Genomic DNA, 56266 nt, shown 5'->3' on the forward strand with positions numbered 1-56266 from the left:
CCATCTTCGTCTTCATCGCCATCCTGGGCGTAACAGATCAGGCCACCGGTCAAGATCCCGAGCGCCGCACCACCCGCAGCCCAAGCGCTACTTTCGATCGCGCCCAAACCGCCGCCGACCAGTCCACCCAGGACACTGCAGATCGGCCAGGTGCGTTGATTGAGAGGGGCGGTGCCATCGCTGTGAGTCGCACAACCGGTCAGAAGACTGCCAAGCAGCAGAACCGGCAAGACGGTCCTTGTGAGAACGCTCATTGTGAATGCTCCTGTGTCACCGGCCCATACCGGTCACACAGGAGTAAAGACCCGCATCCGCGACTGTACAAGCCGCGGAACGGCAGAGACCTAGCGGTTGATTTTGATTTCCGTGCGCCGGTTCATCGCACGGCCGTCAGCGGTTTTGTTATCGGCCACCGGCTGGCTTTCACCGGCGCCGGTCACCGACACGAAACTGCTGCGTGGCACGCCTTGGGAAATCAGGTATTCCACCACTGAATGGGCGCGTCTATCCGACAGTTTCTGGTTGTAGGCATCGCTGCCGACACTGTCGGTATGACCGGTGACAGTCAGTTGGGCGCTGGAAGATTCCTGTTTCAGGCGCGTGGCAATGGTGTTGAGTACGTCTTTATCGGCAGGAGTGAGCTTGGCCGAGTCGAACTGGAAGTGCACATCACGGATCACGATGACTTCTTCCTTGACCACTGCCACCTCTTCAACCACCGGCGCAGGCGCGGGTGGAGGGCAGCCGTTGGCATCGACCTGCACGCCTCTAGGTGTGCCTGGGCACTTGTCGCGGCTGTCCGGTACGCCATCGCCGTCTTCGTCGCCGTCGCCATGCACCCAGCAATAAGCGGCTGCCGTGCCGCCGACCAGCAGCGCGCCATACCCTGCCCATGCCGAGCTTTCGGTCGCGCCGAGCCCCGCACCGATGACGCCACCGACCGCCGCACAGGACGGCCAGTCGGTTTTCTGCAAACCTGCGCAACCAGTCAACACACTGGTTAGCAGAACCAAGGGTAATGCTGTCCGAATTATGCTCATCTAGTTCTTCTCCTGAGGGATCGGCTTAAAACCGATTCTAGGGAGTAAAGACCCGACTTTTAATCTCCGCCAGCAATAGGCCATTGCCGTTTTGCCCCGTGTTCGCGGAAGATCGGCGCTTTTTGGTTAAACCCGCCAGAAGGGACGCTAGGCCCGGACGTTGGGGCAGGCTAATCTTGGCGCTCTGATTGAGGATCTTCGATGATTGCAGGTATTTCTTCGCGCACGCCCCAGCAGGCGTTGGCCGCTTTGCTTGATCGTTATGCCCCGGCGCGTCTGCTGCTGATTGGCGCCAGTGAATTCCCCGCGCTTGAGGCATTCAAACTCGCGCATCCAGATAGCACCGTCGACTTTGCTGCACCCGGGCCACTACCCGCCGAACTGGCGGCGCAACGGTTTGATCTGGCGCTGGTGGTCGATTGCCTCGAACATTTGCCCAAGCGCGACGGCTTGAATCTGCTCGGCGGGATACGCAACCTCAATGCCAGTCGCATTGCGGTGCTGGCCGACTTGCCGGCATGCGGTTGGCAGGAGACGGACTTTTTCTCCCTGGCGCTGCAAGCCAATGAACGCTTCCAGCGCGATGATCAAGTACTGACCCTGTTTACCTACGATCTGCTTGACTATAAACAGGTGCCCGACTGGCTGAATTCACGCTTCTGGGCCAATCCGGAAAACTTCGGGAAATATTGGTGGTAACGCAATGAGTACATCCATTTGCCCTTGCGGTAGCGGCACGCTGCTCGATGCCTGCTGTGGCCATTACCACGCCGGCCACCCTGCCCCCAGCGCCGAAGTCTTGATGCGGTCGCGCTACAGCGCCTATGTACTGGGGTTGATTGACTATCTGGTAGCGACCACCCTGCCCGCACAACAGGCCGGCCTGGATCGTCAGTCGATCAGTGACTGGAGCGCCCAAAGCACCTGGCTGGGCCTGGAGGTCGAAAGCGCCGAGGTTTTCGGCGGTCAGCCGGAGCACGCCTTCGTCACCTTCACCGCTCGCTGGCACGACAGCAGCGGCGAACACAGTCACCGCGAACGCTCATCTTTCGTACAAAACGCCGGCCACTGGTATTTCATCGACCCCACCGTGTCACTCAAGGCCGGGCGTAACGATGCGTGCCCGTGCGCCAGCGGGCAGAAGTTCAAGAAGTGCTGTGCGAGTTACTTTGGCGCTTGAGGTGACCAACAGCAAAAAGATCGCAGCCTTCGGCGGCTCCTACATGGGATCGGCGTACACCTGTAGGAGCTGCCGAAGGCTGCGATCTTTTTGCAGCTAGACTGGGGTCAAGGGAGAAACACGACTATGACCACCCGGCGACTCGCGCTTTATCTGTTCTCCTTGCTCCTGTTTTCAGGGCTCGGCGGCTGTGCGTCATGGTTCAGCGACGACCTGCCCGACCCGCAGGTGCATCTGGTCAAGGTCGAGGTGGTCCGGGCCAAACTACTGGAGCAGAAATTCCTGCTGCATTTTCGCGTCGATAATCCCAACGATCGCGACCTGACAGTGCGTGCCCTGGAATATCGCATTCACCTCGGCGACATACTGCTGACCGAAGGCGAGTACGAACACTGGTTCACGGTCGGCCCCAAACGCAGCGCCTATTTTAAAGTACCTATCCGCACCAACCTGTGGCCGAAAGTCCGGGACCTGGTCAAGCTGCTGAAAAAACCCGACCAACCCATTCCCTATCGTCTGGAAGGTGAGATGGAAACCGGTTTATTCATCGCGCACCACGTGCACCTGGCGCGCAATGGCGTGATAATCGCCGCCGATTTAATTCCGGAGTAAGCCCGATGACCCAGCAACCTCATGTCCATGGCCCTGACTGCAACCACGATCATGACCATCACGATCACCATGATCACGACCATGGTCATGTCCACGGCCCGAACTGCGGCCATGTCCACCAGGAACCGGTGCGCAATGCCCTGAAAGATGTCGGCCGCAACGATCCCTGCCCTTGCGGCACTGGCAAGAAATTCAAGAAGTGCCACGGCGCTTGATGCTTCGGGCGGCTATCTTTTTCGCCTGTTGAATCGCCTTCGCGAGCAAGCCCGCTCCCACATTGGATCTGCTGTGTTCACACAATGTGTGGCTGGCGCAGATCGAGTGTGGGAGCGGGCTTGCTCGCGAAGACGGCGGCACATTCACTATCAATCTGTCAGTTAAATCGCTTTCGCGGGCAAGCCTCGCTCCTTGGTTTTCAGTCGTCGCTCAGGATTTGATCCGTACTGATCACCGTCGCATACTCGCCATGCAAATTACCCAGCGACATCGCATGCACCTCCTCGGCTGAATGGGCATTGCCGAAAAAATCCGCCTTGTCGAAGGTAAAGCACGCATCCTCGGCAACCCACGCCTCAAACCCCAGATTCCCGGCCGTTCGCGCCGTGGATTCCACCGAGTTGTGGGTCGCCACGCCAACGATGATCAACTGATCGATCCCCGCCTCGCGCAAACGTGCTTCCAGCCCCGTAGAACAAAACGCATCCGGCACCTGTTTCTGAATCAGCCAATCACCCATCGAGGGCTGAAAACGCTCTTGAAATTCCACCCCCGATTGCTGCGGCCAGAACACTGAATCCTCTGAGCGGGACAGGTGCTGCACGTGAATCACCGGCCGCCCGGTTCGACGCCAATGCTCCAGCAATTCCACGATGCGCGCTTCGGCCTGAGGATTGTTTCGGCGACCCAGCTTGGGATGCAAAATGCCTTTTTGTTGATCGATGATGATCAGCGCCGCGTTGGTCTTGAGCTCCATGCTGACTTTTCTCTTGTCGGGCCATTGAATTTCTCGCACTTCAGCATCACCTCCTTCTACTGGCAAGCCATCCAACGCAAACAGGACGACCTGATGCCGACGGTCGCTGTCCGTACCTGACGATGTCTCTTGATAATGGAGTTTTCATGATCGACCTGTATTACTGGACCACCCCCAACGGCCACAAGATTTCGATATTCCTGGAAGAAGCCGGCCTGCCGTACAACGTTTACCCGATCAACATCAGCCAGAACGAACAGTTCAAACCCGAGTTCCTGAAGATCTCGCCGAACAACAAAATCCCGGCCATCGTCGATCATGAGCCGGCCGATGGCGGTGAGCCGTTGGCACTGTTCGAGTCGGGGGCGATTCTGCTGTACCTCGCGGAGAAAACCGGCAAGTTCCTGCCCAAAGACCTGCGCGGACGCCAGCAAGCGTTGCAATGGCTGTTCTGGCAGATGGGAGGCCTGGGGCCGATGGCCGGGCAGAATCATCATTTCAGCCAATTCGCCCCAGAGAAAATCCCCTACGCGATCAAGCGTTACATTGACGAAACCGCCCGCCTGTATGGCGTGCTCGACAAGCAATTGGCCAACAATGACTTTGTCGCCGGCAGCGAATACAGCATCGCCGACATGGCGATCTACCCGTGGATCGTTTCTCACAAATGGCAGAGCCAGAATCTGGAAGACTTCCCCAACGTGCTGCGCTGGTTCAACCATATCCAGAACCGCCCGGCGACGGTGAAGGCGTATGCCTTGGTGGCCAAGGTCAATCCGCCGAAATCCTGATAGAAGATCAAAAGATCGCAGCCTCGTTTCACTCGACAGCTCCTACAGGGAATGCAAAACCATGTAGGAGCTGTCGAGTGAAACGAGGCTGCGATCTTTTTGCATTCCACAGACAAATCCTGAAATAACCTGATACCCCGCTTGCGCGGCCACCTCCTGCTCACTAACGTAGCGCCTTTAATGACGCTACCCCCCGCAGGAGCTTTGCCATGGCCTCGCCAGCCCTTACACATTTTCTTCCCCGGTTCGGCGTTGCCGCAGCAGTGGCCGGTGTTTTAAGCCTGACCGGTTGTCAGACCTGGAACACTCAAGACACCCTCCCGCCAACCTCCGGCGTGCAACCGCTCAAGGGCCTGGCGCAGAACGTTTCGATTCGGCGCAATGCCATGGGCATGCCGCTGATCGAGAGCAATAGCTTCCACGATGCGCTGTTCACCCTCGGCTACGTGCATGCCAGCGACCGCATCAACCAGATGGTCACCCTGCGCCTGCTGGCCCAGGGCCGTTTGGCGGAGATGTCCGGCGCGGACCTGCTCGATGCCGATCGCTACATGCGTGCGGTCAATCTGAAGAAAAGCGCGGGTGAGTTGTACAAGGCTTCTTCGCCGCGCCTCAAACGTTTCTTCGAAGTCTATGCCCGTGGGGTCAACGCCTACCTGTTCCGCTACCGCGACAAACTGCCTGCCGACCTCGCGGCCACTGGCTATAAGCCGGAATACTGGAAACCGGAAGATTCGGCGCTGATTTTCTGCCTGCTGAATTTCAGTCAATCGGCGAACCTGCCGGAAGAAATTTCCTCATTGATGCTGGCTCAGACGGTCAGCACCGACAAACTGGCGTGGCTGACGCCGTCCGCTCCCGACGAAAAATTGCCGGTCGCAGAAGCGGAAAAACTTCAAGGCCTCAAACTCAACGGGCAAATCCCGGGGCTGAGTGAAATCAGCAAAGCCACCACTCAACTGTCGAATCTGAACCTGCTGGGCGCCACGTCTTCGAACAACTGGGCGATCGCCCCGCAACGCAGCCGCAGCGGCAAAAGCCTGTTGGCCAGCGACAGCCATGGGCCGCTGGGCGTGCCGTCGCTGTTCAGCTACGTGCAGATTCGCGCGCCGAAATACCAGGCCTCCGGCGTGACCATTGCCGGGTTACCGATGGTGCTCGGTGGTTTCAACGGCAAAGTGGCGTGGAGCATGACCACGGTCATGGGCGACAACCAGGACCTGTTCCTGGAAAAAATCAAACGTCAGGGCAACGGCCTTTCTTACGAAGTCAGCGGCAAATGGCAGCCGGCGATCGTGCGCAACGAAACCTACTTCGTCAAAGGCCAGAAGCCGATTCGCGAAGCGGTATATGAAACCCGCCACGGACCGCTGCTCAACAGCGCCCAAGGCACCGCGTTGGCGAATGGTTTCGGCCTGGCCTTGCAGACGCCGAACTTCACCGACGACAAAACCCTGGACGCGTTTTTCGACCTGTCCCGAGCGCAGAGCGTCGAGAAAGCCTCGGACGCCAGCCGTGAGATCCGCGCCATCGCCCTGAATCTGGTGTTTGCCGATGCCAGCAATATCGGCTGGCAAGTTACCGGGCGTTACCCGAACCGTCGCGAAGGCGAAGGCTTGCTGCCGTCGCCGGGCTGGGAAGGTCGCTTCGACTGGGACGGTTACGCCGACCCGATGCTCCATCCCTATGACCAGGACCCGGCTCAAGGCTGGCTCGGCACCGCCAACCAGCGGGTCATTCCCCATGGCTACGGCATGCAACTGTCCAATTCCTGGTCGGCGCCGGAGCGCGGTGAACGCATGGCCGAACTGGCGGGCGTGGGCAAACACGACACGCGTAGCCTGATCGCCATGCAATACGACCAGACCACCACCTTCGCTGCCAAGCTGAAAAAGATGTTTGAAGCGCCGGGCATGGCTCAGCCCCTCAAGCAAGCCATCGAAGCGTTGCCGGTGGCCGATCGCGGCAAGGCTCGCGAGGCTTATACGCGCTTGATGGCCTTCGACGGCAAACTCAGCCCGACCTCCGCCGACGCGGCGATCTACGCGCTGTTCCTGCAGCAAAGCACCCAGCAGATTTTCCTCGACGAACTGGGCCCGGAAAGCAGCCCGGCGTGGAAAGCCTTTATCGCCAACGGCAAGTTGTCTTACGCGGCGCAGGCCGATCATCTGCTGAGCCGTGAGGACAGTCCGTTCTGGGACGACTCACGCACGGCGCAGAAGGAAGACAAACCGACGATCCTCGCCCGTAGCCTGGCGGCCGCGATCAGCGCGGGTGACAGCCAGTTGGGTGGCGATCACAAAGCCTGGCAGTGGGGCAAACTGCATCGCTACGAGTGGAAGAACACCAGTGGCCAGACTGTGCGCGGTCCGCTGCCAGCCGGCGGCGACCACACCACGCTCAACACCGCCGCGTTCACCTGGGGTCAGGACTTCAACACCACGCTGGCGCCGGCCATGCGCTTTATCGTCGACTTCGGCCAGGCCGAACCGCTGATGGGCCAGAACGGTAGCGGCCAGTCCGGCAACCCGGCCAGCGCGCACTATCTCGACAGCGTCGAGCCATGGCTCAAGGGGCAATACATGAGCCTGCCGATGCAGCCACAGAACTTTGACAAGGTGTATGGCAAGACGCGGTTGACGCTGACGCCTGGCAAGTAACCTCAAATGGGACCGGGTCGGCTCGCGAAAGCCTGCTGTCGGTCCCATTGATGCTGAAAATCCATTGTGGCGAGGGAGCTTGCTCCCGCTCGACTGCGCAGCAGTCGCAATACAGACGCCTGTGTTCTAACTGGATCTGCGCGGTGGTAGATTCGGGGCCGCTGCGCGCCCCAGCGGGAGCAAGCTCCCTCGCCACAAGTGCGATAATTACTCTCTAAAAAACCTTAACTGGCCTGCTCGCGAAAGCGGTCTGTTTAACGCCTCCATTCTTCCCGAAAATAAATCGAACTTCTCGTTTCGCGCAAACCTCCTAGCTAACAGGCCTCTCCATTTGGGTAACAACATGGACCTTGTTATCGCTCGTCCTGAAGGTTTGTACTGTCCGCCCGGTGATTTCTATATCGACCCATGGCAGCCGGTCGAACGCTCGATCATCACCCACGCCCACAGCGACCATGCTCGCCATGGCAATCAACATTATCTGGCCGCGGCGCCGGGTGCAGGCATCCTGCGTGCGCGTCTGGGCCAGGACATCAACCTGCAAACCTTGCCTTATGGCGAGCCATTGCTGCACCGCGGTGTAAAACTGAGTTTTCACCCCGCGGGCCACGTACTCGGCTCCGCCCAGGTACGTCTGGAATATGGCGGAGAAGTCTGGGTCGCCTCGGGGGATTACAAGACCGAGCCCGATGGCACCTGTGCGCCATTCGAACCGGTGCGTTGCCATACGTTCATCACGGAATCGACGTTCGGCTTGCCGATTTACCGCTGGCAACCCCAGACGCAGATCTTTGCCGAGATCAATCAGTGGTGGCGGGCCAATGCGGCGGCCGACAAGACCAGCGTGCTGTTCTGCTATGTCTTCGGCAAGGCTCAACGGATTCTCCACGGCATCGATGCCAGCCTCGGCCCCATTCTGGTCCACGGCGCGGTTGAACCCATTAATCGGATTTATCGCCAGAGCGGCATTTATTTACCGCCAACGATCTATGCCGGCGACGTTAAAAAGCATGACCCGATGATGCGCAAGGCCCTGGTCCTCGCCCCTCCTTCAGCGGGTGCCAGCCCTTGGGTACGGCGTTTCGGTGATTACAGCGATGGCTTCGCCAGCGGTTGGATGCGCTTGCGCGGTACACGGCGCCGGCGCAGTGTGGACCGCGGTTTTGTGTTATCGGATCACGCCGACTGGCCCGGCCTGCTTTGGGCCATCGAACAAACCGGAGCCGAACGCGTGATCGTCACCCATGGTTCGATCGGGGTATTGGTGCGCTATCTGCGCGAACAAGGCCTCGATGCCATGAGTTTCAGCACCGAATATGGCGATGATGAAGAAACCACGGTCCTCGAACCCGAGAGCGCCGAGGTGCTGGCATGAAAGCCTTCGCCGACTTGTATGCCGAACTCGACGCCACCACCTCGAGCAATGCCAAACTGACGGCGATGCAGAGGTATTTCGCCCAGGCCGCGCCCGAAGATGCCGCCTGGGCGGTGTACTTTCTGTCCGGTGGGCGCCCTCGACAATTGGTGCCGGTACGAATGCTGCGGGAAATGGCCACAGCGTTTTCCGGGCTCTCACCCTGGTTGTTCGAAGAGAGTTATCAGGCCGTCGGTGATCTGGCGGAAACCATTTCGCTGGTGCTGCCCGAAATGTCCCACACCTCTACCGATGGCCTGGCCGTGTGGATTGAAGACAAACTGCTGCCGCTGCGTAACGCGCCCCCGCTGACCCTTGCAGAATCCTTGCCCGCGTTGTGGGCGCAACTGGATCGCCAAAGCCTGATGCTGTGCATCAAACTGATCACCGGCAGTTTCCGTGTCGGGGTCTCCAAATTGCTGGTTACCCGTGCCTTGGCGGCGATGGCCGGGCTCGACAGCAAACGCGTGGCCCAGCGGCTGGTGGGTTACACCGATTTGTCTAACCGCCCAAGCGCCGCCAGTTACCTGAAGCTGATCGCCCCCGAATCACCCAATGAGCATGCCCAACGGGGTGGTCAGCCCTACCCGTTTTTCCTCGCCCATGCGTTGTCGCACCCGGTTGAACAATTCGAAACCCTGCTCGGACCGGCCAGCCAATGGCAAGTGGAATGGAAGTGGGACGGCATCCGCGCGCAAGTGGTCAAGCGTGACGGGCGCTTGTGGATCTGGTCGCGGGGTGAAGAATTGGTGAGTGAGCGTTTTCCCGAACTGGACAGCCTGGTTCATGGCTTACCCGACGGCACGGTGATCGACGGCGAAATCGTTGCCTGGAAAGCCGCACAACCACGCACCGAGGATGCCTTCGATCCGCAATCGCCGTCGTCACCCGCCGTGCAACCCTTCGCGCTGTTGCAACAGCGGATCAGTCGAAGAATGCTGAGCAAGAAAATCCTCGATGAGGTGCCCGTGGTGATCATGGCCTATGACCTGCTGGAATGGCAGGGTGAGGATTGGCGTAACCAGACCCAAGCCACGCGCCGTGCTCAACTGGAACAACTCATCAAAACCTGCGCAAACCCGGTGTTACTGAGCTCGCCCGTGCTGAGCGGCGAAAACTGGTTCGACCTCGCCCGCCAGCGGGAAGCCTCCCGCAAATTGGGCGTCGAAGGCATGATGCTCAAGGCCCGCGATGCGCTGTATGGCGTCGGGCGGACCAAGGACATGGGCGTGTGGTGGAAATGGAAAGTCGACCCGTTCAGTGTCGATGCGGTGCTGATCTACGCCCAGCAGGGCCATGGCCGCCGGGCGAGTCTCTACACTGATTACACCTTCGCGGTGTGGGACGGCCCACCCTCTGCCCGCGAACGCACGCTGGTGCCATTCGCCAAGGCCTACTCCGGATTGACTGACGAAGAAATGCGCCAGGTCGACAGCATCGTACGCAAGACCACCGTAGAAAAATTCGGACCGGTGAGCAGTGTGAAACCGACGTTGGTGTTTGAGTTGGGATTCGAGGGTATTGCCCTGTCGAAGCGGCATAAGAGCGGGATTGCGGTGCGGTTTCCGAGAATGCTGCGTTGGCGGCAGGACAAATCGGTGGAGGACGCTGACAACTTGGCGACGTTGCAGGATTTGCTCGCCTGACCTGATTTCTGTGTTGCACCAATGCAGGTCAGTAAAGTTGCAGAACCTGTGGGAGCGGGCTTGCTCGCGAAGGCGGTGTGTCCGGCAACATTAATGTTGACTGACACGCCCCCTTCGCGAGCAAGACCGCTCCCACATGGATTGTGGCTTAGCTGATCTGGCGGTGGGCTCCCATACTGCGCACCACCCTGGCGCATGGATCTGGCGATGCCCGTTTTCGTGCATAAAATCCCACACTGCCACTTCTTGTATTACCTTTTAAACGCTTGTTCGGGACTCTGGTTCGGAAATTGCTACTTTTAATAGGTCTTACGCTTTCCAGTAACAGTACTTCTGCGCCACAAGCGCTCATATTGGTTCTTAGGGATTGAATAATGAAAAAAGCATTGCTGACCCTTTCTGCACTGGCGTTGTGCGTAGCTGCCGGCTCCGCGCTGGCCAAGGAATACAAAGAATTGCGTTTTGGCGTTGACCCTTCTTACGCGCCGTTCGAGTCCAAAGCAGCCGACGGTAGCCTGGTAGGCTTCGACATCGACCTGGGCAATGCCATTTGCGCCGAGCTGAAGGTCAAGTGCAAATGGGTCGAAAGCGATTTCGACGGCATGATTCCGGGCTTGAAAGCCAATAAATTCGACGGTGTGATCTCTTCGATGACCGTCACCCCGGCCCGCGAAAAAGTCATCGACTTCTCCGACGAGCTGTTCTCCGGCCCAACCGCTTACGTATTCAAGAAAGGTTCCGGCCTGAGCGAAGATGTCGCTTCGCTGAAGGGCAAGACCGTCGGCTACGAGCAAGGCACCATCCAGGAAGCCTATGCCAAGGCCGTGCTGGACAAGGCGGGCGTGAAAACCCAGGCCTATCAGAACCAGGATCAGGTGTATTCCGACTTGACTTCCGGCCGTCTTGACGCAGCAATCCAGGACATGTTGCAAGCCGAATTGGGCTTCTTGAAGTCGCCAAAAGGCGAAGGCTACGAAGTCAGCAAGCCTGTGGACAGTGAACTGCTGCCATCCAAAACGGCGATCGGTATTAAGAAAGGTAACACCGAGCTGAAAGCGCTTTTGAATAAAGGTATCAAAGCGTTACACGACGATGGCACCTACGCCACCATTCAGAAGAAACACTTTGGCGATCTGAATCTGTATAGCGGCAAATAATGCCCGGCGCCCATTTCGCGATGGGCGCTTTTTTTATCCGATCAGGTTGCTGATTTATGTTCGAAAACCTATTACAAAGCCTGGGGCTCTCAGCCTTCAGCCTTCAGGGCTTCGGCCCGCTGCTGATGGAAGGCACCTGGATGACCATCCAATTAGCGGTGTTGTCACTGTTGCTGGCGGTATTGCTCGGCCTGCTCGGTGCCAGTGCCAAACTGTCAAAAGTCAAACTGATGCGCATACCGGCGCAGCTCTACACCACGCTGATTCGCGGGGTGCCCGACCTGGTACTGATGCTGCTGATTTTCTACAGCCTGCAGACCTGGCTGACCTCGTTTACCGATTTCATGGAGTGGGAATACATCGAAATCAACCCCTTCAGCGCCGGGGTCATCACCTTGGGCTTCATTTATGGCGCGTACTTCACTGAAACGTTTCGCGGAGCGATTCTCGCCGTACCGCGAGGCCAGGTCGAAGCCGCCACGGCCTATGGCCTCAAACGCGGTCAGCGTTTTCGTCTCGTGGTATTCCCGCAAATGATGCGCTTCGCCTTGCCAGGCATCGGTAACAACTGGATGGTGATGCTCAAGGCCACCGCGCTGGTCTCGATCATCGGCCTCGCCGATCTGGTCAAGGCCGCGCAGGACGCCGGCAAAAGTACTTACCAACTGTTCTACTTCCTCGTGCTTGCCGCATTGATCTACCTGCTGATCACTAGCGCCTCCAATGTCGTCCTGCGCTGGCTCGAACGCCGCTACGCCGCCGGTTCCCGGGAGGCCGTACGATGATCGAACTCTTGCAGGAATACTGGAAACCCTTCCTTTATACCGATGGCAACAACATCACGGGCCTGGCCATGACCCTGTGGCTGCTCAGCGCTTCGCTCTTCATCGGCTTTGTGGTCTCGATCCCGCTGTCTATCGCCAGGGTTTCGCCCAAAATTTATATCCGCTGGCCGGTGCAGTTTTATACCTATCTGTTTCGGGGCACGCCGCTGTATATCCAGCTACTGATTTGCTACACCGGCATCTACAGCCTGGCCTCCGTACGTGCCCAGCCGGTCCTCGATGCGTTCTTTCGCGATGCGATGAACTGCACGATCCTGGCTTTCGCCCTGAACACCTGCGCCTACACTACGGAGATCTTCGCCGGGGCGATTCGCAGCATGGCGCATGGTGAAGTCGAAGCGGCCAAGGCCTACGGTCTGACAGGCTGGAAGCTCTACGCCTACGTGATCATGCCGTCGGCCCTGCGTCGCTCGTTGCCTTATTACAGCAACGAAGTGATTCTGATGCTGCACTCGACCACCGTGGCGTTCACCGCGACCATCCCGGATGTCTTGAAAGTCGCTCGCGATGCAAACTCTGCGACCTTCATGACATTCCAGTCATTCGGCATTGCCGCGCTGATCTACCTGACCGTTACCTTTGCGCTGGTCGGCCTGTTCCGCCTCGCCGAACGCCGATGGCTGGCCTTCCTCGGCCCGACTCACTAGGACAACTCGTACATGCGCCACCAGATTCATGACCTGCTGGCCCCGCTGCCGGGGACCGTGCGACAGATTCACAGTTTCCACTTCGGCCCGTCGTCGGCCAAAGGCAAGGTTTACATCCAGTCCTCCCTGCATGCCGATGAGTTGCCCGGCATGTTAGTGGCCTGGCACCTCAAGCGACGTCTGGCGGAGCTGGAAGCCGCCGGCCATCTGCGCAGCGAAATTGTGCTGGTGCCCGTGGCCAACCCGGTCGGCCTGGAACAGGTGTTGATGGACGTTCCACTGGGCCGCTACGAGCTGGAAAGCGGGCAGAACTTCAATCGCTGGTTCGTCGACCTGAGTGAAGAAGTCGGCAACGAGATCGAAGGCCTGCTCGGCGACGATCCGCAACGTAACCTCGAACTGATCCGCGACAGCCTGCGCAAGGCGTTGGCGCGGCAGACCGCAGGCACTCAACTGCAATCCCAACGCCTGACCCTGCAACGGCTGGCCTGCGATGCAGACATGGTGCTGGACCTGCATTGCGATTTCGAAGCCGTGGCGCACCTTTACACCACACCCGAGGCATGGCCCCGGGTCGAGCCACTGGCGCGCTACATCGGTTCGGAAGCCAGCCTGCTGGCTACCGATTCGGGTGGCCAATCGTTCGATGAATGCTTCACCCTGCTCTGGTGGCAGTTAAGGGAGCGTTTCGGCGAGCAATTCGAAATTCCGCTGGGCAGTTTTTCAGTGACCGTCGAATTGCGCGGCCAGGGTGACGTCAATCACCCGCTGGCCAGCCTCGATTGCCAGGCGCTGATCGATTATCTGATTCATTTCGGCGCGATCGCCGGTGAGCCGGCGCCATTGCCCGAGCTACCCTACCCGGCGACACCGCTGGCCGGCGTCGAACCGGTGGCGACCCCGGTGGGCGGGCTGCTGGTGTTCACAGCCCTGCCCGGGGAATACCTGGAGGCCGGACAACTGATTGCCGAAATCATCGACCCGATCAATGATCGCGTCACCCCTGTTCATTGCACCGCCGCCGGGCTGATGTACGCCCGTTCGTTGCGGCGCATGGCCACTGCCGGCATGGTGATCGCCCACGTCGCGGGCATCGAAGCCTATCGCAGCGGCTACCTACTTTCGCCTTGAGGATGCATGCCCCATGTACAAACTGACCATTGAAGGCCTGCATAAAAGCTATGGCGATCATCAGGTGCTCAAAGGCGTTTCGCTCAAGGCCAAAACCGGCGACGTCATCAGTCTGATCGGCGCCAGCGGCTCGGGTAAAAGCACCTTTTTGCGCTGTATCAACTTTCTCGAACAACCCAACGACGGCGCCATGAGCCTGGATGGCCAGACGATCCGCATGATCCACGACCGCCACGGCATGCGCGTGGCCGATGCCGATGAGCTGCAGCGAATCCGCACCCGCCTGGCCATGGTGTTCCAGCACTTCAACCTGTGGAGCCACATGACGGTGCTGGAAAACATCACCATGGCCCCGCGCCGGGTCCTTGGTTGCAGCAAGCAAGAGGCCGAAGACCGTGCCCGACGTTACCTCGACAAGGTTGGCCTGGCGGCGCGCGTAGCAGATCAGTACCCGGCGTTCCTGTCGGGCGGCCAGCAACAACGGGTAGCCATTGCCCGCGCACTGGCCATGGAACCGGAGGTGATGCTGTTCGACGAACCGACCTCGGCGCTCGACCCGGAACTGGTAGGCGAAGTGCTCAAGGTGATTCAGGGCCTGGTCGAAGAAGGCCGGACCATGATCATGGTCACCCACGAAATGAGCTTCGCCCGCAAGGTATCGAGCCAGGTGCTGTTCCTGCATCAGGGGCTGGTGGAAGAGGAAGGCCCGCCGGAGGATGTGCTGGGCAACCCGAAGAGCGAGCGGTTGAAGCAGTTCCTCAGCGGCAACCTGAAATAAAAAAATCGCAGGTTCGCCCACCGCTACGGATCACTGTAGGAGCTGCCGAAGGCTGCGATCTTTTGATGTTGATTTTCAAGATCAAAAGATCGCAGCCTTCGGCAGCTCCTACGGTCGCAAGGTATCTGCTGGAACTCAGGCCACAGGCGCGGGCGGTGGCTTATCCGGCACGGTGGGCTCTCCGGGCTCTTTTGGCTCTTCATTGGGCGTGTCGGGATCTGGCTGAGTGGGGATGCCCCCTGCCATGACGGGCGGATGTGCCAACAAGGACCAGGCCAGTACGCCAACCTGATTGGGCTCAAGCCTTGCCAGTTCGGCACTTATTCGCGGATCGATCTTCATGAAGCACTCCTGAGCGATGGCCCGATCCGCCTTGCGCGAATCGGAGCAGTACATTCCATAGAGTGTACGCCCGCTCAGGAATTCCAACGGTTTGTCAGACGGCTGACTCAGGTACGCGGCAGGGTCACGCCACGCTGGCCCTGGTACTTGCCGCCACGGTCCTTGTAGGAGACTTCGCACTCTTCGTCCGACTCAAGGAACAACATCTGCGCCACGCCTTCGTTCGCATAGATTTTCGCCGGCAGATTGGTGGTGTTGGAGAATTCCAGGGTCACGTGACCTTCCCACTCAGGCTCGAGCGGCGTGACGTTGACGATGATGCCGCAACGCGCGTAAGTGCTTTTACCCAGGCAAATGGTCAATACATTACGCGGGATGCGGAAGTATTCGACGGTGCTGGCCAGAGCGAAGGAGTTCGGCGGAATGATGCACACGTCACTGTGGATGTCGACGAAGCTGCCAGCATCGAAGTTTTTCGGGTCGACGATCGCCGAATTAATGTTGGTAAACACCTTGAAGTGATTGGTGCAACGCACATCGTAGCCGTAGCTGGACACGCCGTAGGAGATCACGCGGCTATCGTCGCTGCCGCGCACCTGGCGCTCGACGAAGGGCTCGATCATGCCGTGCTCTTGCGCCATGCGGCGAATCCACTTGTCCGATTTGATGCTCATGGCGGGTGTCCTGAATAGCGAGGTGGAAAAATTCTGTCCGGCATCTTACCGGGCAGGCGCGCCGGGTTCAAAGTCCGGGAGATAATTCTCGCCAATCGCCCGTGAATCCTGGGTCGTCACCGCTATTCAATGCACCGTCAGTCATGAAAACAGAGAAACCTTCGCAAGAAACATTGGCACGTTCCGGAAAAAGGGTTAAGGTGGCGCCACTGTGCTGCTTGTGTCACTGAGAATCTCTACACGATATGTTGAATTTCGATCCAACCATCTACAAGAATTTTTCCTGCTCTTTGCACTCAGTCTCGGCCAGGGTTCTTCCTGCGTCGCAGTTATCTTTGTTCAAGGAGTTACACCATGTCTAATCGCCAAACCGGTACCGTTAAGTGGTTCAACGATGAAAAAGGCTTCGGCTTCATCACTCCACAATCCGGTGACGACCTGTTCGTTCACTTCAAAGCTATCCAATCCGACGGCTTCAAAAGCCTGAAAGAAGGCCAACAGGTTTCTTTCATCGCTACCCGCGGTCAGAAAGGCATGCAAGCTGAAGAAGTTCAAGTTATCTAACTTGTACTTGCTTTAGTAAAAGGCCCCGCCCTCAAAAGCGGGGCTTTTTTGTGCCTGTGTGTTTTTGCATGGCAAAAAAGATCGCAGCCTCGCTTCGCTCGACAGCTCCTACATTGATATGCGATCTCTGTAGGGGCTGTCGAGCGAAGCGAGGCTGCGATCTTTTGATCTTTCAGCGTGTTACCAGGTCACGCCAAACCCTGCGGTGTATCGGGTCTTGCTCAGGTCGGCCTCTTCGCTACCGCTGATGATGTCTTTCTCGGCCTTCAGGTTCAGCGACGCCCAATCGGTGACCTTGTAGCGCAGGCCGACCTCGGCATCGAGGGCGTAATCCGCCACGCCCGAGAGCGGCTTGCCAACCTCACCATTGGTGAAGAACTCGACCTTCTTGCCGATCAGGTAGCGGTTGTAGTCCCACTTCATTGCCAGGGAGTAGAAGTTTTCCTTGTTGCCGTTGGAATATTCGTAGTCCGTGTTGTTCAGCAGCGAGCCCAGGGAGAAGGCGCCGAGCTCGTTATCCCAGAATTGATAACCGGGGCCGGTACCGATGGTGCGCTGACGGGCGAGCTCTTCGACTTTGTCGCGCTTATAGTTCAAACGACCTTGCCAGAACCATTTCTCGGTAAGAAAACGGTCGAGGGCATACTCACCCCGCCAATTATCCGTGGTGACCACGTCATCCTGGAACTCGCGGTTGTACTCGCCTTCTGCCGTATGCCGCCATCTGCCATGGCGCGCACTGGTCTTGAAGTCGACGTCATAATCATCCGTGTCTTTTTCGGCACGCTGGTAATCGAGCGCCATATCGACATGCCCCTTCCAGACCAGATCCTCGACCACCGGTTTGGGCTTGAGCATCTGCTGGATACTGGCCAGCTCCACGGTCTTGGGGCCATCGCCGTTGGCCAGGGTGACTTTGCCGTCCTCTGCCGCGTGCAGCGACTTGGCCTTCTCACCGGTGTAGGCATCCTGTTTGACCAGCAGTTGCTGATCGCTTTCCAGGGTTTTGACCTGATTCCAGTCGATCGGAACCGCGCCCGCGTACTCGGTCTGAATCAGCAGCTTGCCACCATCGAACACGGTGATTTTGCCGCTCAATTTGTCACCGTTCTTCAACCAGACGGTATCGGCGAGCAAGGGAGTGGAAGCACTGACGACAGCGAGGCACAGCAAGGTTCTAGACAACATAAGCGAATCGAAGGCTCAACTTTGCGAAAAAAAGTCGGCATTATCCATAGGAATAAGGCCCTAGCAAGGACTGACCCGACTTTTTCTATTGAGTTCATTTCTCAATCGGCGATCCTGGATTTACTCTACAGACGGTCAATTGCGCATTTTTTCAGGAAACCCGGGACGTGACCGACTCAACCGCTGAAACCGAAAGCGCAGCGCAAATCCGACGCACGGCGCTCTACCTGACCCTGGCGCAAGTGCCCGAGGGCAAAGTCGTGAGTTACGGCCAGCTCGCCGAGCTCGCCGGACTGGGTCGTGCTGCCCGCTGGGTCGGGCGAACACTGAGCCAATTGCCCGGCGACACTAAACTTCCCTGGCATCGGGTACTGGGTGCCGGCGGTCGGATCAGCCTGCCTGTGGGCAGCCCTTCGGGGGATGAACAACGGGCCCGATTGCGCATGGAAGGCATCAGTGTCCTGAACAATCGTGTTGATATTCAGCGCCATGGGTGGCGCCCGGTAGAGCACAGCGGTTAGAGTGCGCGCTTTGTTTCCGTAATCCTTGAGGCAGACTCCAGCCCATGCCCCGTAAAACCTGGCGCGCCGCGCTCGCCGCCTATGCCAGCCCCTCGACGCTCGTGCTGTTGCTGCTTGGTTTCGCCGCCGGCTTGCCCTACATGCTGGTGTTTTCGACGCTTTCAGTCTGGCTGCGCGAGGCCGGTGTGGCCCGCGAAACCATCGGCTATGCAAGCCTGATCGGCCTGGCCTACGCCTTTAAATGGGTCTGGTCCCCGCTGCTCGACCAATGGCGCCTGCCATTTCTTGGCAAGCTTGGTCGACGACGCTCCTGGCTGGTATTGGCTCAGGCACTCGTTATCCTTGGCCTGATCGGCATGGGATTCTGCGACCCGCAAAAACACCTGTCCTGGTTGATCGCGATCGCCGTGGTCGTCGCCTTCGCCTCAGCGACGCAAGACATCGCCGTCGACGCTTATCGACTGGAAATCGCCGACGAAACCCGCCAAGCCGCGCTGGCGGCCAGTTACATGGCTGGTTATCGGGTCGCGGCCCTGCTGGCGACGGCCGGTGCATTGTTCTTCGCCGAAGGCTTCGGCTCCACTGGCTTCAACTATAAGCATGCGGCGTGGACCGGCACCTACGTGCTGTTCGGCGTCTTGATGGTCCCGGCGCTGCTGACCACCCTATTCATGCGCGAACCGCCGGTGCCTTTGCGCACTCAGTTGCAGGCCGGGCGCTACAGCTTTGTGCATCAATTGGCGTCGGTGTTCGTGTTGATCGTGTTGCTGGTGTCCGTACCGGCCATGTTCACCCAGCTCTACAACACTGACTTCGCCAGCGTACTGTTCGACGGCGTCAGCGTGCTCGACCTGCTGCTCGAAGACCGTGCGTTCCTGCGGGCGATCCTCTATATCACGCTTACCGGCCTGTGCCTGTCGGCCATGGGTCGCCGTGGCCTGGCTCCGGTGCTGACGCCGGTCAACGACTTCATCCTGCGTTACCGCTGGCAAGCCCTGCTGCTGCTCGGACTGATCGCCACCTATCGGATGTCCGATACGGTCATGGGCGTGATGGCCAACGTGTTTTACATCGACCAGGGGTTCACCAAGGATCAGATTGCCAGCGTCAGCAAGATTTTCGGCCTGATCATGACGCTGGTCGGCGCCGGCATGGGCGGCCTGCTGATCGTGCGCTTCGGTATTCTGCCTATCCTGTTCATTGGCGGCGTTGCATCGGCCGGTACCAACCTGCTGTTCCTGGTGCTTACGGATATGGGTGCCGATCTGCAGATGCTGATCGCCACCATCTCACTGGATAACTTCAGCTCGGGGCTGGCGACTTCAGCATTTGTCGCTTACCTGTCGAGCCTGACCAATCTCAAGTTCTCTGCCACCCAGTACGCCCTGCTCAGCTCGATCATGCTCCTGCTGCCCCGCCTCATCGGCGGCTACTCCGGGGTCATGGTGGAAAAGTTCGGCTATCACAACTTCTTCCTGATCACTGCCCTGCTGGGTGTTCCAACCTTGGTGTTGATCGCCTTGCACTGGTTCCAGGAAAATCGCCGAGCGGGCCCGACACCGACGCCGGAGCCGGTTCAGCCCCAAGTCGCGGAAGAATCGTAGGCATTTGAAAAATCGTAGTCACTTAATGCCAGAAGCATCACAGAGAGGGCAGATTTTCGTCCTCTGCGACACAGCCGGCCGCACGCCTGTACGCCAGCAGATCTCGCCCGTACAATGTTCCGTCATTTCTCGTCATCAGCAACCGACAACGGCCAACCATGCGCACCAGTCAATTTTTGCTCGCCACACAGAAAGAAACGCCTTCCGACGCGGTTGTCATCAGCCATCAGCTGATGCTGCGCGCCGGCATGATCCGCAAACTCGCCTCGGGCCTGTACACCTGGCTGCCCATGGGCTTGCGAGTGATGCGCAAGGTTGAAGCCATCGTGCGTGAAGAAATGAACGCCGCCGGCTCTCTCGAAGTGTTGATGCCGAGCACTCAACCGGCTGAACTGTGGCAGGAATCCGGTCGCTGGGAAGAATACGGCCCGGAATTGCTGCGCTTCAAGGATCGCCACGGTCGCGATTTCTGTGCCGGCCCGACTCACGAAGAAGTCATCACCGACCTGATGCGTAACGAGCTGAGCAGCTATAAACAGCTGCCGATCAACCTGTATCAGATCCAGACCAAATTCCGTGACGAAATCCGCCCACGCTTCGGTTTGATGCGCGGCCGCGAATTCATCATGAAGGACGCCTATTCGTTCCACGCTGATCAGGCTTCGCTGCAGATCACCTACGACCGCATGCACCAGGCGTACTGCAACGTGTTCACTCGCCTGGGCCTGAAGTTCCGCCCGGTTGAAGCCGACAACGGCTCGATCGGTGGTGCCGGCTCCCACGAGTTCCACGTGCTGGCCGAATCCGGTGAAGACGACATCGTCTTCAGCAACGGTTCCGACTACGCAGCGAACATCGAAAAGGCCGAAGCCGTACCGCGCGAAACCTCTCGTGCCGCGCCAACCGAAGAGCTGCGCCTGGTCGACACGCCGAACGCCAAGACCATTGCGCAACTGATCGAAGGCTTCAACCTGCCGATCGAAAAGACCATCAAGACCCTGGTGGTACACGCTGAAGAACAAGGCAAACTGATTGCCCTGATCATCCGTGGCGACCACGAGCTGAACGAAATCAAGGCCGCCAACCAGCCTGGCGTTGCCAGCCCGCTGGTCATGGCTTCCGAAGCTGAACTGCGCGACGCCATTGGCGCCGGCGCCGGTTCTCTTGGCCCGTTGAACCTGCCACTGCCCATCATCATCGACCGTTCCGTCGAGCTGATGAGCGACTTCGGCATCGGTGCCAACATCGACGACAAGCACTACTTCGGCGTGAACTGGGAACGTGATCTGCCGGTTCCGACCGTTGCCGACCTGCGTAATGTCGTGGCCGGTGATCCGAGCCCTGACGGCAAAGGCACCCTGGAAATCAAGCGCGGTATCGAAGTCGGGCACATCTTCCAGCTGGGCAACAAGTACAGCAAGGCGATGAAGTGCGAAGTGCTGGGCGAGAATGGCAAGCCGGTCACCCTGGAAATGGGCTGCTATGGCATTGGCGTATCCCGCGTGGTGGCAGCCGCCATCGAACAGAGCAACGACGAGAACGGAATCATCTGGAGCGATGCTCTGGCCCCGTTCCAGGTTGCCCTGGTTCCGTTGCGCTACGAAACCGAACAGGTTCGCGAAGCCACCGACAAACTCTACGCAGAACTGACTGCCGCCGGCTTCGAAGTGCTGCTGGACGACCGCGACAAGAAAACCAGCCCAGGCATCAAGTTCGCGGACATGGAGCTGATTGGCATTCCACACCGGATCGTGGTCAGTGACCGCGGCCTCGCCGACGGCAATCTGGAATACAAGAGCCGCACCGAGGCCGAGGCGCAAGCGCTGCCGGTCGCTGACGTGTTGTCTTTCCTCCAGGCCCGTATCCGCCGCTGACATCAGATAGAGACGTCATGTTCAAGCGAAACACCTTAGGCCTCGGTGGCGCCGCCCTGTGCGGCGCCCTGCTGGTCAGCGGCTGTGCCAATCAGATGTCACAACGCAACGAGCACGAGGAACGGGTCGAGCGCAAATTGCTCGATCACAGCCTGCAGATCGATGTCGGCGAGCCCAAGGTGCTCGAGTTGCCACAACGTCGGGTGAAGATCCACGAGCAGAAGACTTTCGAAGTCACCGAATTCGAAGTCACGCGTCACTATGATCGCTATACGCCTTATCAACCCTGGAGGGAGATCTACGAGATCCCGTTGGGTGCGGTGGCCGTGGTGGCCGGTGTCGGTGCGAACGTGGTCAACGTATTCGCCCTCGGCAATCTGTCGGACAGCGTGACGAAGGACTGGCTCAGCTATGGTTTCGCCGGGCTCAACCCATTCATGAACGCGCAGTCCCATGGTCGGGCGCAACAGAACCTGGCGGGTATCGACGAAGTCCAGCGCGACAAGCGCACGGAATACTCGAGCCTGCCATGGAGTGAGCGCCCGGTGCAGGTCAAGGCGGGCAAGAACACCTTCGAACTGACCACCGACCGTAACGGCGTGTTGCGCCTGAACCTGCTGGACAGCCCGTTCGCCGAACATGAGCTCAATCATCTGGGCAAGCTGCAAATCAGTGTCGAAGACAACAAGGACGATGTGCACACCGACTCGTCCCTGGCGATCAGCAGCAACTTGCGCGGCAAGCTGCTCGAAGCGCATGGATTGATTTACGACGACCTCGAAGACGACGAAGTGAGCCAGTGGGTACACCGGGTCAAACGTCTGTCGGAACTGGGCCTGGAAGAAGAAGCCAGCGAGCTGGAACAGAGCCTGATCGAACTGACCCGCAACGATCCCGAATTGCAGACCGAATTCCTCAAGTCATTGACCAAGGATGCCGGGCGACTGGTGGCGGATCCGGGGCCCAATTAAACGCTTGAAAGCTTCGCGAGCAAGCCCGCTCCCACATTGGTTTTGTGAACACCATAAATCCAATGTGGGAGCGGCGGTGCGACGATTCGACTTGCTCGCGAAGGCGTCATTACATTCACCACAACACCAAAATCCTGCCCCTACCGCTCAAACAACTCCATCTGCTCAAACCCGCCCCGTAAATCCTCCAGCCTCACACCAATCCCCAACAACCGCACCGGTTTCCCACCACGGTTAAAGGCTTGGGTCAGCAGCAATTGATAACTCCCCAGATCCCGCCCTGCCCCGGCCTGCTCCAACGTAGTCTGGGTAAAGTCATGAAATTTCACTTTGACGAACGGCTTGCCCGGCCGATAACTGCTGTCGATCCTAGCCATGCGACCATGCAGGGACTCCAGCAACTCGGGCAATTTATCCAGACAACTCACCAGATCCGGCAGGTCCACGTCGTAAGTGTTTTCGACACTGATCGATTGCCGCCGACTGTCGTTATGCACCAACCGCTCATCGATCCCACGGGCCAGGCTCCAGAGTCGCTCGCCGAAACTGCCGAATTCGCGCACCAGCGCCAACTTGTCCCATTCGCGTAAATGCGAGCAATCGACAATGCCGAGCCGGCCGAGTTTGTCGGCAGTCACTTTGCCAACGCCGTGCAATTTGCTCACCGGCAAACCACTGACAAAGTCTTCCACCTGATCCGGCGTGATCACGAACAGGCCGTTAGGCTTCTTCCAGTCGCTGGCGATTTTGGCGAGAAACTTGTTCGGCGCCACGCCGGCCGACACGGTGATGTGCAACTGGTTGGAGACACGGCGGCGAATGTCCTGGGCGATTCGCGTGGCGCTGCCGCCAAAATGCGCGCTGTCCGACACGTCGAGGTAGGCCTCATCCAGGGAAAGCGGCTCGATCAGGTCGGTGTAATCGCGAAAGATCGTATGAATTTCCTTCGATGCTTCTCGATAGGCCTCCATGCGCGGCTTGACGATGGTCAGGTCCGGACAGAGTTTCAAGGCATGCCCGGAAGACATGGCCGAGCGAACGCCATAAGCCCGCGCTTCATAGTTACAGGTGGCAATCACCCCCCGTCGATCCGCCGATCCGCCCACCGCCAACGGCTTACCGGCCAGGCGCGGATCGTCACGCATCTCGATGGCGGCGTAGAAGCAGTCACAATCGACGTGGATGATTTTTCGCAGCGTCATATAAAAGCAGTGTTCATGGCGAAGAAATGAGGTGTGGGTGCGTCATGCCGGCAGTATCTCACTGACACCTGTATATAGCACCAGTACCCTGAATCTTCTTTTTCCTTTGTAGGAAAAGTACCGGAGATTTATTTTCTCAATCGAAAGAGCACTCATGATAGAGCCGCAGGCCTTGCCCTGCCTGCGTTCCAGACCGATTGACCGTGCCTTTTTACACCTAAGCGCTTGAACAGGAACAGGTTTTACCGAGATTGAAGGTTGACAGTCCTGCGATCCTCTGTAGAATGCCGACACACAGACGCGGGATGGAGCAGTCTGGTAGCTCGTCGGGCTCATAACCCGAAGGTCGTCGGTTCAAATCCGGCTCCCGCAACCAAACATCAAAAAAGGCTACTCGAAAGAGTGGCCTTTTTTGTGCGTGCCTGTTTTGTAAAAAATCAGCGGTCCATGCCTTACCGCACAGAAACAAGAAATCGTTCTGATTCCGAAACTTAGGTCTCCCCTTCGACCATTCGCCGTCGGTTTGAACTTATTTGAGCCATACTGGGATTAACGGTTGACACTGGGGCGTTCGCCTGTAGAATGCCGCCACACAGACGCGGGATGGAGCAGTCTGGTAGCTCGTCGGGCTCATAACCCGAAGGTCGTCGGTTCAAATCCGGCTCCCGCAACCAAACATCAAAAAAGGCTACTCGAAAGAGTGGCCTTTTTTGTGTCTGTTGAAAAAGACCTTTCGCAACAATGATCTGTCACCGTGTAGTGAGCCGTTCGGGATCGCCAGACTGTGAGTTCAAAAGCAGAATGAACCACAGGCGCAAGCCTCTACGACTGATGACGCGCTATCGCCGGCATTCGGTGAGTCGTTAATATTTGTAATTATTTTTTTCCGCAGGGATTGGTAACTTGGCTGGATACCTCCATCCTGTCGCGCACAATCCAAGAGGTGATTGATGCGCGCCAACTCGTCTGATTCACAAGACACTGTCACAGCGACACAACCGATCAAAGCCGAACGTTTACGCTTGCTGGATCGAATCAGCAAATATCGCCAACCCATCGGGCTGGCAGTCACTTTGCTCTTGTTCGCCATCGCGCTGATTGCCTGTCGTCACCTGCTGAGCGAACTCGATCTGTACGCGCTGCACGACTCGATTCTGGAAGTGCCGAAACCGGCCTTGCTGGGCGCGCTCGGCGCGACCGTTATCGGTTTCATCATTCTGCTGGGTTACGAATGGTCGGCCAGCCGTTATGCCGGCGTGACGCTGGCGCCGCGAATATTGGCATTGGGCGGCTTCACCGCATTTGCCATTGGCAACGCCATCGGCCTGTCGCTGCTGTCAGGCGGCTCGGTTCGCTACCGTTTATATGCTCGTCATGGTGTGGGGGCTTCGGAAGTCGCGCGCATGACCTTGTTTGCCAGCCTCTCGCTCGGCTGCGCCCTTCCGCCCCTGGCCGCCCTCGCCACCCTCAGCAACCTGCCCGCCGCCTCCGTGGCCCTGGGTTTCTCCGAGACGTTGCTGGGTGCGATTGCCGTGGCCGTGCTGCTGCTCTCAATAGTGCTGGCCATCGGCATCTATCGCCGCCGCTTGCCGGAACAGCCTTATCCCGACAACCTGCTGGTCAAGGTCGGTCGCCGCACCTTGCGCCTGCCGGGTCGCCGCCTGACGTTCCTGCAACTGGTCATCACCGCCCTGGACGTGGCCGCCGCCGCGACCGTGCTCTATCTGTTGCTGCCGGAAGCGCCACCCTTCAGTGCGTTCCTGCTGGTCTATCTATTGGCCCTGGCCGCTGGCGTGCTCAGCCATGTACCGGGTGGTGTCGGGGTGTTCGAAGCGATTTTGCTCGCGGCCTTCGCCGACAAGCTCGGCGCCGCGCCACTGGCCGCCGCGCTGCTGCTCTATCGTCTGATCTACGTGGTGTTGCCGCTGCTGGTGGCGTGCGTACTGCTGCTGGTCAACGAAGGCCAGCGCCTGTTTCAATCGCGCCAGTCGTTGCGTGCGGCCTCTGGCCTGGCCGCGCCGATTCTGGCGGTGCTGGTGTTCCTGTCCGGCGTGGTGCTGCTGTTTTCCGGCGTGACGCCGGAGATCGATACCCGTCTTGAACACATCGGCTTTCTGATCCCGCATCGCTTGGTTGACGCCTCGCACTTCGGCGCCAGCCTTGTAGGCGTGCTCTGCCTGCTGCTGGCTCAGGGGCTGCGTCGCCGCCTGTCAGCCGCGTGGATGCTGACCACCATTCTGTTGTTGGTCGGCGCCCTGCTCTCTCTGCTCAAAGGCTTTGACTGGGAAGAGGCTTGCCTGATGACCCTGACCGCGAGTTTGCTGGGGGTTTTCCGGCGTTCGTTCTATCGCCCCAGTCGCCTGACCGAAGTGCCGTTTTCGCCGCTGTACCTGGTGGCAAGCCTGTGCGTACTCGGCGCATCGATCTGGTTGCTGCTGTTCGCCTATCAGGACGTTCCCTATAGCCATCAACTCTGGTGGCAGTTCACCCTCGATGCCGATGCCCCACGTGGCCTGCGCTCGCTGCTCGGCGCCGCGGTCCTGCTGGTGGTGGTGTCCCTGACCTGGCTGCTGCGCACCGCGCGCCCGGTGATCCATCTGCCAACGCCCGATGAACTGGACCGCGCCGTAAAGATTCTCATGGCCTCGTCCCAACCGGATGGGGGCCTGGCGCTGACCGGTGACAAGGCGCTGCTGTTTCACCCCAACGACGAGGCGTTTCTGATGTACGCCCGCCGTGGTCGCAGCCTGGTGGCGTTGTATGACCCTATCGGCCCGAGCCAGCAGCGGGCGGAAATGATCTGGCAGTTCCGCGACCTCTGCGATATCCACCACGCCCGCCCTGTGTTCTATCAAGTGCGTGCCGAGAACCTGCCGTATTACATGGACATCGGCCTGACCGCGATCAAGCTCGGCGAAGAAGCCCGGGTCGATCTGCACCGCTTTGATCTCGAAGCCAAGGGCAAAGAGATGAAGGACCTGCGCTACACCTGGAACCGCGGCACCCGTGATGGCCTGTCGCTGGAAATCCATGAGCCGGGGCAAGCGCCGATGAATGAACTCAAGGCTATTTCGGACGCCTGGCTGACCGGCAAGAACGTGCGCGAGAAAGGCTTCTCGCTCGGCCGTTTCAGTGATGATTACCTCAAGCACTTCCGCGTCGCGGTGATTCGTTTCGAAGGGCGCCCGGTAGCGTTCGCCAACCTGCTCGAGACCTACGGCCATGAACTGGCCAGCCTCGACCTGATGCGCGCGCACCCCGACGCCCCCAAGCTGACCATGGAATTCATGATGGTCGGCCTGATTCAACATTATAAAAATCATGGATACGCGCGCTTCAGCCTGGGCATGGTGCCGTTGTCGGGGTTGCAACCCCGGCGCGGCGCACCACTGACCCAGCGCCTGGGCTCGATGGTATTCCGCCGTGGTGAGCAGCTGTACAACTTCCAAGGTTTGCGCCGCTTCAAAGACAAATTCCAGCCCGACTGGGAACCCCGCTATATGGCCGTGCCCGCCGGACTCGATCCGCTGGTGGCCCTGGCCGACACTGCCGCCCTGATTGCAGGCGGCTTGACTGGATTGGTGAAACGCTGATGATTCAACGCTCCCTGCGGTATGTACTGGCCACACTGGTAGTGCTGGCCCTGATGGTCGGCGGCGGTTACTGGTACCTGAAACGCCCGGCCCCAGAACCGACCCTCGAACTGCTGACGCCGGCCGATGGCGCCGCGATGACCCGCGTCATCCCCGGCAACACGCCGCGCGCCCAGGTGCTGGTGGCGGTCAATGAAGAGCAGAAGCTCAGCGACAAACAATTGCTGACCCTGAGCCGCAGCGGCTCGGCGCAGATCGTCCAGGTGATCCTGCCCAAGGACTGCATCCTGCAAGGTCACGCCTTGCAAGCAGGCCTCAAGCAACTCAAAGGCCCGGCAACCCTGGTCAGCGGCATCGGCCCTGGCGCCGTGCTGGCGTGGCGCTGGCTGGCCGAGCAGAAGGACGACAAGGCCCAGGCCATTTCGGTTGACCTGGCCCTGGAAAAACCCGGCTGCACGCACCTGCTGCCAAAAACCGCCGCTCATGGCCATTGGCTGGTGGCCTGGAACGACAACCCCGACGACACCAGCGCCGGCTTCGTGCGTGACCAGCCAAACGCCGAAACCAGCATCAGCGACTACGACATCAACCTGCCGCAAGTGCTGAACAACGAACTGCGCAAAATCCTCGTCGGTGGCGATAAAGCCGCTGGTGGCCTGCAGATCCCGGTGGTCGAAGTCCCGGCCGGTCAAGCCAAGGACACCGTTACCCTGTTCCTTTCCGGCGACGGCGGCTGGCGCGACCTGGACCGTGATGTAGCCGGCGAGATGGCCAAGATCGGCTACCCGGTGGTCGGCATCGACACCCTGCGCTACTACTGGCAACACAAAAGCCCGGAACAGAGCGCGCTGGACCTGACCGAACTGATGCAGCACTACCGGCAGAAATGGGGCACCAAGCGCTTCATCCTGACCGGTTACTCATTCGGCGCCGACGTATTGCCCGCCATCTACAACCGCCTGCCGGAAGCGGAGCAGCAGCGCGTCGACGCAATCATCCTGCTGGCCTTCGCCCGCACCGGCAGCTTCGAAATCGAAGTCGAAGGCTGGCTCGGCAACGCCGGCAAAGAAGCCGCCACCGGCCCGGAAATGGCCAAGCTGCCCCCCGCAAAAGTGGTGTGCATCTATGGTGAAGAAGAAGTCGACGAAAGCGGCTGCACCGACAAGACCGCCGTAGGCGAAGCGATGAAACTGCCTGGCGGCCATCACTTCGACGAGAACTACCCGGCATTGGCCCGGCGGTTGGTGGATGTGATCGAGAAGCGTCAAGCGAAGGAAACGACTGCTCAGGAGTGAGCTGAGTCCCGCCTACGAAAAAGCCCCCGCGGCCTTGAGGTTGCGGGGGCTTTTTTACATGTACAAACATGAAGTGCTATCAGCAAGCCTGACTTTATGTCGATGCTCTGTGATTCCAAGGCTAAAGCTGAACATCTATCCACGTTACGTCGTCTTCAACAGCGATAAAGTCGCCATCTGGAGCAGCCAGCAAGCTGCTTTGCTGAGACTCCGTTAACTCCGCCCAAAAGCCATCGGTTACGAACACCAGTCGCTCACCGACGGCCAATTGATGAAAGACAAAGTCAGGGTCCGGGGCACGATTAACCTTCAGGCACCGGGTTACCCTGTTTCGAGCCGGATCTTGCGCCAGCTCACAGTGCGAACGGTCGCGCCTCCAATTGGCCTTGCAGTGAGGCGGCGTAATCCACTCGATGGTGCCTGCCGGTGTCACTACACCGCACGAACAGTCCCCCTCATACGCAAGCGTGAGCTTCCCATGAGCAGCAAAACCGATCAGGTAACACGTAGTCCCTGTCTGGCCCGCATACAAAGTGGGGTGAAGCTCGGCCAGCACTGAACCAAGTACTTGCTCAACTGCTCCATGCTCAGTGATATCACCCTCCCGATCCATGTGTTTCGGGTAGGCCGCTAAAACACCTTTTACGAAACATTCAGCCAGTCGGCCGCTGCCGGGCTTCGACGTGCCGTCCGTGATGACGAACAGCCCTGTGTCGCCGTCGCACAAAGCTCCAGCACAGTCATGATTGGCTTTCCTGGTCCGTCCGATGACTGACCTGGTCGTGTATCTCATGCGTTGCCCAGATCCTTCATGCGCCTGTGGATGATTCGCCCTCTACCCGGATTAGCCTGCACCGAGCCCGAGCTTTCAATCACGTAGTCGATACCACTGAGCACCGTGAGTTTTCGAATTCCAGTCGTGATGAAGTCCTTGAGTTCAGGCTCAGCCTGGCGAACTTCTTCCAAAAGCTCTGTACGACCATCAATCAAGATGATGATGTCTTCGACGTCTTTGTGGTACGGGTCGCCCTCACCGCGACCGCTAAAGGCCTCTAGCTTCGTCGCAAGAAAGTAGGTCGGTTTGAATATCTGGATGACCGTACCGCTGGGCAATGTAAATTTATCAGCCCTCGACAGCCCCTCCACGAACCAACGGTTGGCATATCCGAGAACTTCGGGGTCAGAAGGCATCACGTCAACGACGACGTCGTTGAAGCGGAAACGACAGTTGACTTCATCCTCACCGGTGATCTTGAAGTTCTTGGCCGCCAGCCGTTCTGTGAGGTGTTGCCAGGCGCTAATGCCTGCCAGCTCGATCACCAAGTCAACATCATCGGTGAAACGAATGTCATCCAGAACAGCAGCATCAGTGACCAGCATGGCTGTGGTGCAACCGCCGACAAAGGCAACCTCAGCAAGAAACGCCTCCCCCAAGCCGTCTGCAACAAATTCTATGAGCTCATAATTGTGATCAGCGTTTGATGACATGTTATTTCAGCCCCATCCCTGCTTTTAGAATGCTAACTGCCACACCACACTCTCGTGGGCCACCAAGACGGATCGCATCAACAAGCGCTAGATAGTGGTAAAGAATTCTGTCCTTCTTCACCGCTTCCGGCACAGTTTTGTAGAGCGGCTCTATCGCCTGACCACGCTCAGTTCCGAGTGCATCAGGCCAAACCGGAATAAGCCCGCCAGCGCTCTTGATGCTTTTGGACAGCGCGGGTGCGGCGAAGCCGGTTGGAATACCGCGAACCATCGCGCCCGGCTTCACGGGGAAAAAGTATTTCAGAGCGTACTCGGTGATTTTCAGCAGCTCTCGCCGATTAACTTTCGCAAGCCCGGTGTCGTAGTCATTGGTAAGCATTCCGGACTCACGGCACCTGGCTATAGAGTTTGAAATCTCGCTTTTGCTTAGCCCAAGGGACGCAGACAACGCACGCAACGAGTAACCTTCACTCCACCTCGCCAGCGACGGAGAAGATACAGGCTCCAGCCACCCTTCCCACCCATCCTCGTCGCCCAAAGGTGAGTCGAACTCCTGGCGGTGGAATACAGTTTCTTCATCATCAGCGGGGTAGGTGACTAGCGGCTGCCCCACTCGCCCCCCAGCCGTCATTCGATTTATCTGCTGGGGCTTCAACAATTCCTCAACCATGCTCGAATTCGACTCAAGCTCCATCTTCCCAAAAAGATTTTCTTCCTGGGCATGTAGGCTAGCCATCTTGAATAAAAGCAAAATGTCTTGACTCTTCATGAAGCTAAAAACTCCGAGTGTCCACATTTCATAAAACGTGGACACTTGTCTCATTGGAAATATCGATCCGTCAAGCCCATCCGATATTTATCAGGTTTCACCGGGAACCTGCCCCGCCGCGTTTAGTTTTGTTTGCTTCAAAGTATCGCAATATCGGATGACACCCGCAGACCTTGTAGGCAAACTCCGAATCGTCCTTTTTGGGCACTTTGACGCCTTGTTGCGCTTTTCTTCGACGGGATACTCTCCGGACGTCACTGACCATTCAGTGATCGGGCTTGGAAACCCGTCGAGTTAAGTACAACAGCGCCCCCCATCAGTACGGTAGCGGCTTTTACGCTGCGATCCTGTTATGGCGGCTGTGCGTGGGACGCCTTCGGGCGTGCCGGTTCCTTAGCTCCCGGTTTTCCAACCTGCGCACAGCTGCCACCCATTCGCTTGGAAACGAATGTGGCCGCTCCCTCGGGTTAAGGAGTTAGACATGAGCAAAACAGATTCGCCCACCCCCTCAGAACTGAAAACCATCGGCTTCACGCCACTCATCTACTGCTCCGATCAGGCATTATTCAACGTCCGCGCCGGCGTCCCCATCGTTGATGCCTTGTCGCAAGCCTCCGACCTGTTGTTCCTCGCCAAATCATTTGCCGAGGATGCGGCCTACATAAAAGACGCCGACCGCCACGCCTGGGCTGCGCATTATCTGACGGCGATGGGCAAGGCCGTGATTGATGATGTGGTGAAAGTACTGACACCGCGACCTGTCCGGACAAAGACTGAATCTGAAGAAGCGCTGCCTGGAAGTCAGTAAAGGCACAGGGACGGAAAAGCCGCGTAATCACGCGGCTTTTTCATTCCAGCAGACACCGCAGATCCCTGTGGGAGCGGGCTTGCTCGCGAAAGCGGACTGTCAGGCGACATCAATGTTGAATGTTGGTCCGTCTTCGCGAGCAAGCCCGCTCCCACAAGGGATCTCCTCGACTCCCCAAAATGTACTCCGACACAAAAAAGCCCCCGCTACCTTCATGGCAACGGGGGCTTTTTGTTGTGGCTTACATTTCGACTTGTGTACCCAACTCAATCACCCGATTCAACGGCAAATTGAAGAAGCGCAAATTGCCGTTGGCATTCTTCAACATGAAGGCGAACAGCGTCTCGCGCCAGCGGGCCATGCCTTCGAGTTTGGAGGCGATGACCGTCTCGCGACTGAGGAAGTAAGTGGTGCGCATCGGGCTGAAATCCAGGTTATCCAGATGGCACAGTTTCAAGGCTTCTGGCACGTCCGGCTCGTCGGTGAAGCCGAAGTGCAGGATTACCCGGAAAAAGCCCTCGCCGTAGGAATCGACCTCGAAACGTCGTTGCGGCGGGACGCGCGGGATGTCTTCGTACACCACCGTCAGAAGCACCACTTGCTCGTGCAGCACCTGGTTATGCAGCAGGTTATGCAACAGCGCATGAGGCACGGCATCCGGGCGAGCGGTGAGAAAAATGGCCGTGCCCTGGACCCGATGCGGCGGTTGCACGCGGATGCTGCTGATGAAGATCGGCAGCGGCAGCCCGCCTTCGTCCATTCGCTCCACCAGCAGTTGCTTGCCGCGTTTCCAGGTGGTCATCAACACGAACAGCGCGATACCGGCAATCACCGGGAACGCACCGCCCTGGACAATTTTCGGCACGTTGGCGGCAAAATACAGACCGTCCACCAACAGGAAACCCAGCAACACCGGGACCGCAAGAATCGGTGGCCACTTCCACAACAGCAACATGACCGCCGACACCAGGATGGTGGTCATCAGCATCGTGCCCGTCACCGCCACGCCGTAGGCCGAAGCCAACGCGCCGGAGGACTCGAAGCCCAGCACTAGCAGGATCACGCCAACCATCAGCGCCCAGTTCACCGCGCCGATATAAATCTGCCCTTGTTCGGCACTGGACGTGTGCTGGATGTGCATGCGTGGAATGTAGCCGAGCTGGATCGCCTGACGGGTCAGCGAGAACGCGCCGGAGATGACCGCTTGCGAGGCAATCACCGTGGCCATCGTCGATAATCCCACCAAGGGGATCAACGCCCAGCTTGGCGCCAGCAGATAGAACGGGTTGCGGGCGGCTTCCGGATCACCGAGCAGCAACGCGCCCTGACCGAAGTAGTTCAGCACCAGAGCCGGCAGCACCAGAATGAACCAGGCCCGGGCGATCGGTTTGCGGCCGAAGTGGCCCATGTCCGCGTACAACGCCTCGGCACCGGTCAAGGCCAGCACCACGGCGCCAAGAATCGCGATCCCCATGCCCGGGTGGACCATGAAGAAGCGTACGCCCCACACCGGATTCATCGCCTGCAACACTTCCGGATGCTGACTGATGCCATACACGCCCAGCGCACCCAGCACCAGAAACCAGGTGACCATGATCGGCCCGAACAGAATGCCGATCCGTGCCGTACCGTGACGCTGAATCAGGAACAACGCCACCAGCACGATCAACGACAGCGGCACCACCCAGTGGTCGATGCCCTCGAATGCCAGCCCCAGACCTTCAATCGCCGAAAGCACGGAAATCGCTGGCGTGATCATGCTGTCGCCATAGAACAGCGCCGCGCCGATCAGCCCGCAGACCACCAGCAAGGTACGCAACTTCGCATGCCCCGCCGCTGCCCGTCGCGCCAGCGCGGTCAAGGCCATGATCCCGCCCTCGCCCTGGTTGTCGGCACGCAGCACAAACATCATGTATTTGATGGAGACGACCCAGATCAGCGACCAGAAGATCAGCGCCAGAATGCCCAGCACGCCGTCATGGTTGACCGGCACGCCATAATCACCGGAAAACACTTCTTTGAGGGTGTACAGCGGGCTCGTGCCGATATCGCCATAAACCACCCCGACTGCTGCGACCAGCATGCCGATCGGCTTCGCCGCCGAATGCTCGCTGGGCGCCACCTGACTACTTGCCTGCCCCATCCAAAAACTCCTACTGCTCTGACTCGGACTTCTTATAAGAAGCACTATGCTTTGTGGCGCAGCATGCGCTGTTTTACTTGTTGTTACAGACGTTTTATTGACTGTAGAGAATCGGTAAAGCGTAAAGGCGCGAAGCATAGCGCAGCACTCGTCGCATTTCCCTGCATAAAGCTGGTCAAGTTCGCCACTCACCGCTAGAATTGCGCACTTTTTGACCAGAGACGCAACATAGCGTCCGTCTGTCGCCTTGCCGTCTTCGGCTGGAGGCGTCACAAATACCGAGGTTAGACATGTCCACCACTCCTGCGCCGGCCAATCCAAAAGTTGGCTTCGTATCCCTGGGTTGCCCCAAAGCACTGGTCGACTCCGAGCGCATCCTTACCCAGCTGCGCATGGAAGGCTATGACGTAGTGTCCACTTATCAGGACGCCGACGTCGTGGTGGTCAACACTTGCGGCTTCATCGATTCGGCCAAGGCAGAGTCTTTGGAAGTGATCGGTGAAGCCATCAAGGAAAACGGCAAGGTCATCGTGACCGGCTGCATGGGCGTCGAAGAAGGCAACATTCGCAACGTGCACCCAAGCGTGCTGGCCGTGACCGGTCCGCAGCAGTACGAGCAAGTGGTCAACGCCGTACACGATGTAGTGCCGCCGCGTCAGGATCACAACCCGCTGATCGACCTGGTACCGCCGCAGGGGATCAAACTGACCCCGCGCCACTACGCCTACCTGAAGATTTCCGAAGGCTGCAACCATAGCTGCAGCTTCTGCATTATCCCCTCGATGCGCGGCAAACTGGTCAGCCGCCCGGTCGGTGACGTGCTTGACGAAGCCCAGCGCCTGGTCAAGGCCGGCGTCAAAGAGCTGTTGGTGATTTCCCAGGACACCAGCGCCTACGGCGTCGACGTGAAATACCGCACCGGCTTCTGGAACGGCGCGCCGGTTAAAACCCGCATGACCGAACTCTGCGAAGCCCTGAGTACCCTCGGCGTCTGGGTACGTCTGCACTACGTTTACCCGTACCCGCACGTCGACGAGCTGATCCCGCTGATGGCCGCCGGAAAAATCCTGCCGTACCTGGACATCCCGTTCCAGCACGCCAGCCCGAAAGTCCTCAAAGCCATGAAACGCCCGGCCTTCGAAGACAAGACCCTGGCGCGGATCAAGAACTGGCGCGAAATCTGCCCGGACCTGATCATCCGTTCGACCTTCATCGTCGGCTTCCCTGGCGAAACCGAAGAAGACTTCCAGTACCTGCTGAACTGGCTGACCGAAGCGCAGCTGGACCGCGTTGGCTGCTTCCAGTACTCGCCGGTCGAAGGCGCACCGGCCAACCTGCTGGACGCGGCCATTGTGCCGGACGACGTCAAGCAAGACCGTTGGGACCGCTTCATGGCGCACCAGCAAGCCATCAGCTCGGCACGTCTGCAAATGCGCATCGGCCGTGAAATCGAAGTACTGGTCGATGAAGTTGACGAGCAAGGCGCGGTTGGCCGTTGCTTCTTCGATGCCCCGGAAATCGACGGCAATGTATTCATCGACAACGGCAGCAATTTGAAGCCAGGCGACAAAGTCTGGTGCAAAGTGACCGACGCCGACGAATACGACCTGTGGGCTGAACAGATATAAACGCAAAAAATACGAAAAGCCCCGCTCTCTTGACGAGATGCGGGGCTTTTTTACGTCTATCGTTTTGTGAGAGAAAGCACTCGCGTTTCCACGAAAGAGAGGCCAGCGGGCATGCGCCAATACTCGGTCATTCACACACCGAAACAGAGCGACTACGAAGAACTCACCCAAGTGTGGGAAGCCTCGGTGCGCGCCACCCATGACTTTCTGCCCGACAGTTACATCGAACTGCTGAAGAACCTGGTGCTGACCCGCTACCTCGACGCGGTGATGCTGATCTGCACCAAAGACTCACGCCAACGCATCACCGGGTTCGCCGGTGTGGCGGCGGGCAAGATCGAAATGCTCTTCATCGACCCGACGCATCGCGGCAAAGGCCTGGGCAAACAATTGCTGCGCTATGCCATGGAACACCTGAACGCCGATGAACTGGACGTCAACGAACAGAACCCGCAGGCGTTGGGGTTTTACTTCAAACAGGGTTTTGAGGTGATCGGGCGCTCCGAGCACGACGGTATGGGTCAGCCGTATCCGTTGCTGCACATGCGTTTGCGTCAAAACCAGCAAAGTTCACAGCATGGCTGACACAACACGGAACAAATGTGGGAGCGGGCTTGCTCGCGAATGCGGTGTGTCATTCACCAGATAAATTGACTGATCTACCGCCTTCGCGAGCAAGCCCGCTCCCACAAAAAGCCGTACAGCGCAAATGGAGCCGGGATTAACCGGCGCCCAGCAGGTACAATGCCCACCCCATTTTTGTTACGGCCCTGTCATGACTGACCCGATTCGTCTCTCCAAACGCCTCATCGAACTCGTCGGCTGTTCCCGTCGGGAGGCTGAGCTGTTCATCGAGGGCGGCTGGGTCACCGTGGACGGCGAAGTCATCGACGAGCCGCAGTTCAAGGTCGACACCCAAAAAGTCGAGCTCGATCCCGAAGCCAAGGCCACCGCGCCGGAGCCGGTGACCATTTTGTTCAACGTCCCTGCGGGCATGGACGCGGAAACGGCCATGGCGACCATCAGCGCCGAGACCCTGAGCGAAGAACACCGCTACGGCAAACACCCGCTCAAGGGCCACTTCCTGCGCCTGACCGCCAGTACCGATCTGCAGGCCAATGCCAGCGGTCTGCTGGTGTTCACCCAGGACTGGAAGATCCTGCGCAAACTCACTGCCGACTCCGCCAAAATCGAGCAAGAGTATGTGGTCGAGGTTGAAGGCGACATGGTGGCTCACGGCCTCAACCGCCTGAATCACGGCCTGACCTACAAGGGCAAGGAACTGCCGCCGGTCAAAGCCAGCTGGCAGAACGAAAACCGCCTGCGCTTTGCGATGAAGAACCCACAACCGGGCGTGATTGCCCTGTTTTGCCAGGCCGTGGGCCTGAAGGTCGTCGCCATCCGCCGCATCCGCATCGGCGGCGTGTCCATCGGCAAAGTGCCGTTGGGGCAATGGCGCTACCTGTCCGGCAAAGAAAAGTTCTAAGACTTTTCACGCCGCCCTACATTTCGGCGCCGCGGCTTATGCGACGCCCACTGCTGAATATCAGGATTGCACACCATGATTCATAACGACGTACTGCGCAGCGTGCGCTACATGCTCGACATCAGCGACAAGAAAGTCATCGAGATCATCAAGCTCGGCGGCATGGACGTGTCCATGGAAGACCTGCTGACCTACCTTGATAAGAAAGAGGAAGACGAGGAAGGCTTCGTACGCTGCCCGGACGAAGTCATGGCGCATTTCCTCGATGGCCTGGTGATCTTCAAGCGCGGCAAGGACGAAAGCCGTCCGCCGCAGCCGATCGAAGTGCCAGTGACCAACAACATCATCCTGAAAAAACTGCGCGTAGCCTTCGAACTGAAAGAAGACGACATGCACGCGATCCTCAAGGCGGCCGAGTTCCCGGTGTCCAAGCCTGAGCTGAGCGCGTTGTTCCGCAAGTTCGGCCATACCAACTACCGCACCTGCGGCGATCAGTTGCTGCGCAATTTCCTCAAAGGCCTCACCCTGCGCGTTCGACCGCAGTAACGTGCGGGACGGATCTTATCTGTGAACGCTGTGTAGGAGCTGTGTAGGAGCTGTCGAGTGAAACGAGGCTGCGATCTTTTCTTGTCCACTTGAGTTCCAAGCGAAAGATCAAAAGATCGCAGCCTCGTTTCACTCGACAGCTCCTACACAGCTCCACACCTCTTACGCCTCCTACAGGGGTATATGGCCCCTCATTCCTCGCAAAAATAGTGGCTCCGCTTCTGGCGGCTGACGACTAGGGTGTACTGACCCTTTGCCCTCAGGACTCGCCCTATGCACCCGTATTTTTCTCTCGCAGGCCGCACCGCTCTGGTGACCGGCGGCACCCGCGGTATCGGCAAAATGATCGCCAAGGCTTATGTCGAGGCTGGCGCCGCGGTGTACGTGTGCGCCCGCGATGCCGACGCCTGTCAGCAAACTGCCAACGAACTGAGTGTCTTCGGGATTTGTCACGCGGTAGCTGCCAACCTGGTTCACGAAGAAGGCGTCCAGCAATTGGCTGCGCACCTGAGTGAGCAGATCGGTCAGTTGGATATTCTGGTGAACAACGCCGGTACCACGTGGGGCGCACCGCTGGAGAGTTACCCGGTCAAGGGCTGGGAAAAGGTCATGCAGCTGAACGTGACTTCGGTGTTCAACTGCATCCAGCAATTTCTACCGTTGCTGCGCAAGGCCGGTTCGGCGGCGAATCCGGCACGGATCATCAACATTGGTTCGGTCGCAGGGATTTCGTCCTTCGGCGAACAAGCGTATGCCTACGGCCCGAGCAAGGCTGCCCTGCATCAACTGTCGCGGATTCTGGCGCGGGAGCTGGTGAGCCAACACATCAACGTTAATGTGATCGCACCGGGACGTTTTCCGAGCAAGATGACGCAGCACATTGGCAATGATGAGCAGGCATTGGCCGAGGACATGGCGCTGATTCCGATGAAGCGTTGGGGGCGGGAAGAAGAGATGGCTACCTTGGCGATCAGTTTGGCGAGTACGGCCGGGGCGTATATGACTGGGAATATTATTCCTTTGGATGGTGGGTTTAGCCTTTAATCCGTGGTGCGCCCTTCGCGAGCAAGCCCGCTCCCACATTGGGTCTCCTGTAGCCGCACCATTTGTGGCCAGCATCAATCCAGTGTGGGAGCGGGCTTGCTCGCGAAGGCGATCTGTCAGTCACCGCCGACCCAAGGGTCAATCGGGTATCATGCCCGCCCACCCCCCGCTTCGACCCCAAACCATGACCTACAGCGTTTCCCCCATCGGCTTCGTGCGCTCCTGCTTCAAGGAGAAGTTCGCCATTCCGCGCCAGCCGCAACTGGCCCCAGCCGCTCGAGGTGTGCTGGAACTGGTGGCACCGTTCGATCAGGGTGATGCGGTGCAGGGGCTGGAGCAGGTCAGCCACGTGTGGCTGCTGTTCCTGTTTCACCAAGCCCTGGAAGAAAAACCACGCCTGAAAGTCCGCCCGCCACGCCTGGGTGGCAACAAATCCATGGGCGTATTCGCCACTCGGGCGACGCACCGACCCAATGGCATCGGTCAATCTGTGGTCAAACTGGACAAGGTCGAAGCCAATCGGCTGTGGATCTCCGGCATCGACCTGCTCGACGGGACGCCGATTCTCGACATCAAACCCTACGTGCCTTACGCCGACATCATCAACACGGCATCCAACAGCATCGCCAGCGCCCCGCCATCGCTGATTCCCGTGCAATGGACGGACACAGCGCTGCAACAGGCTCACGACCATGCTCAACGGCTTGATGAGCCCTTGGTCGAGCTGATCGAACAATGCCTGGCACAAGACCCACGCCCGGCGTACCAGATTCCTGCGCCAGAAAGGGAATACGGCGCGCAGTTCTGGGATGTGGATGTGCGCTGGCATTACCCCACGCCTGACCTTATCCGCGTGCTCGAAGTCATTCCCGTCTCCAACCTGTAGGAGCTGTCGAGTGAAACGAGGCTGCGATCTTTTGATCCTGTTTTTAAAAGCAACATCAAAAGATCGCAGCTTCGTTTCACTCAGCAGCTCCTACAGGTTTGTGTCAGGCATAAAAAAGCCCCCATTGCCTGCACAGGCAATGGGGGCTGATCGTTCCCACGCTCCGCGTGGGAATGCATCCAGTGACGCTCTGCGTCACCCAAACAACGGCTTACTTCTCGACGAACGCACGCTCGATCAGGTAATCACCCGGCTCGCGCATCCGCGGCGAAACTTTCAGGCCGAAGCTGTTCAACACTTCGCTGGTTTCGTCGAGCATGCTCGGGCTACCGCACAGCATGGCGCGGTCGTCCTGCGGGTTGATCGGTGGCAGACCGATGTCGCTGAACAGCTTGCCGCTGCGCATCAGGTCGGTCAGGCGGCCTTCATTCTCGAACGGCTCGCGGGTCACAGTCGGGTAGTAGATCAACTTGTCACGCAGCGCCTCGCCGAAGAACTCGTTCTGCGGCAGGTGCTCGGTGATGAACTCGCGGTAAGCGACTTCATTGACGTAACGCACGCCGTGGCACAGGATCACTTTTTCGAAACGCTCGTAGGTTTCCGGGTCCTGGATGACGCTCATGAACGGTGCCAGACCGGTACCGGTGCTGAGCAGGTACAAATGTTTGCCAGGCTTCAAGTCATCCAGCACCAGGGTGCCGGTAGGCTTTTTGCTGATGATGATCTCGTCGCCTTCCTTCAGATGCTGCAGCTGGGAAGTCAGCGGGCCATCAGGCACTTTGATGCTGAAGAACTCGAGATGCTCTTCCCAGTTCGGGCTGGCAATCGAGTAAGCACGCATAAGCGGGCGGCCGTTGGGCTGTTGCAGGCCGATCATCACGAACTGACCGTTCTCGAAGCGCAGGCCCGGATCGCGGGTGCACTTGAAGCTGAACAGAGTGTCGTTCCAGTGGTGAACACTGAGGACACGCTCGTGGTTCATGTTGCTCATGTACGTGGGACTCCTGGAGATTTGCCTGCGCCGATGATGTGCGCAATTGCAGCGCATTCTAATGGCAGCGACAATATCTGTTAACTGGATTATTAAGATAAGGGTTATCGGTTATATCGATATGCGATTTACTCTCCGTCAACTTCAAGTATTCGTCGCCGTCGCCCAGCAGGAAAGCGTATCCCGTGCTGCATTGACGCTCAACCTCTCGCAATCGGCGGCGAGCACCTCGATCACTGAGCTAGAGCGTCAGTGCAGCTGCCAACTGTTTGATCGCGCCGGCAAACGGCTGAGCCTCAACGCTCTCGGCAAACAACTGTTGCCGCAGGCGGTGGCCCTGCTCGATCAGGCCAAGGAGATCGAAGACTTGCTCAACGGCAAGTCCGGTTTCGGCTCTTTGGCGGTCGGCGCGACCCTGACCATCGGCAATTACCTCGCCACTCTACTGATCGGCAGCTTCATGCAGCGTCATCCGGAAAGCCAGGTGAAGCTGCATGTGCAGAACACCGCCAACATCGTGCAACAGGTTGCGCATTATGAAATTGATCTGGGTCTAATCGAAGGCGACTGCAGCCATCCGGACATCGAAGTGCAGAGTTGGGTCGAAGATGAACTGGTGGTGTTCTGTGCGCCCCAGCATCCGCTGGCCAAACGTGGCATCGCGACCATGGGGGCGCTGAGTCATGAGGCGTGGATTCTCCGCGAACAAGGCTCGGGCACACGGCTGACGTTCGACCAGGCCATGCGACACCATCGCAGCGCGCTGAACATTCGCCTGGAACTGGAACACACCGAAGCAATCAAGCGCGCGGTGGAATCAGGTTTGGGAATTGGCTGCATTTCGCGCCTGGCGCTGCGCGATGCGTTCCGCCGCGGCAGCCTGGTGCCCGTGGAAACACCGGATCTGGACCTGGCGCGGCAGTTCTATTTCATCTGGCACAAACAGAAATATCAGACATCGGCGATGCGCGAATTCCTCGAACTGTGCCGCGCATTCACCGCCGGGGTTCAGCGCAGCGACGAGATCGTTCTGCCCTCCATCGCTTAAAGCAGAATCACCGCCCACACCAGCGCGATCATGCTCAACGCCACGAATTGAGCAGCGCTGCCCATGTCCTTGGCGTTCTTGGACAGTGGATGCAACTCCAGTGATATGCGGTCGATGGCTGCTTCCACCGCCGAATTGAGCAACTCGACGATCAAGGCTAACAGGCAGACTGCAATCAGCAGCGCCTGCTCGACACGGCTGACATTGAGGAAGAATGACAGCGGAATCAGGATGGCATTGAGCAACACCAGTTGCCGGAAGGCCGCTTCACCGGTGAAGGCCGCGCGCAGACCGTCCAGGGAGTAACCAGAGGCGTTGAGGATGCGTTTGAGGCCGGTCTGGCCTTTGAAAGGTGACATAAAGTAGGCAACTGACCAAAAAGGAGTGGGAAAGCTAGATGAAGCAAAGTCAAAAAAGCGTGAACACGTAGCGCCTTAGTTGCTCGAAATTGACTCAAGTTGTTGCAAGAGCAGCGCTGCCTGAGTCCGGGTCCGCACATTCAGCTTACGGAAAATGGCCGTGACGTGGGCCTTGATCGTCGCTTCGGAAACGCTCAACTCGTAAGCAATCTGCTTGTTCAGCAAACCTTCACAGACCATGGTCAATACACGGAACTGCTGGGGTGTCAGGCTGGCGAGGCCTTCGCTGGCGGCCTTGGCTTCGGCGGAAACACTCACTGCTTCAAAGGCCTGGGGCGGCCAGAACACGTCGCCATCGAGTACCGCGCGTACGGCTTTCTGAATGACGCTCAAATCACTGGACTTGGGAATGAAACCGCTGGCGCCGAATTCACGGGACTTCACCATGATCGACGCTTCTTCCTGAGCCGACACCATCACCACCGGAATCTGCGGGTACTGCCCACGCAACAGCACTAATCCGGAAAAACCGTAAGCCCCCGGCATGTTCAGGTCCAGCAATACCAGATCCCAGTCGGCCTTTTCGTCCAGACGGATTTCCAGCTCGGCAATGCTCGCCACTTCCACCAGACGGACATCCGGGCCCAGACCCATGGTCAACGCTTGATGCAGGGCGCTACGAAAAAGAGGATGGTCGTCGGCAATCAGGATTTCGTATGTGGCCATTTTTCAAATGATCCTGTTTTTTTATGGGACACCCGATGCATTTCAGGCCTCGCCAAAACAACTCGAGGTGCAGCCACGCAGCAGCACCAACAGGGCACGTTCAACGCCAATTACGTAAAAAAAGCAGCGTTTCAAACCTTGGCCGCGCCCTAATCGGCGCCAAGCATGCCCAGCGAAGCCGGGGTGGTCAAGTTGCATGGCCCTGCCAGCAAGCGTGGGTTCTTTTGCAGTATGGGCGATGCTCAGCAAACAAAAGGCGCCGCGTGCTGTACGAAGGGCATCAGCTCGGCATGAGCCGGTGTTGCAACATTCATATCCAACTGATGTTTAGCGTCCAGGTAATGCTGGCTGAACACATCAAAATAAGCGTCCAGCGCCGAGGCAGCGTCTGTATCGCCAGCCAGATCGAGACACAATGCCGCCACTTCGGCCGTGCACAGGTGCTCGCTGCGAGTGGACCTGCGCAGTCGGTACCGTGAAAGCTTCTCGGGAAGCAGGCTCAGAATCGGGAACCCATCAAAATAAGGGCTTTTACGGAAAATCTTCCGGGCTTCGGTCCAGGTGGCGTCCAGCAGGATAAACAGTGGGCGCTTGGTGCTATCGACCTCGACGCTATGGGTAACTCGCTCGGGCTCGACGTATTCGCCCGGAAACACAAGGTATGGCTGCCATTGCGGGTCCGCCAACAGCGCCAGTAATTGTTCATCGATTTCCGTGCGCGACCAGATGAATGCGTGGTTGTCGCGCACCACATCGGCAATCAGCCAACCGGTATTGCTCGGTTTGAACACTTCTTTATTGGTCATGATCAGGCACACCCCGCTACGGGTGTCGACCTGCGGGCGCCAGGCGCACAGGCAGTGGCTTTCGATCACACGGCAGGCCCGGCAACGGGTTGCCCGCCAGCCACGGGCCTGAATCGGCTTGATACCCTCTTCCTCTCGCTGATCGCGCAAGCGGGCTACGGCGTTGGGGGCATGGTTCATCGTTGGCAACACCGGCAGACAGGAAAACTCGACACAAACGGCACTCGGCAAGGCAATAAAGGCCAGCAGTTTATCAGAGCGGCCGGCGCAAGCCTGTACCGTCCAGGCCGCCTCCCCTATAATTCGCCGCCACTGAACGCACAGTCATGTGACAGGTCGAACCACCAGTCACTGAACCAGGAGAGTTTCATGCTGCGCCTTATCGTTCCCACCGCTGCCATTCTGCTGGCGTCGTCCTTCAATGCTCAGGCTGCTTCCTTGAGTGAGCAGAATCTGAACAGAGAGCTGCGAAACGTCGCCGTACAAAGCAGTGTCGGCACTCCACGGGCGATCAACGAAGACCTTCTGGATCAGGGTTATACCGTCGAAGGCAATCAGCTGATCAATCATCTGAGCGTTCAGAGCAGCCACGCCGACAAGATGCGCGCCGATCCGAAAGCCGTGTACTTCCAGCTAGGCGCCTCCGTCTGCCGAAACGAGGGGTTCCGCAAGCTGATGGCCAAGGGAGCGGTCATGCGTTACGACTTCACCGAAGTGAAAACCAACCGTCCGGTCGGCTCCGCAAGCTTCCAGGAGTCGGATTGCCCGAAAGCCACACCGGCCAAGAAAAAGTAACTATCGGGAAGTGGCGCGCCGCTGTTCATCCTCGGCGCGCAGTTCTGCCAACAACGCTTGCAAATAACGCGAACGTCGCTCCCCGCCCCCCAGACGCCGGCAGCACTCCTCTTCGAGACTCAAATGATTGGTCTCGGCTGACAACTTCAGCAATCGATACAATTGCGCATCGATTTCCAGAGTGACTCTGGGCATGGTTCCCGCCTCCGTGCACGCATTGATCGTCTTGATCACGCGATTAAATCCCTGAATTGCTTGAATGTTGCGGCCTGCCATTGATGCAAAATTGTCGTGTTACGCCTGTCATTCAGTAAATCAGAGCGCAGGACATACGGCTTGCGTTCAGACGAGCGGTGAAAGCACCTTGCAAATGGTCAATAAGCGGTTGCCAGGAAAGACTTTGCGGCGCAATGATCAGGCAGCGCAAATCGTTGCGAGGGTCTAAATTCAAAGTGTTCACGTTGATTTTTTACAGGGCAGAAAAGGGGCTGCCCCTTGCGTGTCTTATTGTGCGAATGTTTCTTTCATTCAAGGAATAAGCAGAGCCCGTATGGATGGCTCGATTGCAAACGAGTCAGGTGGAGCGCCCAGGCAAGGGCTTGGGCAGACAGCGACACAAGGAGTGTCGCGGCGCCGACGATTGTTTTGTCGGGCCAAGGGTTCTGCGCAGAAGGAGAAGTTGAATGCCTTACCAACCGAATGACCTCCTAAGCCGTCATTTTCAAGAAAGCGGCCACGACCTCACCAGCAAGGTCGAAGAACAACTCAACCTGGTTTCCCCCAACAGCCCCAACATCCCGATTTACCGCGACATGATCCTGACTGTGCTGCGCATGGCCCAGGAAGATCACAACCGCTGGAATGCCAAGATCACCCTGCAAACCCTGCGGGAACTCGAACACGCTTTCCGTGTGATGGAGCAGTTCAAGGGGCGACGCAAAGTCACCGTTTTCGGCTCCGCCCGCACGCCGATTGAACATCCGCTGTATGGTTTGGCCCGAGAGCTTGGCGCCGCTCTGGCACGCTCGGACATGATGGTCATCACCGGTGCCGGCGGCGGCATCATGGCGGCGGCACACGAAGGTGCAGGCCTGGAACACAGCCTGGGATTCAATATCACCCTGCCCTTCGAGCAGCATGCCAATCCCACGGTCAATGGCACCGGAAATCTGCTGCCCTTCCACTTTTTCTTTACCCGCAAATTGTTCTTCGTCAAGGAGGCCGACGCGCTGGTCCTGTGTCCGGGCGGTTTCGGTACGCTGGATGAAGCACTGGAAGTGCTGACCCTGATACAGACCGGCAAAAGCCCGCTGGTGCCCGTGGTGTTACTGGATGCGCCGGGCGGCAAGTTCTGGCAAGGCGCACTGGACTTCATTCACCATCAACTGGAGGAAAATCGCTACATCCTGCCGACCGACATGAAGCTGTTGAGCCTGGTCTACAGTGCCGAAGAGGCCGTGGAGCAGATCAATCAGTTCTACAGCAACTTCCACTCCAGCCGCTGGCTCAAGCATCAGTTCGTGATTCGCATGAACCACAAACTCAGCGATCGGGCGCTCGAACACATGCAAAAGGCATTCGCCGATTTGTGCCTGAGCGATCATTTCCATCAGCATGCCTACAGCGGTGAGGAGCACGACGAACCGCAGTTCAGCCATCTGGCGCGACTTTCCTTCACTTTCAACGCCCGCGATCATGGCCGTCTGCGGGAATTGGTGGATTACATCAATCTGCCGGAAAATTGGGCCCAATCCAAACCCCAGGCGCAACAACGCGCGCGTGAGCCATTCAAGGTGACGTGAGGCAAAAAAACGGCCCGCTATCGAAATAGCGGGCCGTTTTATTTAATCGTCCATCCCTCGGCCACTGAACAAGCGATTGATCATTTCCATGGAATATCCCCGATAAATCAGGAACCTGCCCTGTTTGGCACGTTCCCTGGCATCTATCGGTAAATGCCCGGAAAATTTGCGTCGCCAGGTGTCTTCCAGTTGTTCCTGCCAGTTGATACCGCTCTCGCGCAAAGCGAGTTCGATGTCAGTGCGTTGCAGGCCGCGCTGGCTCAACTCTTCGCGAATTCGCAAAGGGCCATAACCGGAACGGGCACGATAGGAAACGAAGCTTTCGAGGTAACGGGATTCGGACAGCAGGCCCTCTTCCGTCAAGCGGTCGAGTGCTGTGTCGATCATTTCAGGGAGGGCGCCGCGCTGACGCAGTTTACGCGTCAGCTCGACTCGACCATGCTCGCGTCGCGCGAGCAGGTCCATTGCGGTTCGCCGCACCGCGACGAGTGTATCGAGTACGGCGGTCATCGGATCAATCAGATATCAGCGTCAGCCAGGTCATCAGCCGTCTCTTTGACCGGCGAAGCTTTGACGTCCGGCGCAGGGGTCAGCAACTTGTCACGCAGTTGCTTCTCGAGCTTGGCGGCGATTTCCGGATTGTCTGCCAGGAACTTGGCCGAGTTGGCTTTGCCCTGACCGATCTTGGTGCCTTCATAGGCATACCAGGCGCCGGATTTCTCGACGAAACCGTGCAGCACGCCCAAGTCGATCATCTCACCGTTGAGGTAGATGCCCTTGCCATAAAGAATCTGGAACTCGGCCTGACGGAACGGCGAAGCCACTTTGTTCTTCACAACCTTGACGCGGGTTTCGCTACCGACGACTTCATCACCTTCTTTCACCGCGCCAGTACGGCGGATGTCCAGACGAACCGATGCGTAGAACTTCAGCGCGTTACCACCGGTGGTGGTTTCCGGGCTGCCGAACATCACGCCGATTTTCATACGGATCTGGTTGATGAAGATCACCAGGCAGTTGGCATTCTTGATGTTACCGGTGATTTTACGCAGCGCCTGGGACATCAGACGGGCTTGCAGGCCCACATGCATGTCACCCATTTCGCCTTCGATTTCAGCCTTCGGCACCAGAGCAGCCACGGAGTCGACGATAATCACGTCAACCGCGTTGGAACGCACCAGCATGTCGGTGATTTCCAGAGCCTGCTCGCCGGTGTCTGGCTGGGAAACCAGCAGGTCGTCGACGTTGACGCCCAGTTTGCCGGCATACTCAGGGTCGAGGGCGTGTTCGGCGTCGACGAATGCGCAGGTCGCGCCGGCTTTTTGAGCCTGGGCTATCACCGACAGTGTCAGGGTGGTTTTACCGGAGGATTCAGGACCGTAGATCTCAACGATACGGCCTTTTGGCAGACCGCCAATGCCGAGCGCGATGTCCAGACCCAGAGAGCCAGTGGAAATAGCCGGGATCGCCTGACGGTCCTGATCGCCCATACGCATTACGGCACCCTTGCCGAATTGACGTTCGATCTGACCCAGGGCCGCAGCCAAGGCTTTCTTCTTGTTGTCGTCCATTAAAGTCCTCACGTAATCAATAAGGCCTGACGGCCAACACCTGTATAAGTAGCCAGTATTATTCCACAGCGTTTCAGGATCGCCTACCCCTGATTTGAGATTTCTCCAGCCGTATGCCGCAGCAGCCCCTCTAGCGCGGCCTTCACCGTTTGTCGGCGGACCTCGTCACGGTTACCGGGAAAGTACTGCACCTCGCTGAACACCTGCTCGCCCACACCCCAGGCCAGCCACACCGTGCCCACGGGCTTGCTTGGCGAACCGCCATCCGGCCCGGCTATACCGCTGACCGCCACGGCAAAACGCGCCCGGCTTTTTTCCTGCGCGCCGCGGACCATGGCCTCGACCACCTCGCGACTGACCGCCCCGACGGTCGAAAACAACTCGGCCGGGACGTCCAGTTGCTGGGTTTTCTGGCGGTTGGAATACGTGACGTAACCGGCCTCGAACCACGCCGAACTCCCCGGAATACGGGTGATCGCCTCGGCAATCCCGCCACCGGTACAGGATTCGGCCGTAGTGACGTGGGCATTGAGAACCTGCAAGCGTCTGCCAAGTTCTGCGGCCAGCTGAGTGATATCTTTCACGGCTCTCTCCTGATCGAGCGGAATGAGGCCTACCGTACACGAGCCGATTACGCTTGCAAGGTTCAGGATCAATCAAAATGTTAGCGAGCGAGGCCATAACGCCAGTCCTGCAGTCGCCAGGCCAGCGCCGCCGAGCCGCTGGCCAACACAACCAGAAACACAACAACGCCAATGATGCGGTAAGACATCGGGATCAAACCGAAGGCTGGCATAACACCGCCCTCGCCCGCGCCCAGAGATGCAAGCGATTCTGCAAACCGTTCAGGCCGCCGTTGATGCGGCGGGTGATGCTGTTGAATTGGTCGCGGTCGGCCAGTTCATTGAAGCCATTTTGCTCCCAGAACCAGGCAGCCGATTCAGCGGCCCACCGGGGCTTTTCCAGAAGTCCTGGCAAAAACAGCAAACGATCATCACCGAAGAGTCCGAGACTGCACTGACGGTAATTGTCGCGACCCGTGATCTGAATCAGGCCTCGGCCATGGTATTTTTGACCGTCGCCGTCGGGCTCTGGCGTATTACCCAGGCGCACAGCCAGTGCGCCAGGGTCGTACTTGCTCAAGTATTGAGCGCTGCCCAACTCACGTACGTACTGCAACTGCCCCGACTCGTGACCGATTTGCGCAAGGAACGCAGCGATGCGTTTCGGGGTGTTGATGTTGCGGTGGGTCATGGCGATGTTGAGTGCAGAAATGAAAACGCCTGCTTGGGAGCTGGCGTTGGGCATAACGATCTGTAGTTGTTGCTGCGTAACGGTCATATAGCCTCCAGAATGCCGGCGGCGACTCGATCTACAAGACTTGGGCAGTGATCACGCAGTTGGTCAATCAGTGGAATGATCTTCATAGTGTTTTCACCGGGTAATAAAAAACCGCTTGAGTGCGGGTTTGAAAGGTACTGGCCTTGGGAAACCCGCGTCCGTGCGGGTCGGATGCCGGTAGGCATCGCTGCTCGCCACTCCATTGGGCTTTGTATTCAGTGATCCTGGCGGGTATCTGGCGGCGGCACTTCGCAAACGCCAATCCGCTTGGCCGCCCAGCGCTCATAAAGGCCGATGGCGACGTCCGCTCCGGCCATCGCCGTCAGACAACCGAACGCGCCAGCCGCCCAGATCGACATGCCAGCGGCGTACAGCAGCATGATGGCCGAGACCCCGCAGATCATGCAGGCACCGGATCGCAAGGCCAGACGCCGCAGCAATGACCAGCCGCGAGCGCCCTCCTTGTCGGCGCGCCACATTTCACCAGACACCCCACCCACCAGGGCGAGAACGATGACCAGCCAGATCGGCATGTCCAGCAACGCTTGTTGCTCGTTTGTCATGTCACGCCTCCTGGGGGTGATTAATGAGTAATTGATGGTGTGTTTCGGATGCAGCCTTGGTGAGCAGCGGTCGCCGCTCAAGCGCAGAGAAACGACTGTAAGTCCTGTTGATGGCAGTCGACCAGGGGGTTAAACAGGCTCAACGATTACGTTATCGATGAAGGAAAAGTTGGCGCGGACGGGCAGGCATATTGAAGTACTCGGCACCGGACAGAAACGTCGTCCACCCGTGATGAGTTGGCTTGCTCCGTGGTATCCAGTATGCAACTACCGCTGCAGCCTGACTGTTCAAAGCTGCCGCTGAACGAGGTGGGCATTCCAAAAAGCCCGGCGCTAACCGGGCTTTTCAGAATGCGATCCTTCGCGTTGACCTTTCGGCGCTACTGGCGCGGTACGAGTCCATTCAAATTGTTTTTCCGACCGCGGTCCCTGCCCGCCGGATAACTGCTTGTGGTGCTTTACGCTGCACACCCGGGTCAGTTGCCAACCCTCTGAACCGTTGAGGCCGGTTCATCGCTGCCTTTGTGGTGGAACTAAAGAGCTTCGTTTCGAGCCGCCTTGTTGGGCCGCTTGAGACAAAGAATATGCATGGATGCATATACAGTCAATGCGCAAATGCATTTATTTGTGCGCTGAAAATGCATTAGCGCATTAAAGCCCCGCAAACAAAGGCGTTAACGGTTTTGGACAGGCGAAAAAAAACCCGCCGGGCAGCGGGTTTTATCTGACAGCGGTGAGGTCAACGGGCGTACATGCCCCACCAGAAGACGTGCCCGAGAATGACAATCTGCTCTTCCTGGATTTCCTGGAAGCTGTAGTCCTCGTCCGGATGCTCATCGCGGTTGAAGCTGCGCAGGCGAATCCCTGTCGGCAGGCGATAAAGCTGTTTCACCCTCAACTGGCCGTTGTGGTTGATGGCGTAGAGGTCACCGTCGACGATGTCACCAATCCCACATTTACCGGCATTCACTCCGACCGTGGCGCCATCGCGCAACACCGGCAACATGCTGTTGCCGCGCACGGTCACGCATTTGGCCTGGTCGAACTGCACACCGTTGTGGCGCAGGCTGCGCTTGCCGAAGCGCAGGCTAGAGCGCTCGCTCTCTTCGATGACGAATCTTCCTGATCCAGCAGCCAATTCAACCTCGCGAAGAAAGGGGACCGACACCTCGTCGTCATCGACTGGGGTATCGTCGTCCCACAGGCTTATGTCCTTGAGTTCCGAATGCGACTCATCGCGCCCAACGCTGGCGGCGTGTGCGACATCCGCACGGCCACGTAACTGGTCGGTGCTCACGGCGAAGTAGTCGGCAATCTTCGAAATATGTTTATCCGAAGGATCGACGATCTTCCCGCTGAGGATCCGCGAGAGAGTGGATTGAGGCACGCCGGTGCGACGGTGAAGCTCCGTGGGGGAGATCCCGTGCTGATCGAGCAGCGCTCTTAAGACGGTAGAAACATTGCGTTTTTGCATAACGTGCATAGTGCTTGATCTTTTTTCGGAAGACAAATGCTGATTTGCATAGATCATGCATTGCCGGCAGAAATGCGCCTTGGTGCTTTCATGCCTGCGTAGGCCGGACCGCCCATGTTAACCTTGCGCCCATCGCGGAAAAGCCGGGCCGATGCCCCTCCTTTGCCCTACACCTTTCAACGAGTTTTCCTGAATTTCCGATGAATAAAGCCCTCTCCGATCTGTCTTCCCACACCCCGATGATGCAGCAGTACTGGCGCCTGAAGAACCAGCACCCTGATCAATTGATGTTCTATCGCATGGGTGACTTCTACGAAATCTTCTATGAAGACGCAAAGAAAGCCGCCAAGTTGCTGGACATCACTTTGACGGCTCGTGGGCAATCGGCGGGGCAGGCGATTCCGATGTGTGGGATTCCTTACCACGCTGCGGAAGGTTACCTGGCGAAACTGGTGAAGCTCGGCGAGTCGGTGGTGATTTGTGAGCAGGTCGGCGACCCGGCAACCAGCAAAGGCCCGGTGGATCGTCAGGTGGTGCGGATCATCACGCCCGGTACGGTCAGCGATGAAGCGCTGCTGGATGAGCGCCGGGACAACCTGATCGCGGCGGTGCTGGGCGACGAGCGCCTGTTCGGGCTGGCGGTGCTGGACATCACCAGCGGCAACTTCACCGTGCTGGAGATCAAGGGCTGGGAAAACCTGCTGGCGGAACTGGAGCGGGTCAACCCGGTAGAGCTGATGATCCCGGACGATTGGCCGAAAGACTTACCGGCGGAAAAACGTCGTGGGGTTCGGCGCCGTGCGCCGTGGGATTTCGAGCGTGACTCGGCACTGAAAAGTCTTTGCCAGCAGTTTTCCACCCAGGACCTGAAAGGTTTCGGCTGCGAGAACCTGACCCTGGCGATCGGCGCCGCCGGTTGCCTGCTCAGCTACGCCAAGGAAACCCAGCGCACCGCCCTGCCGCACTTGCGCAGCCTGCGCCATGAACGCCTGGACGACACCGTGGTGCTGGATGGCGCGAGCCGTCGCAACCTGGAATTGGACACCAACCTGGCCGGCGGTCGCGACAACACCTTGCAATCGGTGGTCGACCGCTGCCAGACCGCCATGGGCAGCCGCTTGCTGACTCGCTGGCTGAACCGTCCGCTGCGGGATTTGACCGTATTGCTGGCGCGTCAGAGCTCGATCACTTGCCTGCTCGACGGTTACCGCTTCGAAAAACTGCAACCACAGCTCAAGGAAATCGGGGACATCGAGCGGATTCTGGCGCGGATCGGCTTGCGCAATGCCCGTCCTCGTGACTTGGCGCGTCTGCGCGATGCCCTCGGTGCACTGCCAGAGTTGCAGGTGGCGATGGCCGAGCTTGAAGCCCCGCATATCCTTCAATTGGCAGCGACCACCAGCACCTATCCGGAACTGGCGGCGTTGCTGGAAAAAGCCATTATCGATAACCCGCCCGCCGTCATCCGGGACGGCGGCGTGTTGAAAACCGGTTACGACAGCGAACTCGACGAACTGCAATCGCTCAGCGAAAACGCCGGGCAGTTCCTGATCGATCTCGAAGCGCGTGAAAAGGCCCGCACCGGCCTGTCGCACCTTAAGGTCGGCTACAACCGGATTCACGGATACTTCATTGAGTTGCCGAGCAAGCAGGCCGAATCGGCGCCTGCGGACTATATCCGCCGGCAGACCCTCAAAGGTGCCGAGCGCTTCATCACGCCGGAACTGAAGGCGTTCGAAGACAAGGCGCTGTCCGCCAAGAGCCGCGCCCTGGCTCGCGAAAAGATGCTCTACGAAGCGCTGCTCGAAGACCTGATCGCCCAGTTGCCGCCCTTGCAAGACACCGCCGCCGCACTGGCCGAGCTGGACGTGCTGAGCAACCTCGCCGAGCGCGCACTGAATCTGGACCTGAACTGCCCGCGTTTTGTCAGCGAGCCATGCATGCGCATCACCCAGGGTCGTCACCCGGTGGTCGAGCAAGTACTCACCACGCCGTTCGTGGCCAACGACCTGAGCCTTGATGACAATACCCGCATGCTGGTGATCACTGGTCCGAACATGGGCGGTAAATCCACCTACATGCGTCAGACCGCATTGATCGTGTTGCTGGCGCATATCGGCAGCTTCGTGCCGGCGGCCAGTTGTGAATTGTCTCTGGTAGACCGAATCTTCACCCGAATCGGCTCCAGCGATGACTTGGCGGGCGGTCGTTCGACCTTCATGGTTGAAATGAGCGAAACCGCGAACATTCTGCACAACGCCACCGAACGCAGCCTGGTGCTGATGGACGAAGTCGGTCGCGGCACCAGCACCTTCGACGGCCTGTCCCTGGCTTGGGCGGCGGCTGAGCGTCTCGCGCACCTGCGGGCCTACACCCTGTTCGCTACTCACTATTTCGAGCTGACAGTGCTGCCGGAAGCCCAGCCACTGGTGGCTAACGTGCACCTCAATGCCACCGAACACAACGAGCGCATCGTGTTCCTGCACCACGTGCTGCCTGGGCCTGCCAGCCAGAGCTACGGCTTGGCGGTTGCGCAGTTGGCCGGTGTGCCGAGCGAAGTGATCGTGCGTGCTCGCGAACATCTGAGCCGACTGGAATCCACAGCACTGCCTCATGAAGTTCCAAAGCCCGCCAAAGGCAAACCGGTCACGCCGCAGCAGAGCGACATGTTCGCCAGCCTGCCGCATCCGGTACTGGATGAACTGGCCAAACTGGATCTGGACGACATGTCACCGCGTCGTGCGCTCGAAATGCTCTATACACTAAAGACACGGATCTAACGCACTTGCCTGCAAGCTGTTAGAATCTCGCGCGGTTTGGGATGCTGCAGGCCAATAGCCTGACCTGCAGACTATCGCTCCCAAACCTGGCGACCCCAACGTGAAGGGGCTCCGCTGCCGCCGCCTGAGGAGAAAATTAGAAATGACCTTCGTCGTCACCGACAACTGCATCAAGTGCAAGTACACCGACTGCGTAGAAGTCTGTCCGGTGGACTGCTTTTACGAAGGCCCGAACTTCCTGGTGATTCACCCGGATGAGTGCATCGACTGCGCACTGTGCGAACCAGAATGCCCTGCCGTGGCCATCTTCTCCGAAGATGAAGTTCCGGAAGATATGCAGGAATTCATTCAGCTGAACGTTGAGCTGGCGGAAATCTGGCCCAACATCACCGAGAAGAAAGAATCGTTGCCCGATGCCGAAGAGTGGGATGGCGTCAAAGGCAAGATCAAAGACCTCGAACGCTGATTACCCGTGTTCTCGAAAAGGCCCCTTGTGGGCCTTTTTGCTTTTCCAAAGATCAAAAGATCAAAAGATCAAAAGATCAAAAGATCAAAAGATCAAAAGATCAAAAGATCGCAGCCTGCGGCAGCTCCTACAGAGATTGCGCATGCTCGTGGGTGTACGTGGTTTGTGTAGGAGCTGCCGCAGGCTGCGATCTTTTGATCTTGATCTCGCTTTTCTGCAGACAAAAAAAAGGGGCGGTATGACCCGCCCACATTTTTTCCCTATTCCTTGTATTCCTTTTCATCGTCCTGATGAATCGCTTCCTGCGATGTCCGTTCCCCTCTTCCTTGAAGGGCGTGTCTATCCGTCGACACAGTTCAGATACTAGAGAATTCCCCATCAAGAGCAATCGGCCCTTGTCGCTGAAAGCGTCTGTCACATGCCGTTAATCTAGAAAAATATTCATATAAATCAATAATATAAAAAATCGTGATAGATAAAATAGACAACTGCCAGGGTGTAAAAATAACGAACACTTACGAAAGAGTAAGCAAAGACTTACAAAACGAGACTACAAACCTGCGGTGATAGCGGCGACAACTTACTTCCCATTATTTCAGGCAACAAAAAACCCCAAACCAGTCGGGGCTTTTGTTTCCTGCTGATCGAGTCGCTTATTGGAACAGCGACTCACTCGACAGGCCGTTTTTCTCGAGAATCTCCCGAAGACGCTTGAGGCCTTCAACCTGGATTTGCCTGACCCGCTCCCGGGTCAGGCCGATTTCCAGGCCTACGTCTTCAAGCGTGCTGCTCTCGTGACCTCGCAAGCCAAAGCGTCGAATGACCACCTCGCGTTGCTTGTCGGTCAGCTCCGAGAGCCATTGATCGATGCTCTGTGACAGGTCGTCGTCCTGCAACAGTTCGCATGGATCGGTCGGGCGGTCATCGGTAAGGGTGTCCAGCAGGGTTTTATCCGAATCCGGACCCAGCGAGACGTCGACCGAAGAAACCCGCTCGTTCAGGCCGAGCATGCGCTTGACCTCGCCTACCGGTTTCTCCAGCAAGTTGGCGATTTCTTCGGGTGAGGGTTCATGATCGAGCTTTTGAGTCAGCTCCCGTGCTGCCCGCAAGTACACATTGAGCTCTTTGACCACATGGATCGGCAACCGGATGGTCCGGGTCTGATTCATGATCGCGCGCTCGATGGTCTGACGAATCCACCAGGTGGCGTAGGTCGAAAAGCGGAAACCGCGTTCGGGATCGAACTTTTCTACTGCCCGGATCAGGCCGAGGTTGCCCTCTTCGATCAGGTCCAGCAGCGACAGCCCACGATTGACGTAACGACGGGCGATTTTCACCACCAGCCGCAGGTTGCTTTCGATCATGCGCTTGCGCCCGGCCGGATCGCCACTTTGCGACAAGCGCGCAAAATGAACTTCTTCCTCCGGGGAGAGCAATGGGGAAAAGCCGATTTCGTTGAGGTACAGCTGAGTGGCATCGAGTGCCCGTGTGTAATCGATGTACTTGTGTTGCTTAAGCGAAGCGGAGTGTTTGGATTTGGCACGAACGGAAGGTGGTGCATCCCCTTCATCATTCGACATCGAATCCGTGGCGATGCCGGTCTCCATCAGGAGAACCTCATCGTCGATGTCAAACTCCGGCACTTCTTTACTGAGAGCCATTGTTATAGTCCTTTGGTGAGTTCGACCTCAAGCTCAAGCGGCGCCTTGATCCCTGGCAACGCTGGAGCCTGTTCCCTCTACGTGACGGAACAGGCTGGCTAACAAATCAACGACGTGGCAGGAATTGCAGCGGATCTACAGGTTTACCTTGTCGGCGAATCTCAAAATGCAGTTTCACCCGGTCTGTACCCGTTGACCCCATTTCGGCAATTGTCTGTCCGACCTTGACCTGCTGCCCCTCCCGAACCAACAGCCTGCGGTTATGTCCGTAGGCACTGACGTAGGTGTCGCTGTGTTTGATGATGACTAATTCGCCGTAGCCCCTTAAGCCACTCCCGGCGTATACCACCGTCCCATCAGACGCAGCTAAAACAGGCTGTCCC

56 protein-coding genes, 2 tRNA genes and 1 pseudogene (2 of these 59 running past the window's edge) are annotated in these 56266 nt (G+C 58.2%); 34 read left to right on the forward strand and 25 right to left on the reverse strand.

Annotation, left to right across the window (positions count from 1 at the left end):
- Positions 1-254, reverse strand: the 5' portion of a protein-coding gene (locus ABH909_RS26315; protein WP_429438745.1) for an OmpA family protein. It extends 460 nt beyond the left edge of the window; only the first 254 of its 714 coding nucleotides appear in the window; it begins with the start codon at positions 252-254; its stop codon lies beyond the left edge, outside the window.
- Between the two features lie 90 nt (positions 255-344).
- Positions 345-1040, reverse strand: coding sequence for an OmpA family protein (locus ABH909_RS26320; protein WP_429438748.1), 696 nt, complete (start codon positions 1038-1040; stop codon positions 345-347).
- A 201-nt stretch (positions 1041-1241) separates the two neighbouring features.
- Here ABH909_RS26320 and ABH909_RS26325 point away from each other — a divergent pair, with 201 nt between their 5' ends.
- The 4 genes from ABH909_RS26325 (at position 1242) to ABH909_RS26340 (ending at position 3047) form a co-directional block, all read left to right on the forward strand.
- Positions 1242-1739 carry a DUF6231 family protein gene (locus tag ABH909_RS26325; protein WP_429438750.1) on the forward strand — a complete coding sequence of 166 codons (498 nt, stop codon included), beginning with the start codon at positions 1242-1244 and terminating at the stop codon, positions 1737-1739.
- A gap of 4 nt (positions 1740-1743) precedes the next feature.
- A complete protein-coding gene (locus ABH909_RS26330) occupies positions 1744-2220 on the forward strand; it encodes a YchJ family protein (RefSeq protein WP_123499295.1) in 477 nt (158 codons plus the stop codon).
- 126 nt (positions 2221-2346) lie between these two features.
- Positions 2347-2832 carry an LEA type 2 family protein gene (locus ABH909_RS26335; protein ID WP_429438753.1) on the forward strand — a complete coding sequence of 162 codons (486 nt, stop codon included), beginning with the start codon at positions 2347-2349 and terminating at the stop codon, positions 2830-2832.
- A gap of 5 nt (positions 2833-2837) precedes the next feature.
- Positions 2838-3047, forward strand: a complete 210-nt coding sequence (locus tag ABH909_RS26340; RefSeq protein WP_429438756.1) for an SEC-C metal-binding domain-containing protein — start codon at positions 2838-2840, stop codon at positions 3045-3047.
- A gap of 200 nt (positions 3048-3247) precedes the next feature.
- Here ABH909_RS26340 and ABH909_RS26345 read toward each other — a convergent pair whose 3' ends face one another.
- Positions 3248-3805, reverse strand: a complete 558-nt coding sequence (locus ABH909_RS26345) for a cysteine hydrolase family protein (protein WP_429438758.1) — start codon at positions 3803-3805, stop codon at positions 3248-3250.
- Positions 3806-3951: 146 nt separating this feature from the next.
- Between ABH909_RS26345 and ABH909_RS26350 the strand changes: the two genes are divergently transcribed.
- The 9 genes from ABH909_RS26350 (at position 3952) to ABH909_RS26390 (ending at position 14874) form a co-directional block, all read left to right on the forward strand.
- Positions 3952-4596, forward strand: a complete 645-nt coding sequence (locus ABH909_RS26350; protein WP_429438761.1) for a glutathione binding-like protein — start codon at positions 3952-3954, stop codon at positions 4594-4596.
- Between the two features lie 209 nt (positions 4597-4805).
- Positions 4806-7256: a penicillin acylase family protein gene (locus tag ABH909_RS26355; protein ID WP_429438764.1), complete on the forward strand. Its 2451-nt coding sequence runs from the start codon at positions 4806-4808 to the stop codon at positions 7254-7256.
- 343 nt (positions 7257-7599) lie between these two features.
- Entirely contained in the window at positions 7600-8631 is a 1032-nt protein-coding gene (locus ABH909_RS26360; RefSeq protein WP_429438767.1) for a ligase-associated DNA damage response exonuclease, read from the forward strand.
- Positions 8628-10316 carry an ATP-dependent DNA ligase gene (locus ABH909_RS26365; RefSeq protein WP_429438770.1) on the forward strand — a complete coding sequence of 563 codons (1689 nt, stop codon included), beginning with the start codon at positions 8628-8630 and terminating at the stop codon, positions 10314-10316. The genes ABH909_RS26360 and ABH909_RS26365 overlap by 4 nt, the downstream gene beginning before the upstream one ends.
- Before the next feature lie 374 nt (positions 10317-10690).
- Positions 10691-11473 (forward strand): transporter substrate-binding domain-containing protein, encoded by a 783-nt coding sequence (locus ABH909_RS26370; RefSeq protein WP_095632420.1) that lies wholly within the window; start codon positions 10691-10693, stop codon positions 11471-11473.
- A 56-nt stretch (positions 11474-11529) separates the two neighbouring features.
- The gene (locus ABH909_RS26375) at positions 11530-12258 is read left to right on the forward strand and encodes an ABC transporter permease (RefSeq protein ID WP_095632421.1); all 729 of its coding nucleotides are present in this window, start codon (positions 11530-11532) and stop codon (positions 12256-12258) included.
- Positions 12255-12965 (forward strand): ABC transporter permease, encoded by a 711-nt coding sequence (locus ABH909_RS26380; protein ID WP_429438774.1) that lies wholly within the window; start codon positions 12255-12257, stop codon positions 12963-12965. The genes ABH909_RS26375 and ABH909_RS26380 overlap by 4 nt, the downstream gene beginning before the upstream one ends.
- Positions 12966-12977: 12 nt before the next feature.
- Positions 12978-14096: a succinylglutamate desuccinylase/aspartoacylase family protein gene (locus ABH909_RS26385; protein ID WP_429438777.1), complete on the forward strand. Its 1119-nt coding sequence runs from the start codon at positions 12978-12980 to the stop codon at positions 14094-14096.
- A 13-nt stretch (positions 14097-14109) separates the two neighbouring features.
- Entirely contained in the window at positions 14110-14874 is a 765-nt protein-coding gene (locus ABH909_RS26390) for an ABC transporter ATP-binding protein (protein ID WP_429438780.1), read from the forward strand.
- 135 nt (positions 14875-15009) lie between these two features.
- On the opposite strand, the gene ABH909_RS26395 is transcribed toward ABH909_RS26390, so the two are convergent.
- On the reverse strand, positions 15010-15216 hold the full coding sequence (locus ABH909_RS26395; protein ID WP_095632425.1) for a hypothetical protein: 207 nt from the start codon (positions 15214-15216) through the stop codon (positions 15010-15012).
- Between the two features lie 107 nt (positions 15217-15323).
- Positions 15324-15890 carry a dCTP deaminase gene (gene dcd / locus ABH909_RS26400; RefSeq protein ID WP_007904652.1) on the reverse strand — a complete coding sequence of 189 codons (567 nt, stop codon included), beginning with the start codon at positions 15888-15890 and terminating at the stop codon, positions 15324-15326.
- Positions 15891-16244: 354 nt separating this feature from the next.
- On the opposite strand from dcd, the gene ABH909_RS26405 reads away from it, so the two are divergent.
- Positions 16245-16454, forward strand: a complete 210-nt coding sequence (locus tag ABH909_RS26405; RefSeq protein WP_002554837.1) for a cold-shock protein — start codon at positions 16245-16247, stop codon at positions 16452-16454.
- A gap of 180 nt (positions 16455-16634) precedes the next feature.
- Here ABH909_RS26405 and ABH909_RS26410 read toward each other — a convergent pair whose 3' ends face one another.
- Entirely contained in the window at positions 16635-17642 is a 1008-nt protein-coding gene (locus tag ABH909_RS26410) for a DUF481 domain-containing protein (protein WP_429377889.1), read from the reverse strand.
- Positions 17643-17809: 167 nt separating this feature from the next.
- On the opposite strand from ABH909_RS26410, the gene ABH909_RS26415 reads away from it, so the two are divergent.
- The 4 genes from ABH909_RS26415 (at position 17810) to ABH909_RS26430 (ending at position 22612) form a co-directional block, all read left to right on the forward strand.
- Positions 17810-18163 (forward strand): MGMT family protein, encoded by a 354-nt coding sequence (locus ABH909_RS26415; RefSeq protein ID WP_007940587.1) that lies wholly within the window; start codon positions 17810-17812, stop codon positions 18161-18163.
- A 44-nt stretch (positions 18164-18207) separates the two neighbouring features.
- Complete coding sequence (locus ABH909_RS26420) at positions 18208-19767, forward strand: AmpG family muropeptide MFS transporter (protein ID WP_429438784.1); 1560 nt, start codon at positions 18208-18210, stop codon at positions 19765-19767.
- 158 nt (positions 19768-19925) lie between these two features.
- Entirely contained in the window at positions 19926-21641 is a 1716-nt protein-coding gene (locus ABH909_RS26425) for a proline--tRNA ligase (RefSeq protein ID WP_429438787.1), read from the forward strand.
- 17 nt (positions 21642-21658) lie between these two features.
- Complete coding sequence (locus tag ABH909_RS26430; RefSeq protein WP_429438790.1) at positions 21659-22612, forward strand: hypothetical protein; 954 nt, start codon at positions 21659-21661, stop codon at positions 22610-22612.
- 140 nt (positions 22613-22752) lie between these two features.
- On the opposite strand, the gene dinB is transcribed toward ABH909_RS26430, so the two are convergent.
- On the reverse strand, positions 22753-23814 hold the full coding sequence (gene dinB / locus ABH909_RS26435) for a DNA polymerase IV (protein ID WP_429438792.1): 1062 nt from the start codon (positions 23812-23814) through the stop codon (positions 22753-22755).
- Positions 23815-24113: 299 nt separating this feature from the next.
- Between dinB and ABH909_RS26440 the strand changes: the two genes are divergently transcribed.
- The 4 genes from ABH909_RS26440 (at position 24114) to ABH909_RS26455 (ending at position 28702) form a co-directional block, all read left to right on the forward strand.
- Positions 24114-24190, forward strand: a tRNA-Met gene (locus tag ABH909_RS26440).
- A 221-nt stretch (positions 24191-24411) separates the two neighbouring features.
- A tRNA-Met gene (locus ABH909_RS26445) sits at positions 24412-24488 on the forward strand.
- Positions 24489-24764: 276 nt separating this feature from the next.
- Positions 24765-27407 carry a bifunctional lysylphosphatidylglycerol flippase/synthetase MprF gene (gene mprF / locus ABH909_RS26450; protein ID WP_429438795.1) on the forward strand — a complete coding sequence of 881 codons (2643 nt, stop codon included), beginning with the start codon at positions 24765-24767 and terminating at the stop codon, positions 27405-27407.
- Positions 27407-28702, forward strand: a complete 1296-nt coding sequence (locus tag ABH909_RS26455) for an AcvB/VirJ family lysyl-phosphatidylglycerol hydrolase (RefSeq protein ID WP_429438798.1) — start codon at positions 27407-27409, stop codon at positions 28700-28702. Before mprF ends, ABH909_RS26455 begins: the two co-directional genes overlap by 1 nt.
- Positions 28703-28823: 121 nt before the next feature.
- On the opposite strand, the gene ABH909_RS26460 is transcribed toward ABH909_RS26455, so the two are convergent.
- The 3 genes from ABH909_RS26460 to ABH909_RS26470 are packed head-to-tail and all read right to left on the reverse strand — an operon-like array spanning position 28824 to position 30986.
- Positions 28824-29495, reverse strand: coding sequence for a PP2C family protein-serine/threonine phosphatase (locus ABH909_RS26460; protein ID WP_429438801.1), 672 nt, complete (start codon positions 29493-29495; stop codon positions 28824-28826).
- The gene (locus tag ABH909_RS26465) at positions 29492-30190 is read right to left on the reverse strand and encodes a hypothetical protein (RefSeq protein ID WP_429438804.1); all 699 of its coding nucleotides are present in this window, start codon (positions 30188-30190) and stop codon (positions 29492-29494) included. The genes ABH909_RS26460 and ABH909_RS26465 overlap by 4 nt, the downstream gene beginning before the upstream one ends.
- A 1-nt stretch (position 30191) precedes the next feature.
- Positions 30192-30986, reverse strand: a complete 795-nt coding sequence (locus ABH909_RS26470) for a MarR family transcriptional regulator (protein ID WP_429440115.1) — start codon at positions 30984-30986, stop codon at positions 30192-30194.
- 454 nt (positions 30987-31440) lie between these two features.
- On the opposite strand from ABH909_RS26470, the gene ABH909_RS26475 reads away from it, so the two are divergent.
- Complete coding sequence (locus tag ABH909_RS26475) at positions 31441-31767, forward strand: DUF3077 domain-containing protein (RefSeq protein WP_429438807.1); 327 nt, start codon at positions 31441-31443, stop codon at positions 31765-31767.
- A gap of 241 nt (positions 31768-32008) precedes the next feature.
- Here ABH909_RS26475 and ABH909_RS26480 read toward each other — a convergent pair whose 3' ends face one another.
- Complete coding sequence (locus ABH909_RS26480) at positions 32009-33910, reverse strand: potassium transporter Kup (protein WP_429438810.1); 1902 nt, start codon at positions 33908-33910, stop codon at positions 32009-32011.
- A 290-nt stretch (positions 33911-34200) separates the two neighbouring features.
- On the opposite strand from ABH909_RS26480, the gene rimO reads away from it, so the two are divergent.
- The 6 genes from rimO to tsaA all read left to right on the forward strand — a co-directional run bounded on the left by rimO (position 34201) and on the right by tsaA (position 39500).
- Entirely contained in the window at positions 34201-35538 is a 1338-nt protein-coding gene (gene rimO, locus ABH909_RS26485) for a 30S ribosomal protein S12 methylthiotransferase RimO (RefSeq protein WP_008072723.1), read from the forward strand.
- Between the two features lie 111 nt (positions 35539-35649).
- Complete coding sequence (locus tag ABH909_RS26490; protein WP_429438814.1) at positions 35650-36123, forward strand: GNAT family N-acetyltransferase; 474 nt, start codon at positions 35650-35652, stop codon at positions 36121-36123.
- A 190-nt stretch (positions 36124-36313) separates the two neighbouring features.
- Positions 36314-37024 carry an rRNA pseudouridine synthase gene (locus ABH909_RS26495; protein ID WP_429438817.1) on the forward strand — a complete coding sequence of 237 codons (711 nt, stop codon included), beginning with the start codon at positions 36314-36316 and terminating at the stop codon, positions 37022-37024.
- Between the two features lie 75 nt (positions 37025-37099).
- A complete protein-coding gene (locus tag ABH909_RS26500; protein ID WP_008010137.1) occupies positions 37100-37570 on the forward strand; it encodes a DUF1456 family protein in 471 nt (156 codons plus the stop codon).
- A gap of 273 nt (positions 37571-37843) precedes the next feature.
- Positions 37844-38614 (forward strand): SDR family oxidoreductase, encoded by a 771-nt coding sequence (locus tag ABH909_RS26505; RefSeq protein ID WP_429438819.1) that lies wholly within the window; start codon positions 37844-37846, stop codon positions 38612-38614.
- Positions 38615-38798: 184 nt separating this feature from the next.
- Positions 38799-39500 carry a tRNA (N6-threonylcarbamoyladenosine(37)-N6)-methyltransferase TrmO gene (gene tsaA / locus ABH909_RS26510; protein ID WP_429438822.1) on the forward strand — a complete coding sequence of 234 codons (702 nt, stop codon included), beginning with the start codon at positions 38799-38801 and terminating at the stop codon, positions 39498-39500.
- 211 nt (positions 39501-39711) lie between these two features.
- Here tsaA and fpr read toward each other — a convergent pair whose 3' ends face one another.
- Positions 39712-40491 (reverse strand): ferredoxin-NADP reductase, encoded by a 780-nt coding sequence (fpr, locus tag ABH909_RS26515; RefSeq protein ID WP_003443014.1) that lies wholly within the window; start codon positions 40489-40491, stop codon positions 39712-39714.
- Between the two features lie 121 nt (positions 40492-40612).
- On the opposite strand from fpr, the gene ABH909_RS26520 reads away from it, so the two are divergent.
- On the forward strand, positions 40613-41539 hold the full coding sequence (locus tag ABH909_RS26520) for a LysR family transcriptional regulator (protein WP_429438825.1): 927 nt from the start codon (positions 40613-40615) through the stop codon (positions 41537-41539).
- Here the strand turns inward: ABH909_RS26520 and ABH909_RS26525 are convergent.
- The 3 genes from ABH909_RS26525 to ABH909_RS26535 form a co-directional block, all read right to left on the reverse strand.
- A complete protein-coding gene (locus ABH909_RS26525; protein WP_007907286.1) occupies positions 41536-41898 on the reverse strand; it encodes a diacylglycerol kinase in 363 nt (120 codons plus the stop codon). The genes ABH909_RS26520 and ABH909_RS26525 overlap by 4 nt on opposite strands.
- Before the next feature lie 75 nt (positions 41899-41973).
- Positions 41974-42624 carry a response regulator transcription factor ErdR gene (gene erdR, locus ABH909_RS26530; protein WP_429438828.1) on the reverse strand — a complete coding sequence of 217 codons (651 nt, stop codon included), beginning with the start codon at positions 42622-42624 and terminating at the stop codon, positions 41974-41976.
- 242 nt (positions 42625-42866) lie between these two features.
- The gene (locus ABH909_RS26535; protein WP_429438831.1) at positions 42867-43610 is read right to left on the reverse strand and encodes a tRNA-uridine aminocarboxypropyltransferase; all 744 of its coding nucleotides are present in this window, start codon (positions 43608-43610) and stop codon (positions 42867-42869) included.
- Positions 43611-43799: 189 nt separating this feature from the next.
- Between ABH909_RS26535 and ABH909_RS26540 the strand changes: the two genes are divergently transcribed.
- Positions 43800-44225 carry a PA3611 family quorum-sensing-regulated virulence factor gene (locus ABH909_RS26540; RefSeq protein WP_123499350.1) on the forward strand — a complete coding sequence of 142 codons (426 nt, stop codon included), beginning with the start codon at positions 43800-43802 and terminating at the stop codon, positions 44223-44225.
- On the opposite strand, the gene ABH909_RS26545 is transcribed toward ABH909_RS26540, so the two are convergent.
- Entirely contained in the window at positions 44226-44420 is a 195-nt protein-coding gene (locus ABH909_RS26545) for a hypothetical protein (RefSeq protein ID WP_305448436.1), read from the reverse strand.
- A 488-nt stretch (positions 44421-44908) separates the two neighbouring features.
- Here ABH909_RS26545 and ABH909_RS26550 point away from each other — a divergent pair, with 488 nt between their 5' ends.
- The gene (locus ABH909_RS26550) at positions 44909-46027 is read left to right on the forward strand and encodes a TIGR00730 family Rossman fold protein (RefSeq protein WP_429438835.1); all 1119 of its coding nucleotides are present in this window, start codon (positions 44909-44911) and stop codon (positions 46025-46027) included.
- Positions 46028-46069: 42 nt separating this feature from the next.
- Here the strand turns inward: ABH909_RS26550 and recX are convergent, their stop codons facing one another.
- The 7 genes and pseudogenes from recX to ABH909_RS26585 all read right to left on the reverse strand — a co-directional run bounded on the left by recX (position 46070) and on the right by ABH909_RS26585 (position 50976).
- Entirely contained in the window at positions 46070-46537 is a 468-nt protein-coding gene (recX, locus tag ABH909_RS26555) for a recombination regulator RecX (RefSeq protein WP_429438837.1), read from the reverse strand.
- 8 nt (positions 46538-46545) lie between these two features.
- Positions 46546-47598 carry a recombinase RecA gene (gene recA, locus ABH909_RS26560; RefSeq protein ID WP_007907270.1) on the reverse strand — a complete coding sequence of 351 codons (1053 nt, stop codon included), beginning with the start codon at positions 47596-47598 and terminating at the stop codon, positions 46546-46548.
- A gap of 83 nt (positions 47599-47681) precedes the next feature.
- Complete coding sequence (locus ABH909_RS26565; protein ID WP_429438840.1) at positions 47682-48182, reverse strand: CinA family protein; 501 nt, start codon at positions 48180-48182, stop codon at positions 47682-47684.
- A 193-nt stretch (positions 48183-48375) separates the two neighbouring features.
- Positions 48376-48939, reverse strand: a complete 564-nt coding sequence (locus ABH909_RS26570; protein ID WP_429438842.1) for a glycoside hydrolase family 19 protein — start codon at positions 48937-48939, stop codon at positions 48376-48378.
- Positions 48940-49154: 215 nt separating this feature from the next.
- Positions 49155-49502: a phage holin family protein gene (locus tag ABH909_RS26575; RefSeq protein WP_095631646.1), complete on the reverse strand. Its 348-nt coding sequence runs from the start codon at positions 49500-49502 to the stop codon at positions 49155-49157.
- Between the two features lie 181 nt (positions 49503-49683).
- Positions 49684-49804: pseudogene (locus tag ABH909_RS26580) on the reverse strand (DUF642 domain-containing protein); the annotation flags it as partial.
- A gap of 437 nt (positions 49805-50241) precedes the next feature.
- Positions 50242-50976, reverse strand: coding sequence for an XRE family transcriptional regulator (locus ABH909_RS26585; protein ID WP_429440118.1), 735 nt, complete (start codon positions 50974-50976; stop codon positions 50242-50244).
- A 200-nt stretch (positions 50977-51176) separates the two neighbouring features.
- On the opposite strand from ABH909_RS26585, the gene mutS reads away from it, so the two are divergent.
- A complete protein-coding gene (gene mutS, locus ABH909_RS26590) occupies positions 51177-53756 on the forward strand; it encodes a DNA mismatch repair protein MutS (protein WP_429438845.1) in 2580 nt (859 codons plus the stop codon).
- A gap of 142 nt (positions 53757-53898) precedes the next feature.
- On the forward strand, positions 53899-54222 hold the full coding sequence (fdxA, locus tag ABH909_RS26595) for a ferredoxin FdxA (RefSeq protein WP_003222178.1): 324 nt from the start codon (positions 53899-53901) through the stop codon (positions 54220-54222).
- Between the two features lie 653 nt (positions 54223-54875).
- Here fdxA and rpoS read toward each other — a convergent pair.
- Entirely contained in the window at positions 54876-55883 is a 1008-nt protein-coding gene (gene rpoS, locus ABH909_RS26600) for an RNA polymerase sigma factor RpoS (RefSeq protein ID WP_008072688.1), read from the reverse strand.
- Positions 55884-55989: 106 nt separating this feature from the next.
- A protein-coding gene (locus ABH909_RS26605; RefSeq protein WP_429438847.1) for a peptidoglycan DD-metalloendopeptidase family protein crosses the window boundary here: on the reverse strand, positions 55990-56266 show its end. 581 nt of this gene lie beyond the right edge of the window; only the last 277 of its 858 coding nucleotides appear in the window; the start codon falls outside the window, past its right edge; the stop codon is at positions 55990-55992.

The organism is Pseudomonas sp. BS3782 TE3695 (genome assembly GCF_050435305.1).
Lineage (GTDB): Bacteria > Pseudomonadota > Gammaproteobacteria > Pseudomonadales > Pseudomonadaceae > Aquipseudomonas.

Coding starts and splice junctions, on each gene's coding strand:
- ABH909_RS26320 (WP_429438748.1), bottom strand. CDS start 1,040: ATGAGCATAATTCGGACAGCATTACCCTTGGTTCTGCTAACCAGTGTG.
- ABH909_RS26325 (WP_429438750.1), top strand. CDS start 1,242: ATGATTGCAGGTATTTCTTCGCGCACGCCCCAGCAGGCGTTGGCCGCT.
- ABH909_RS26330 (WP_123499295.1), top strand. CDS start 1,744: ATGAGTACATCCATTTGCCCTTGCGGTAGCGGCACGCTGCTCGATGCC.
- ABH909_RS26335 (WP_429438753.1), top strand. CDS start 2,347: ATGACCACCCGGCGACTCGCGCTTTATCTGTTCTCCTTGCTCCTGTTT.
- ABH909_RS26340 (WP_429438756.1), top strand. CDS start 2,838: ATGACCCAGCAACCTCATGTCCATGGCCCTGACTGCAACCACGATCAT.
- ABH909_RS26345 (WP_429438758.1), bottom strand. CDS start 3,805: ATGGAGCTCAAGACCAACGCGGCGCTGATCATCATCGATCAACAAAAA.
- ABH909_RS26350 (WP_429438761.1), top strand. CDS start 3,952: ATGATCGACCTGTATTACTGGACCACCCCCAACGGCCACAAGATTTCG.
- ABH909_RS26355 (WP_429438764.1), top strand. CDS start 4,806: ATGGCCTCGCCAGCCCTTACACATTTTCTTCCCCGGTTCGGCGTTGCC.
- ABH909_RS26360 (WP_429438767.1), top strand. CDS start 7,600: ATGGACCTTGTTATCGCTCGTCCTGAAGGTTTGTACTGTCCGCCCGGT.
- ABH909_RS26365 (WP_429438770.1), top strand. CDS start 8,628: ATGAAAGCCTTCGCCGACTTGTATGCCGAACTCGACGCCACCACCTCG.
- ABH909_RS26370 (WP_095632420.1), top strand. CDS start 10,691: ATGAAAAAAGCATTGCTGACCCTTTCTGCACTGGCGTTGTGCGTAGCT.
- ABH909_RS26375 (WP_095632421.1), top strand. CDS start 11,530: ATGTTCGAAAACCTATTACAAAGCCTGGGGCTCTCAGCCTTCAGCCTT.
- ABH909_RS26380 (WP_429438774.1), top strand. CDS start 12,255: ATGATCGAACTCTTGCAGGAATACTGGAAACCCTTCCTTTATACCGAT.
- ABH909_RS26385 (WP_429438777.1), top strand. CDS start 12,978: ATGCGCCACCAGATTCATGACCTGCTGGCCCCGCTGCCGGGGACCGTG.
- ABH909_RS26390 (WP_429438780.1), top strand. CDS start 14,110: ATGTACAAACTGACCATTGAAGGCCTGCATAAAAGCTATGGCGATCAT.
- ABH909_RS26395 (WP_095632425.1), bottom strand. CDS start 15,216: ATGAAGATCGATCCGCGAATAAGTGCCGAACTGGCAAGGCTTGAGCCC.
- dcd (WP_007904652.1), bottom strand. CDS start 15,890: ATGAGCATCAAATCGGACAAGTGGATTCGCCGCATGGCGCAAGAGCAC.
- ABH909_RS26405 (WP_002554837.1), top strand. CDS start 16,245: ATGTCTAATCGCCAAACCGGTACCGTTAAGTGGTTCAACGATGAAAAA.
- ABH909_RS26410 (WP_429377889.1), bottom strand. CDS start 17,642: ATGTTGTCTAGAACCTTGCTGTGCCTCGCTGTCGTCAGTGCTTCCACT.
- ABH909_RS26420 (WP_429438784.1), top strand. CDS start 18,208: ATGCCCCGTAAAACCTGGCGCGCCGCGCTCGCCGCCTATGCCAGCCCC.
- ABH909_RS26425 (WP_429438787.1), top strand. CDS start 19,926: ATGCGCACCAGTCAATTTTTGCTCGCCACACAGAAAGAAACGCCTTCC.
- ABH909_RS26430 (WP_429438790.1), top strand. CDS start 21,659: ATGTTCAAGCGAAACACCTTAGGCCTCGGTGGCGCCGCCCTGTGCGGC.
- dinB (WP_429438792.1), bottom strand. CDS start 23,814: ATGACGCTGCGAAAAATCATCCACGTCGATTGTGACTGCTTCTACGCC.
- mprF (WP_429438795.1), top strand. CDS start 24,765: ATGCGCGCCAACTCGTCTGATTCACAAGACACTGTCACAGCGACACAA.
- ABH909_RS26455 (WP_429438798.1), top strand. CDS start 27,407: ATGATTCAACGCTCCCTGCGGTATGTACTGGCCACACTGGTAGTGCTG.
- ABH909_RS26460 (WP_429438801.1), bottom strand. CDS start 29,495: ATGAGATACACGACCAGGTCAGTCATCGGACGGACCAGGAAAGCCAAT.
- ABH909_RS26465 (WP_429438804.1), bottom strand. CDS start 30,190: ATGTCATCAAACGCTGATCACAATTATGAGCTCATAGAATTTGTTGCA.
- ABH909_RS26470 (WP_429440115.1), bottom strand. CDS start 30,986: ATGTGGACACTCGGAGTTTTTAGCTTCATGAAGAGTCAAGACATTTTG.
- ABH909_RS26475 (WP_429438807.1), top strand. CDS start 31,441: ATGAGCAAAACAGATTCGCCCACCCCCTCAGAACTGAAAACCATCGGC.
- ABH909_RS26480 (WP_429438810.1), bottom strand. CDS start 33,910: ATGGGGCAGGCAAGTAGTCAGGTGGCGCCCAGCGAGCATTCGGCGGCG.
- rimO (WP_008072723.1), top strand. CDS start 34,201: ATGTCCACCACTCCTGCGCCGGCCAATCCAAAAGTTGGCTTCGTATCC.
- ABH909_RS26490 (WP_429438814.1), top strand. CDS start 35,650: ATGCGCCAATACTCGGTCATTCACACACCGAAACAGAGCGACTACGAA.
- ABH909_RS26495 (WP_429438817.1), top strand. CDS start 36,314: ATGACTGACCCGATTCGTCTCTCCAAACGCCTCATCGAACTCGTCGGC.
- ABH909_RS26500 (WP_008010137.1), top strand. CDS start 37,100: ATGATTCATAACGACGTACTGCGCAGCGTGCGCTACATGCTCGACATC.
- ABH909_RS26505 (WP_429438819.1), top strand. CDS start 37,844: ATGCACCCGTATTTTTCTCTCGCAGGCCGCACCGCTCTGGTGACCGGC.
- tsaA (WP_429438822.1), top strand. CDS start 38,799: ATGACCTACAGCGTTTCCCCCATCGGCTTCGTGCGCTCCTGCTTCAAG.
- fpr (WP_003443014.1), bottom strand. CDS start 40,491: ATGAGCAACATGAACCACGAGCGTGTCCTCAGTGTTCACCACTGGAAC.
- ABH909_RS26520 (WP_429438825.1), top strand. CDS start 40,613: ATGCGATTTACTCTCCGTCAACTTCAAGTATTCGTCGCCGTCGCCCAG.
- ABH909_RS26525 (WP_007907286.1), bottom strand. CDS start 41,898: ATGTCACCTTTCAAAGGCCAGACCGGCCTCAAACGCATCCTCAACGCC.
- erdR (WP_429438828.1), bottom strand. CDS start 42,624: ATGGCCACATACGAAATCCTGATTGCCGACGACCATCCTCTTTTTCGT.
- ABH909_RS26535 (WP_429438831.1), bottom strand. CDS start 43,610: ATGAACCATGCCCCCAACGCCGTAGCCCGCTTGCGCGATCAGCGAGAG.
- ABH909_RS26540 (WP_123499350.1), top strand. CDS start 43,800: ATGCTGCGCCTTATCGTTCCCACCGCTGCCATTCTGCTGGCGTCGTCC.
- ABH909_RS26545 (WP_305448436.1), bottom strand. CDS start 44,420: ATGCCCAGAGTCACTCTGGAAATCGATGCGCAATTGTATCGATTGCTG.
- ABH909_RS26550 (WP_429438835.1), top strand. CDS start 44,909: ATGCCTTACCAACCGAATGACCTCCTAAGCCGTCATTTTCAAGAAAGC.
- recX (WP_429438837.1), bottom strand. CDS start 46,537: ATGACCGCCGTACTCGATACACTCGTCGCGGTGCGGCGAACCGCAATG.
- recA (WP_007907270.1), bottom strand. CDS start 47,598: ATGGACGACAACAAGAAGAAAGCCTTGGCTGCGGCCCTGGGTCAGATC.
- ABH909_RS26570 (WP_429438842.1), bottom strand. CDS start 48,939: ATGACCGTTACGCAGCAACAACTACAGATCGTTATGCCCAACGCCAGC.
- ABH909_RS26575 (WP_095631646.1), bottom strand. CDS start 49,502: ATGACAAACGAGCAACAAGCGTTGCTGGACATGCCGATCTGGCTGGTC.
- ABH909_RS26585 (WP_429440118.1), bottom strand. CDS start 50,976: ATGCAAAAACGCAATGTTTCTACCGTCTTAAGAGCGCTGCTCGATCAG.
- mutS (WP_429438845.1), top strand. CDS start 51,177: ATGAATAAAGCCCTCTCCGATCTGTCTTCCCACACCCCGATGATGCAG.
- fdxA (WP_003222178.1), top strand. CDS start 53,899: ATGACCTTCGTCGTCACCGACAACTGCATCAAGTGCAAGTACACCGAC.
- rpoS (WP_008072688.1), bottom strand. CDS start 55,883: ATGGCTCTCAGTAAAGAAGTGCCGGAGTTTGACATCGACGATGAGGTT.